Origin of the sequence: Pseudomonas sp. L-22-4S-12 (assembly GCF_009799935.1) — a bacterium.
Taxonomy (GTDB): Bacteria; Pseudomonadota; Gammaproteobacteria; order Pseudomonadales; family Pseudomonadaceae; genus Aquipseudomonas.
Genome location: NZ_WELL01000001.1, coordinates 590066 through 647736, shown reverse-complemented (window position 1 = coordinate 647736; position 57671 = coordinate 590066). Strand labels below are relative to the sequence as shown.

General features: G+C 63.8%; 49 protein-coding genes (1 of these 49 cut by a window edge). 19 read left to right on the top strand and 30 right to left on the bottom strand.

Annotation, left to right across the window (positions count from 1 at the left end):
- From F3I16_RS02930 to F3I16_RS02915, 4 genes are all read right to left on the bottom strand, one after another.
- Positions 1 to 937 carry the 5' portion of a LuxR C-terminal-related transcriptional regulator gene (locus F3I16_RS02930; RefSeq protein WP_160492257.1) on the bottom strand. Its footprint begins 1652 nt before the window's first position, so the window shows 937 of its 2589 coding nt (coding positions 1-937); its start codon is at positions 935 to 937; its stop codon lies beyond the left edge, outside the window.
- Between the two features lie 352 nt (positions 938 to 1289).
- A complete protein-coding gene (locus F3I16_RS02925; protein WP_160492256.1) occupies positions 1290 to 2654 on the bottom strand; it encodes a DUF1329 domain-containing protein in 1365 nt (454 codons plus the stop codon).
- A 17-nt stretch (positions 2655 to 2671) separates the two neighbouring features.
- Entirely contained in the window at positions 2672 to 4459 is a 1788-nt protein-coding gene (locus F3I16_RS02920) for a DUF1302 domain-containing protein (protein WP_160492255.1), read from the bottom strand.
- Between the two features lie 484 nt (positions 4460 to 4943).
- Positions 4944 to 6308, bottom strand: coding sequence for an MFS transporter (locus tag F3I16_RS02915; protein ID WP_160492254.1), 1365 nt, complete (start codon positions 6306 to 6308; stop codon positions 4944 to 4946).
- Between the two features lie 232 nt (positions 6309 to 6540).
- Here F3I16_RS02915 and F3I16_RS02910 point away from each other — a divergent pair, with 232 nt between their 5' ends.
- Positions 6541 to 8076: a FadR/GntR family transcriptional regulator gene (locus F3I16_RS02910; protein WP_160492253.1), complete on the top strand. Its 1536-nt coding sequence runs from the start codon at positions 6541 to 6543 to the stop codon at positions 8074 to 8076.
- 112 nt (positions 8077 to 8188) lie between these two features.
- Here the strand turns inward: F3I16_RS02910 and F3I16_RS02905 are convergent, their stop codons facing one another.
- Both F3I16_RS02905 and csiR read right to left on the bottom strand, forming a co-directional pair.
- On the bottom strand, positions 8189 to 9412 hold the full coding sequence (locus tag F3I16_RS02905) for a CaiB/BaiF CoA-transferase family protein (protein ID WP_160492252.1): 1224 nt from the start codon (positions 9410 to 9412) through the stop codon (positions 8189 to 8191).
- Between the two features lie 203 nt (positions 9413 to 9615).
- A complete protein-coding gene (gene csiR / locus F3I16_RS02900; RefSeq protein WP_160492251.1) occupies positions 9616 to 10311 on the bottom strand; it encodes a DNA-binding transcriptional regulator CsiR in 696 nt (231 codons plus the stop codon).
- 178 nt (positions 10312 to 10489) lie between these two features.
- Between csiR and glaH the strand changes: the two genes are divergently transcribed.
- The 3 genes from glaH to F3I16_RS02885 all read left to right on the top strand — a co-directional run bounded on the left by glaH (position 10490) and on the right by F3I16_RS02885 (position 14160).
- The gene (gene glaH, locus F3I16_RS02895) at positions 10490 to 11467 is read left to right on the top strand and encodes a glutarate dioxygenase GlaH (RefSeq protein ID WP_160492250.1); all 978 of its coding nucleotides are present in this window, start codon (positions 10490 to 10492) and stop codon (positions 11465 to 11467) included.
- A 76-nt stretch (positions 11468 to 11543) separates the two neighbouring features.
- A complete protein-coding gene (gene lhgO, locus F3I16_RS02890; protein ID WP_160492249.1) occupies positions 11544 to 12785 on the top strand; it encodes an L-2-hydroxyglutarate oxidase in 1242 nt (413 codons plus the stop codon).
- A gap of 7 nt (positions 12786 to 12792) precedes the next feature.
- Entirely contained in the window at positions 12793 to 14160 is a 1368-nt protein-coding gene (locus F3I16_RS02885; protein ID WP_160492248.1) for an aspartate aminotransferase family protein, read from the top strand.
- A gap of 355 nt (positions 14161 to 14515) precedes the next feature.
- Here F3I16_RS02885 and F3I16_RS02880 read toward each other — a convergent pair whose 3' ends face one another.
- From F3I16_RS02880 to F3I16_RS02860, 5 genes are all read right to left on the bottom strand, one after another.
- Entirely contained in the window at positions 14516 to 15247 is a 732-nt protein-coding gene (locus F3I16_RS02880) for an amidotransferase (RefSeq protein WP_160492247.1), read from the bottom strand.
- 181 nt (positions 15248 to 15428) lie between these two features.
- Entirely contained in the window at positions 15429 to 16793 is a 1365-nt protein-coding gene (locus tag F3I16_RS02875) for an aspartate aminotransferase family protein (protein ID WP_160492246.1), read from the bottom strand.
- Between the two features lie 50 nt (positions 16794 to 16843).
- Positions 16844 to 18235, bottom strand: coding sequence for a glutamine synthetase family protein (locus F3I16_RS02870; protein ID WP_160492245.1), 1392 nt, complete (start codon positions 18233 to 18235; stop codon positions 16844 to 16846).
- Between the two features lie 68 nt (positions 18236 to 18303).
- Positions 18304 to 18633 (bottom strand): CoA transferase, encoded by a 330-nt coding sequence (locus F3I16_RS02865; RefSeq protein ID WP_160492244.1) that lies wholly within the window; start codon positions 18631 to 18633, stop codon positions 18304 to 18306.
- Positions 18634 to 18741: 108 nt separating this feature from the next.
- Positions 18742 to 19923 carry an acyl-CoA dehydrogenase gene (locus tag F3I16_RS02860; protein WP_160492243.1) on the bottom strand — a complete coding sequence of 394 codons (1182 nt, stop codon included), beginning with the start codon at positions 19921 to 19923 and terminating at the stop codon, positions 18742 to 18744.
- Positions 19924 to 20103: 180 nt separating this feature from the next.
- Between F3I16_RS02860 and F3I16_RS02855 the strand changes: the two genes are divergently transcribed.
- The 5 genes from F3I16_RS02855 (at position 20104) to F3I16_RS02835 (ending at position 24770) form a co-directional block, all read left to right on the top strand.
- Positions 20104 to 21021, top strand: coding sequence for a LysR family transcriptional regulator (locus F3I16_RS02855; protein WP_160492242.1), 918 nt, complete (start codon positions 20104 to 20106; stop codon positions 21019 to 21021).
- Positions 21022 to 21447: 426 nt separating this feature from the next.
- Entirely contained in the window at positions 21448 to 22569 is a 1122-nt protein-coding gene (locus F3I16_RS02850; RefSeq protein ID WP_160492241.1) for a Re/Si-specific NAD(P)(+) transhydrogenase subunit alpha, read from the top strand.
- 11 nt (positions 22570 to 22580) lie between these two features.
- Positions 22581 to 22895, top strand: coding sequence for an NAD(P) transhydrogenase subunit alpha (locus F3I16_RS02845; RefSeq protein ID WP_160077203.1), 315 nt, complete (start codon positions 22581 to 22583; stop codon positions 22893 to 22895).
- Positions 22895 to 24343 (top strand): NAD(P)(+) transhydrogenase (Re/Si-specific) subunit beta, encoded by a 1449-nt coding sequence (locus F3I16_RS02840; protein WP_160492240.1) that lies wholly within the window; start codon positions 22895 to 22897, stop codon positions 24341 to 24343. Before F3I16_RS02845 ends, F3I16_RS02840 begins: the two co-directional genes overlap by 1 nt.
- A 211-nt stretch (positions 24344 to 24554) precedes the next feature.
- Entirely contained in the window at positions 24555 to 24770 is a 216-nt protein-coding gene (locus F3I16_RS02835; RefSeq protein ID WP_160492239.1) for a DUF1127 domain-containing protein, read from the top strand.
- A 134-nt stretch (positions 24771 to 24904) separates the two neighbouring features.
- On the opposite strand, the gene F3I16_RS02830 is transcribed toward F3I16_RS02835, so the two are convergent.
- From F3I16_RS02830 to F3I16_RS02785, 10 genes are read right to left on the bottom strand one after another with little or no spacing between them, the layout of a single operon-like run.
- Entirely contained in the window at positions 24905 to 26017 is a 1113-nt protein-coding gene (locus F3I16_RS02830; protein ID WP_160492238.1) for a glycosyltransferase family 4 protein, read from the bottom strand.
- The gene (locus F3I16_RS02825) at positions 26017 to 27147 is read right to left on the bottom strand and encodes a glycosyltransferase family 1 protein (protein ID WP_160492901.1); all 1131 of its coding nucleotides are present in this window, start codon (positions 27145 to 27147) and stop codon (positions 26017 to 26019) included. Before F3I16_RS02825 ends, F3I16_RS02830 begins: the two co-directional genes overlap by 1 nt.
- A complete protein-coding gene (locus F3I16_RS02820; protein WP_160492237.1) occupies positions 27131 to 28528 on the bottom strand; it encodes a glycosyltransferase family 1 protein in 1398 nt (465 codons plus the stop codon). The genes F3I16_RS02825 and F3I16_RS02820 overlap by 17 nt, the downstream gene beginning before the upstream one ends.
- 23 nt (positions 28529 to 28551) lie before the next feature.
- The gene (locus F3I16_RS02815; RefSeq protein WP_160492236.1) at positions 28552 to 29787 is read right to left on the bottom strand and encodes an ABC transporter ATP-binding protein; all 1236 of its coding nucleotides are present in this window, start codon (positions 29785 to 29787) and stop codon (positions 28552 to 28554) included.
- A complete protein-coding gene (locus F3I16_RS02810; protein WP_160492235.1) occupies positions 29787 to 30584 on the bottom strand; it encodes an ABC transporter permease in 798 nt (265 codons plus the stop codon). Before F3I16_RS02810 ends, F3I16_RS02815 begins: the two co-directional genes overlap by 1 nt.
- A complete protein-coding gene (locus F3I16_RS02805; protein WP_160492234.1) occupies positions 30584 to 32023 on the bottom strand; it encodes a mannose-1-phosphate guanylyltransferase/mannose-6-phosphate isomerase in 1440 nt (479 codons plus the stop codon). Before F3I16_RS02805 ends, F3I16_RS02810 begins: the two co-directional genes overlap by 1 nt.
- A gap of 5 nt (positions 32024 to 32028) precedes the next feature.
- A complete protein-coding gene (gene gmd / locus F3I16_RS02800) occupies positions 32029 to 33000 on the bottom strand; it encodes a GDP-mannose 4,6-dehydratase (protein WP_160492233.1) in 972 nt (323 codons plus the stop codon).
- 2 nt (positions 33001 to 33002) lie between these two features.
- Positions 33003 to 33905 carry a GDP-mannose 4,6-dehydratase gene (locus F3I16_RS02795; protein ID WP_160492232.1) on the bottom strand — a complete coding sequence of 301 codons (903 nt, stop codon included), beginning with the start codon at positions 33903 to 33905 and terminating at the stop codon, positions 33003 to 33005.
- On the bottom strand, positions 33902 to 34345 hold the full coding sequence (locus F3I16_RS02790; RefSeq protein ID WP_218573093.1) for a divergent PAP2 family protein: 444 nt from the start codon (positions 34343 to 34345) through the stop codon (positions 33902 to 33904). The genes F3I16_RS02795 and F3I16_RS02790 overlap by 4 nt, the downstream gene beginning before the upstream one ends.
- Complete coding sequence (locus tag F3I16_RS02785) at positions 34342 to 35229, bottom strand: decaprenyl-phosphate phosphoribosyltransferase (protein ID WP_160492231.1); 888 nt, start codon at positions 35227 to 35229, stop codon at positions 34342 to 34344. The genes F3I16_RS02790 and F3I16_RS02785 overlap by 4 nt, the downstream gene beginning before the upstream one ends.
- 33 nt (positions 35230 to 35262) lie before the next feature.
- On the opposite strand from F3I16_RS02785, the gene F3I16_RS02780 reads away from it, so the two are divergent.
- From F3I16_RS02780 to F3I16_RS02765, 4 genes are read left to right on the top strand one after another with little or no spacing between them, the layout of a single operon-like run.
- Complete coding sequence (locus F3I16_RS02780) at positions 35263 to 35667, top strand: GtrA family protein (RefSeq protein WP_160492230.1); 405 nt, start codon at positions 35263 to 35265, stop codon at positions 35665 to 35667.
- Entirely contained in the window at positions 35667 to 36968 is a 1302-nt protein-coding gene (locus F3I16_RS02775; protein ID WP_160492229.1) for an FAD-binding oxidoreductase, read from the top strand. Before F3I16_RS02780 ends, F3I16_RS02775 begins: the two co-directional genes overlap by 1 nt.
- 4 nt (positions 36969 to 36972) lie before the next feature.
- Complete coding sequence (locus F3I16_RS02770) at positions 36973 to 37710, top strand: SDR family oxidoreductase (protein WP_160492228.1); 738 nt, start codon at positions 36973 to 36975, stop codon at positions 37708 to 37710.
- Positions 37711 to 37745: 35 nt separating this feature from the next.
- A complete protein-coding gene (locus F3I16_RS02765) occupies positions 37746 to 39959 on the top strand; it encodes a glycosyltransferase family 39 protein (RefSeq protein ID WP_160492227.1) in 2214 nt (737 codons plus the stop codon).
- Positions 39960 to 39997: 38 nt separating this feature from the next.
- Here the strand turns inward: F3I16_RS02765 and F3I16_RS02760 are convergent, their stop codons facing one another.
- From F3I16_RS02760 to F3I16_RS02730, 7 genes are all read right to left on the bottom strand, one after another.
- Positions 39998 to 41086 (bottom strand): acyltransferase, encoded by a 1089-nt coding sequence (locus tag F3I16_RS02760; RefSeq protein WP_160492226.1) that lies wholly within the window; start codon positions 41084 to 41086, stop codon positions 39998 to 40000.
- A 45-nt stretch (positions 41087 to 41131) separates the two neighbouring features.
- Complete coding sequence (locus F3I16_RS02755; protein ID WP_178116637.1) at positions 41132 to 42574, bottom strand: glycosyltransferase family 39 protein; 1443 nt, start codon at positions 42572 to 42574, stop codon at positions 41132 to 41134.
- Complete coding sequence (locus tag F3I16_RS02750; protein WP_160492225.1) at positions 42567 to 43412, bottom strand: bifunctional 2-polyprenyl-6-hydroxyphenol methylase/3-demethylubiquinol 3-O-methyltransferase UbiG; 846 nt, start codon at positions 43410 to 43412, stop codon at positions 42567 to 42569. The genes F3I16_RS02755 and F3I16_RS02750 overlap by 8 nt, the downstream gene beginning before the upstream one ends.
- A gap of 64 nt (positions 43413 to 43476) precedes the next feature.
- Entirely contained in the window at positions 43477 to 44613 is a 1137-nt protein-coding gene (locus tag F3I16_RS02745) for an acyltransferase (RefSeq protein ID WP_256670095.1), read from the bottom strand.
- 5 nt (positions 44614 to 44618) lie between these two features.
- Positions 44619 to 45470 (bottom strand): methyltransferase domain-containing protein, encoded by an 852-nt coding sequence (locus tag F3I16_RS02740; protein ID WP_178116636.1) that lies wholly within the window; start codon positions 45468 to 45470, stop codon positions 44619 to 44621.
- Positions 45470 to 47017, bottom strand: coding sequence for a glycosyltransferase (locus F3I16_RS02735; RefSeq protein WP_160492223.1), 1548 nt, complete (start codon positions 47015 to 47017; stop codon positions 45470 to 45472). Before F3I16_RS02735 ends, F3I16_RS02740 begins: the two co-directional genes overlap by 1 nt.
- Positions 47014 to 48495, bottom strand: coding sequence for a glycosyltransferase (locus F3I16_RS02730; RefSeq protein ID WP_160492222.1), 1482 nt, complete (start codon positions 48493 to 48495; stop codon positions 47014 to 47016). Before F3I16_RS02730 ends, F3I16_RS02735 begins: the two co-directional genes overlap by 4 nt.
- A 297-nt stretch (positions 48496 to 48792) precedes the next feature.
- Here F3I16_RS02730 and F3I16_RS02725 point away from each other — a divergent pair, with 297 nt between their 5' ends.
- Both F3I16_RS02725 and F3I16_RS02720 read left to right on the top strand, forming a co-directional pair.
- Positions 48793 to 49116 carry a DUF2388 domain-containing protein gene (locus F3I16_RS02725; protein ID WP_160492221.1) on the top strand — a complete coding sequence of 108 codons (324 nt, stop codon included), beginning with the start codon at positions 48793 to 48795 and terminating at the stop codon, positions 49114 to 49116.
- The gene (locus tag F3I16_RS02720) at positions 49113 to 51071 is read left to right on the top strand and encodes a DUF4105 domain-containing protein (protein ID WP_372239593.1); all 1959 of its coding nucleotides are present in this window, start codon (positions 49113 to 49115) and stop codon (positions 51069 to 51071) included. The genes F3I16_RS02725 and F3I16_RS02720 overlap by 4 nt, the downstream gene beginning before the upstream one ends.
- Positions 51072 to 51074: 3 nt before the next feature.
- On the opposite strand, the gene F3I16_RS02715 is transcribed toward F3I16_RS02720, so the two are convergent.
- Positions 51075 to 51479, bottom strand: a complete 405-nt coding sequence (locus F3I16_RS02715) for a GFA family protein (RefSeq protein WP_160492220.1) — start codon at positions 51477 to 51479, stop codon at positions 51075 to 51077.
- A gap of 86 nt (positions 51480 to 51565) precedes the next feature.
- Here F3I16_RS02715 and F3I16_RS02710 point away from each other — a divergent pair, with 86 nt between their 5' ends.
- From F3I16_RS02710 to F3I16_RS02695, 4 genes are all read left to right on the top strand, one after another.
- Entirely contained in the window at positions 51566 to 52474 is a 909-nt protein-coding gene (locus F3I16_RS02710; protein WP_160492219.1) for an AEC family transporter, read from the top strand.
- 237 nt (positions 52475 to 52711) lie between these two features.
- Entirely contained in the window at positions 52712 to 54016 is a 1305-nt protein-coding gene (locus F3I16_RS02705) for a CitMHS family transporter (protein ID WP_160492218.1), read from the top strand.
- Positions 54017 to 54115: 99 nt separating this feature from the next.
- Positions 54116 to 54874, top strand: coding sequence for a TerC family protein (locus F3I16_RS02700; protein WP_160492217.1), 759 nt, complete (start codon positions 54116 to 54118; stop codon positions 54872 to 54874).
- Positions 54875 to 55438: 564 nt separating this feature from the next.
- The gene (locus F3I16_RS02695) at positions 55439 to 55879 is read left to right on the top strand and encodes a TM2 domain-containing protein (RefSeq protein WP_160492216.1); all 441 of its coding nucleotides are present in this window, start codon (positions 55439 to 55441) and stop codon (positions 55877 to 55879) included.
- A 95-nt stretch (positions 55880 to 55974) separates the two neighbouring features.
- On the opposite strand, the gene F3I16_RS02690 is transcribed toward F3I16_RS02695, so the two are convergent.
- The gene (locus F3I16_RS02690; protein ID WP_160492215.1) at positions 55975 to 57660 is read right to left on the bottom strand and encodes a phosphate ABC transporter substrate-binding/OmpA family protein; all 1686 of its coding nucleotides are present in this window, start codon (positions 57658 to 57660) and stop codon (positions 55975 to 55977) included.
- Positions 57661 to 57671: the final 11 nt, after the last annotated feature.

Here is a 57671-nt window from a genome sequence, read left to right as displayed (position 1 = left end):
GGAGCATGGCCGCCAGCGGGCGCCACAGGCGGAACCATTCGCCGCAGCTGTCCAGGCCATGCAGGAACAGCTGGCGGCGGCGCAGCTCGGCGAGCAGGCCGGGCGCGTCCTCGCCCTCCAGCAGGTGCGCGCACAGCTCGGCGGAAAACCGCGGGACATGCGCCAGCACCAGCAGCGCGCGCTCGAGCGCCGCGGGCAGGCCGTTGAGCACCTCGCGCTCGATGTATTCCTGCAGCAGCGCGGTGCCGGCGGCCAGGCGCTCCGGCAGGTTCTGCGCGGTGCCCTGGATCAGCAGCAGGCAGACCCCGGCCAGCCAGCCCTCGCTGCTGTGCAGCAGTTGCTGGCTGAGCTCGGCCGGCAGGCTCAGCTCACGTTGCTGCAGCAAGCCGTGCAGCTCCTCCTCGCGCAGCGCCAGGGCATGCCCGTCGAGTTCCAGCAGGTCGCCCTGCAGCAGCAGGCGCGGCAGGTTCCAGGCCGGCCGGCGGCGGCCGTTGATCCACCAGCGCAGGGTGTGCGGGGCGCGTTCCAGCAGGCGGTCGAGGCAGGCATCCAGCTCGGCGCAGGGCTGCCGCGGGTAGTCGTCGAGGACGATCCACAGCGGCTGCTCGACGCGGCCGAGCAGATGCCCCAGCTCCGCGCCCGGCTCGCCGGCGGCGGGCGTCAGCTGCAGGGCCGCGGCCAGGCGCGCGAGCAGCTCGGCGGGGCTCAGCGCATGGCCGAGCAGGTCGAGCCAGACCAGGCGCGTGCCGGGCGGCAGCTGGCGCACGCATTCGTTGAACAGCACGCTCTTGCCGAAACCGGCCGGGGCGCACAGCAGGGTCAGCCGGCAATCGCTGGCGAGCAGCGCCTGGGCCAGGCGCGGGCGCGCCACATGGGCGGCCGGCAGGCGCGGCAATGCCGCCTCGGGCAACAGGCTGCGCGGCGCGGGATGGAGCATACGAACCTTGTTCGGCATGGCGGCCTCGGCTCTTCTTGTTGTTGTCGGTCGGGCACTGGACGCTCGATCTTAACCAAGATCGGCGGCGCGCCGGCGCCCGGCGATAAAAAAGGCTATGTAGCAGTTCCGTGTTGCACAGGCCATCGAGCTTGAGTGGGAGCGGATTTATCCGCGATAAACCGGCAGCTCGGCGTAGGCCCTGATCGCGAATGAATTCGCTCCCACGAACAGCCAGAGCAGCCACCGCGAGCGCTTGAGCCAAACAACAGCGCGGCGTGGCAACGCGTAACAGCTACCTAGTTATAAAAAAGGCGACCACCGGGGTCGCCTCAAGGGAGCAACCAGCGCGGCCTCAGCGCACGCCGGCGTTGCGCAGGGCGGCCGGGGTGAAGTCGATGGCGGAGGCCGCGGTGCCGTACTCGACGGCGCGCTTCTCCTCGTTGCTCATGCCGATGGCCAGGTAGCGCCCGACTATCACGTCATACAGAGCCTCGAAGGCATACACCGGGGCCTGCACCTCGTAGTGCTGCATGAGCATGGCCTGGCCCACGCGCCACAGCTGGCCACGGCCGTCGTAGTGCTCGGACACGGCGATCTGCCAGGTGTCCTCGTCGATGAAGAAGCGGCGCTTGCCGTAGATGTTGCGCTCGCCGGCCTTCAGCGTGGCTTCCACCTCCCACACCCGGTGCAGCTCGTAGCGCGCCAGATCCTGGTTGGTATGCCCGGCCTGGAGGATGTCGGCGTACTTCACCGCGGGCGTGGCGATCCGGAAGTTGTTGTAGGGGATGTACAGCTCGCGCTTGCCGACCAGCTTCCAGTCGTAGCGGTTGGGGGCGCCGTTGTACATGTCGAAGTTGTCCGAGGTGCGCAGGCCGTCGGCGGCGGTACCCGGGCCGTCGTAGGCCACCTGCGGGGCGCGGCGCACGCGGCGCTGGCCGGCGTTGTAGACCCAGGCCATGCGCGGTTCCTTGATCTGGTCCAGCGAGTCGTGCACCAGCAGCACGTTGCCGGCCAGGCGCGACGGCGCGGTGACCCGCTGCTTGAAGAACAGCAGGGCGTTGGCCGCCTTGGCCGGGTCGAGGTCGGGCATGCTGGTGGGCATCGCCACTTCGTCCTCGAAGTGCACCAGGGTGAAGTCGCCGTTGGTCTGCGGGGTGGCCTGGACGATGCTGCGGCGCAGGTTGCCGCCGCGATAGCGGGTGATGTGGTTCCACACCACTTCCAGGCCGTTCTGCGGGATGGGGAAGGCGTAGTAGCGGCTGTCGGCAAAGTTCTTCAGGCCGTTGCCGCCCTCCACCAGCTCGGTGCTCACGGCGCTGCGCTTGGCCGCCTCGTTGATCGCGGCCGGGACCGCGGCCGTGCGGTGGCTGGGGTAGACCGGCATGCTGTAGCCCGGGTAGCGCTGGAACATCGCCAGCTGGCCTTCGCTGAGCTTGGCCCGGTATTGCTCCAGGTTCTGCGCGGTGATGGTGAACAGCGGCTGTTCGCCGGCGAAGGGGTCGGCGAGGAAGCCGCGCGCGTCGACCGCCGCCGCGCCCTTGGCCAGGCCGCCGGTCCACTCCGGGATGCTGCCGTCGGCGTTGCCGGCGCGTTCGCCGCCCAGCGGGGTGAGGCTGCTGCCGAGCTGGGCCGCTTCCTGCGGCGACACGGCGGCCAGCACGCTGCCGGCGAGCAGGGACAGGGCCAGGGAGGAGATCAGGTGCATTGTTGTTTTCATGGTGTGCGGATCCCGTCTTAGAAGTTCACGCCGAAGCTGAGGGCGAGGAAGTCGCGGTCGCTGGCGACGTTGTAGTCGCCGCCGAAGAAGTCGGTGTACGACAGGCTGGCGCTGTAGGTGTTGCGGTACTCGGCATCGAGGCCGACGCTGACCGCCTTGGAGCCTTCGTTGAACACCGGGCCGTAGCCGTCGACGTCATGCGCCCAGGACAGGTTGGGCTTGAGGTTGATGCCGGCGAACACGTTGCTGTAGTCCCAGATCGCCCGGGCGCGGTAGCCCCAGGAGGTGCGGGTGTAGTAGCCGTGGGTGTCGCCGTCGAAGCCGTACACGCCGTACAGCGAGTCGCGGCCGAAGTGCAGGCCGTCGGCTTCCAGGCTGGGCAGCCCGCCGATATGGGTCATCCCTGCCTCGCCCACCAGGGTCAGGCGGTCGGCGCCCATCACCTGGTCGAAGAAGTGGGTGAAGCTGGTCTGCGCCTGGCTCACTTCCTTGCGCAGGTAGCCCGTATTCTCCGCCCCCGGTGCGCTGGCGATCGGCGAGGCGCTGCCGCCGGCGATGGGGTTGAGCAGGGCGCGGGTCAGGTCGGTGGTGTTGAGCTGCAGCGGCATGTTCGGCCGGTAGCTCAGCTCGCCGGACCAGGCGGTGCCGTTGCTCAGGGTGGTGGAGAAGCTCAGGCCGTACAGGCGGATGTCTTCCGGGTACTCGAGGAAGTAGTTGCCGTTGCCGAGCATGACGCTCTGCGCCAGGCCGGAGCGGTAAGCCGCCGGGGTCGCGGCGAGAATGCCCGGCAGGGCGGCCAGGGTGTCCAGGCCGGCGGTCTGGGTGCCGACCAGCGGCGAGCGGCTGTGGTAGTTCATGAAGTAGGCGCCGTACTCGGTCTCGTCGCCCAGCCAGCGCAGGGCCATGCCCCACTGCCCGCCGTCGCGCGCATCGCGGTCGCCGGAACGCGGCAGCAGCACGCCTTCCGGATCGACCGCGAAGCCCTGGCCGAAGGCCGCGGCAATCGGCTCAAGCGGCGCGATGGCGGCGCTGCCGACGTGGTAGCCGCTGTCGCAGCCATCGGCCGCCACATCGGCGCTGGCGAAGAAGGTGCCGCAGTTGTCGGCCACCGTCTGGTCCCATTCCAGCTGGTAGAAACCCTCGACGCTGAGCTGGTCGGTGAGGCTCTGCGACAGGTAGAACATGTTCACCGGGATCAGCCCTTCCTTGATCTCCGCGCCGGGGCGGCGGAAGGCGGCGGCGTCGATCGGGTTGATCGAGTTGATGCTGTTGCCGATGAAGGTGCTCTCGCCCCAGCTGACCACCTGCTTGCCCAGGCGGAAGGTGCCGGGCAGCTCGGCCACGCTGTAGTTGTGATAGAAGAACGCATCGAGCAGCTGCGCCCCGGACGACTGCGCGCCCTCCTTGCGGTTGTGGTCGTCGATGTCCTTGAACAGGCGCTGCTCGTCCTTCAGCTCGAAGTCGTACCAGTACTTGCCGCGCACGAACACGCCGCTGTCGCCGTACTTCAGTTCGAGGTCGTGGATGCCCTTGAAGATCTTCGAGAAGGTCTCGCCCTTCTTGAAGTTCAGGCGGCCATCGTCGCCGGTCTGCGACTGGCCCTGGCCACCGTTGTTCGGCCCGATCAGGTCCGGGTCGGCTCCGCGCATCGACCAGCTGGCGCCGACCGACAGGGCCGAGTCGAGCTGGCCCTCGATCTCGCCGATAGTGAAGGTGACGGCATGCGCCGGGGCAGCGAGGCCCAGGGCGATGGCGACGGCCAGAGTGCGTGGCTGGAAGATTCCGGGCCTTTTTGTTGTTGTCATGCGGCTCTCCGTTGTGGGTTGCAACTGCCTGCACGCTACTGACGGGATGACAGCCGGATAAGCGCTCCAAGGTGCGATTCGCGCTGTCGCCCGAAAGGATGAATGGCCCCGGCTGGCGGGCCCGCCGGGGATCAACACGCGGCTGAATAGGCCACCATCAGGCAAGGGCGGGGCGGGTATGAACGCCGCCCTCCCGGCTTCGCGGCAGCGCCGCGGGCTGGCCCGCCCGGCAAGCAAAAGGCTATGTCCCACTTATGTGTTGTACGGGGTGGCGAGTGTGGCTTGCCCTGTATTTCGCGGCGTGCATGGGTAGGTTGGCGTTGAGCGCAGCGAAGCCCAACAACCGGGGGCAGGATCGTTGGGCTTCGTCGCGCAGCTCCTCAACCCAACCTACGACTCATCGCCTTTGCAACAGGCTATTGGGACATGCCAAGCAAAAGCCCCGCACGGGGCGGGGCTTCGACAGCGGACAAGGTGCCGGAGATCAGGCGGTCTTCAGCTGCGCCCGGGCGCTCTCGGGCAGCGCCGTCGGCGCCCACTGCTGCAGGCGCAGCAGGCTGTCGCGATAGGGCCTGAGGCTCATCCCCAGCAGCACGACCGAGCTGAGCACCGCCAGGCTGCTGACCAGCAGCAGCGAATAGCGCAGCGCCTGGTCGTCGGCGAAGACGTAGTCGGTGACCAGCGCCACCGCCGTCGGCCCCACGCCCAGGCCGATCAGGGTGATGACGAACAGGTAGATGGCCGAGGCCTGGCCGCGCATCGAGTTGGGCATGATTTCCTGGATCGCCGCCGGCGCCACGCCGAACGGCATGCTCAGGCAGAACACCGTCGGCACCAGCAGAATCGACGCCCACAGGGCATTGCCCATCAGCGGGAACAGCGCCACCAGCGGCAGCGCGCCCAGCGCGGCAATCAGGCCGACGCGCATATTGGCGTCGCCATGCCCGCGCCTGGCCAGCCAGTCGGCCAGGCGCCCGCCGAGGACGATGCCCAGGCAGCCGCACACGGCGACGATGCTGCCGTAGACCACGCCCACCTGGCCGGCGTCCCAGCCGTAGGTGCGGATGTAGAAGGTCGGGATCCACGCCGCGCTGCCGTAGCCGGCGAAGGCCAGGCCGGCGAAGCCGAAGTTGTGGCACAGCACGGTGCGCCGGTTGCTGCGGATATAGCGGCCGACCTCGGCCAGCGGCACCGCCACCCCGGCGCCGACGCCGCGCCGCGCCGGCTCGCGCACGGCGAGCATGAGCAGGGTGAACAGCAGGCCGGCGACGCCGAGCAGGAGGAAGATCAGCTGCCAGGGGCGCACCTCGCCCAGCACCGGCAGCAGCACGTTGCCCTGGGCCGAGGCGAACTGGATCACCAGGCCGCCGAGCAGGAAGGCGATCCCCGAACCGAGGTAGACGCCCATCGAATACACGCTGATGGCAGTGGCGCGGCGCTCCGGCGGGAAGCTGTCGGCGATCAGCGAATAGGCCGCCGGCGACAGCGCCGCCTCGCCGACGCCGACGCCGACCCGGCAGACGAGGAACTGCCAGTACAGCTTGGCCATGCCGCAGGCGGCGGTGGCCGCGCTCCAGAACAGCACGCCGAGGGCGATCAGGCCGCGGCGGTTGCGGGTATCGGCCAGGCGCCCGAGGGGGATGCCGCACACCGTGTAGAACAGGGCGAAGGACAGGCCCATCAGCAGGCTCATCTGCGTGTCGCTGATCACCAGATCGCGGCGGATCGGCTCGACCAGCAGGTTGAGGATCTGCCGGTCGATGAACGACAGCACGTAGGCCACCATCAGGATGATCACGGTGGTCCAGGCGGACAGGCTGGAGGGGTAGCCATTATTGTTGTTGGGCATTGGCAGCTTCCTCGACACCGCAGGCACGGCGCACGACGGGTTGGGGGGAAGGCCAGAGTAGGTCGGCGGCGGTGCCGCTGAATATCGCCCCAAGGTGTTATCAGCGGACTGAATTGGCGTGATGGCCTTGCGCGAATGGCCCCGCCCAGACGCTGGCGGGTACGCCAGGCGCCTTACAAATTCCTTGAAAAAGCTCTACTGTGTCGCCTTCCTGAAGGACCAGGTGCACACCATGTCGAGCTTATCCTCTGTGCTCGCGCCCCGGACGGGCGCCCCCGTAGATACCCACCGCGAGGCCCGCGGCGGTGGGCGCCAGGCCAAGCTGGCCGAGCGGGTGGCCGCCGCCATGCAGCAGGACATCGCCAGCCAGGGCTGGCCGGTCGGCCTGGTGCTGGGCTCCGAGGCGCAGCTGATGGAGCGCTACCGGATCAGCCGCGCCACCCTGCGCGAGGCGATCCGCCAACTCGAACGCCACGGCGTGGCCAGCATGCGCCGCGGCGCCGGCGGCGGCCTGGTGGTGCGCCAGCCGGCCAACGACTCGGCGGCCCTGGCCCTGGCCACCTACCTGGAACTGACCGATGTCAGCTTTGCCGAGCTGTTCGAGGCGCGCGAGCTGGTCGAATGCCAGATCGTCAGCGATGCGGCCGCACGGCTCGCCGCCCAGGATCTGCCTCGCGCCCTTGAGCTGATCGAGCTACTGCGGCACACCCCGCCCGGCTCGTTCAACGAGGAGCTGCAGCTGCATGGCCAGGTGCGCGAATTCATCTGCGCCGTGCTCGGCAACCCGGCCATCAACCTGATCTACGTGGCCCTGTGCTACGTCACCATCCATGGCCACACGCCGCGCAAGCCGGCGTCACGGGCGCGCCTGGAACAGGTTTTCCGCAACGGCCGCGAACTCAAGCGGCAGGCGCTGGAAGCCATAGTCGCCGGTGATGCACAGACCGCCCAGGCGCCGGTGCACGAATCGCTGCGGCAGATCCGCCAGCTGATCATCGACCTGCGCGGCAACCTGCAGCAGGGGCCGACGTCCGGCATGAGCAGCCTGCAGTCGGTGCCGGACTTCGCCATCCGCCAGGTCTACGAGAAAACCGCGCACCGCCTGGCCGTGGTCATCGCCCGCGCCATCGCCAACTCCGGCCTGCATGCCGGCGCCCACCTGGGCGCCGAGCCGGAGCTGCAGGCCATCCACGGGGTCAGCCGCGCCGTGCTGCGCGAGGCGCTGCGCACCCTGGAGCTGCACGCCATCCTGCGCAGCCGCCGCGGCCAGGGCGGCGGCCTGATCGTCGAGACGCCGGACCCGAGCTACACCATCGGGCTGGCGATCGACTACCTGCGCCACAGCCAGCTGCCGCGGCATTACTTCCATGGGTTGTGGCAGACCTTGCAACTGGCGGCGGCCAGCCTGGCCGCGCAGCGCCTCGACGCAGCCGGGCGCGAACGCCTGCTGCTGGCCCTGCAACAGCTGCAGCACGGCGCCGCCAGCGACTGCATCGGAGCCATCCAGCGCCTCGAACTGTGCATTGCCGAGCTGAGCGGCAACCGCGCCTTGGCACTGTTCTGCCACATGCTCGGGGCCATGGCCGCCAGCTACCCGGGCGACGCCCCACCCAACATGCTGCTGGCACAACTGCTCGGCAGCCAGCAGGAACTGGTCAACGCCATCCTCGCTCGGGACCCGGCGCAGGCGCGGCGCTGCATGCTCGACTACTTCCAGCTGATCGAGCCCTGGCTCGGCGAAACGCCGCAGGATGGCTGGCTGGGCTGAGTGAACGCGCTGCCCCGCAGTGGCGCCGGGCTTTCCGTAGGAGCGGCTTTAGCCGCGATGCCTGTTGCCTGGAGGCATCGCGGCTAGAGCCGCGCCCGCACAATGCGGGTACTCAGACCACGCCGGCCGCGCGCAACTCGGCGACCTGCGCGGCGTCCAGCCCCAGCAGGCGCTGCAGGATGGCCTCGCTGTGCTCACCCAGCAGCGGCGGCGCCAGGCGGTAGTCCACCGGGGTCTGCGACAGGCGCAGTGGGCTGGCCACCTGCGGGGTGACGCTGCCCAGGCTGTTGGGCAACTCCACACGCAGGCCGCGGGCCTGCACCTGGGGGTCGGCGAACACCTGGGCCAGGTCGTTGATCGGCCCGCAGGGCACGCCGGCCGCTTCCAGCAGCGCCACCCACTCGGCGGTGCTCTTGAACACCGTGGCCTGGCGCAGCAGGGGGATCAGCTCGGCGCGGTTGGCGACCCGCGCCTTGTTGGTGGAAAAGCGAGAGTCGCCGGCCAAAGCCGGAAGGCCGGCGACCTCGCAAAACTTGCGGAACTGCCCGTCGTTGCCCACGGCGAGGATGAAATCGCCGTCGGCGGTGGGGAAGTCCTGGTAGGGCACGATGTTCGGGTGGGCGTTGCCCAGGCGCTTGGGCGACTGGCCGGTGGCCAGGTAGTTCATCGCCTGGTTGGCCAGGCAGGCCACCTGCACGTCCAGCAGAGCCACGTCGATGTACTGGCCCAGGCCGGTCTGCTCGCGGGCGTTCAGCGCGGCCAGCACGCCGACAGTGGCGTACAGCCCGGTGAGGATGTCGGTGAGGGCCACGCCGACCTTCATCGGCCCGGCACCGTCCTCGCCATCGGGCTTGCCGGTCAGGCTCATCAGCCCGCCGAGGCCCTGGATCATGAAGTCGTAACCGGCGCGCTTGGCGTAGGGCCCGTCCTGGCCGAAACCGGTGATGGAGCAGTAGATCAGCCGCGGGTTGACCGCTTTCAGCGATTCGTAGTCGAGGCCGTAGGCCGCCAGGCCGCCGACCTTGAAGTTCTCCAGGACCACGTCGCACTGCGCCGCCAGCTCGCGCACCAGGCGCTGGCCTTCGGGCTGGGTGAAGTCGAGGGTCAACGACTGCTTGTTGCGGTTGGCGCACTGGAAGTAGGCCGCCTCGCGGCTGTCGTTGCCGTCGGCGTCCTTGATGTAGGGCGGGCCCCAGTGGCGGGTGTCGTCGCCGGTGCCCGGGCGCTCGACCTTGATCACTTCGGCGCCGAGGTCGGCCAGCGTCTGCCCGGCCCAGGGGCCGGCGAGCACGCGGGAGAGGTCGAGTACACGGATATGCGAAAGGGCGCCGGACATGTCATCTGCTCCAAGGAAGGCCAGGGCTTGCAGACGGGCTGCAGCACCTGGTTGCGCGCAGGAACACGCGTGGGTTCATCCTAGGAGGGAGAGGGCGGGGCGGCAAACGAGGATTTTGCACGCAATTGTGCAAAATCCTCACTCCACAACGAGCCGAATAGCCGCAGTACCGGCCATATGCTGCCTAGCTGTGCACAACAGGCCTATTCAGTGGACGCCTGACGGGCCTGCAGCAGCTCGCCGATGATGCTCACCGGCCCCAGCAGATGCTCGCGGATCAGCGTGCAGGCACGCTCGCTATCGCGCTGCAGGATCGCCTCGACCAGCGCCGCATGCTCCTCGCGCTTGGCCTGCAGGGCGGCGGCGGAAAATACCGTCTGCTGCAGCCACAGGTGGCGGTAGCGCTCGGCCTGGTCGAACAGGGCGGCGCGCACCTGCAGCAGATGCAGCGAGCCACAGCCGGCGGCAATCGCGGCGTGGAACGCCTGGTGGCGGGCGTCCCAGAGGCTGAGCATCTCCTCGCCGTCCTTGACCGCCACCACCTTGGCCAGGCTGTGGGCCTGGGCGAGGATCTGCGCCTCCCAGGCATCGTCGCCGCGGGCAATCGCCAGGCCGACGATCAGCCCCTCCAGATGGGCGCGGGCATCGTAGATATCCGCCAGCTCGGCCAGCGACATCGACGCCACGCGAAAACCGCGCTGACTGATGGCCACCACCAGGCGCTCCGCCACCAGTTGCGACAAGGCCTCGCGCAAGGGGCCGACCCCCAGCTGGTAACGCGCCTTCAGCGCACTCATCAGCAGCTTTTCGCCGGGCGCGAAGACACCGCGAATGATGTCGCGCTTGAGCAGTTCGTAACCGCGAATCGCCAGATTCTCTCGGGAGCCGGGGGCTTGCATCACACCATCCTTGCACGGGTTGGCGCCCATCATACCGAATCGCCGGGGTGGATTTGCCTGGGCAAAAGCTTGCACAGGTCGTGGTTTATTTTTGACACACTGCAAAAATGTCGATATTTTCAATTTACGTCGACACAAGCACAGCCATTACCCCACTTGCCCGCCCCGGAGTATCGCCATGAGTACCGTCGTTGCCCTGAAGAGCCTGGTCGTTCCCGCCCCGCAGAAAATCAGCGGTTTCACCCTGCAACCCAGCGCGCAATCGCCGCGCCTGCTGCAGCTGGAGTTCAGCCAGGAAACCGTGCAGGCCTTCCTCGCCGCCGTCGCCGAATGGCCGGTGCAGGCCCTGGAATACAAGTCGTTCCTGCGCTTTCGCCTGGCCAAGATCCTCGACGAGCTGTGCGCCGGCAGCCTGCAACCGCTGCTGATCAATACCCTGATGGATCGCGCCAGCGGCGGCCTGCTGATCAGCGCCGCCGGCCTGGAGCGGGTCGAGCAGGCCGAGGACATGGTCAAGCTGGCCACCGCCGTGGCGCACCTGTTCGGCCGTTCCAACTTCGACGCCATGAGCGGCCAGTACTACGCCCGCTTCGTGGTGCAGAACGTCGACGCCTCCGACAGCTACCTGCGCCAGCCGCACCGGGTGCTGGAGCTGCACACCGATGGCACCTTCGTCGAGCAGGACACCGACTACGTGCTGATGATGAAAATCGACGAGCAGAACATGGAGGGCGGCAACTCACTGCTGCTGCACCTGGACGACTGGGAAGAGCTGAACCGCTTCAACCACCACCCGCTGGCTCGCCGCGTGCTGCGCTGGACCGCGCCGCCGAGCAAGCGGGTGGACAAGGACGTGTTCCATGCGGTGTTCGACAACGACGCCGCAGGCCGGCCGATCATCAGCTACATCGACCAGTTCGTGCAGCCGAAGAACTTCGAGGAAGGCAACTGGCTGACCGACCTCAGCCAGTCGCTGGAAGGCAGCACGCACAAGCTGTCGATCCCGGTGCCGGTGGGCAGCTTCCTGCTGATCAACAACCACTTCTGGCTGCACGGCCGCGACCGCTTCACCGCCCACCCGGGCCTGCGCCGCGAACTGATGCGCCAGCGCGGCTACTTCACCCATGCCAAGGTGCTGCGCGAGCCGCGCCAGTGAAGCCCGTGGCGACCACCTTGCGCCGCCACCCAAGCCTCCTCAAGCCCACGACTCGCAGACACCGCAGGTGCTCCTGATGCACGACTTCATCATTATCGGCGGCGGCATCCTCGGCATGTCCACCGCCATGCAGCTACAGCGCACCTACCCGGGCAGCCGCATGCTGCTGCTGGAAAAGGAATCCGCGCCGGCCCGCCACCAGACCGGACACAACAGCGGGGTGATCCACGCCGGCGTGTACTACACCCCCGGCAGCCTCAAGGCCAGGTTCTGCCTGGCCGGCAACCAGGCGACCAAGGCCTTCTGCGACGAGCAGGGGATTGCCTACGAAGTCCCCGGCAAGCTGCTGGTGGCCACCAACGAACTGGAAATGCAGCGCATGCAGGCGCTGTGGGAACGCACGGCGGCCAACGGCATCCAGCGCGAATGGCTGAATGCCGGCCAGCTGCGCGAGCGCGAACCGAACATCCAGGGGCTCGGCGGCATCTTTGTGCCCTCCAGCGGCATCGTCAATTACGCCGAAGTCACCGCGGCGATGGCCCGTGAATTCGTCAAGGCGGGCGGCGAGATCCGCTACGGCGCCAGCGTCACTGGGCTGAACGAGCTCCTGCAGGAAGTGCGGGTGCAGACCAGCGCCGGCGATTTCGCCTGCCGTTTCCTGATCACCTGCGCCGGCCTGCACGCCGACCGCGTGGTGCGCATGCTGGGCATCGAACCGGGGTTCAGCATCTGCCCGTTCCGCGGCGAATACTTCCAGCTGCCGGCCGAGCACAACCGGATCGTCAATCACCTGATCTACCCGATCCCCGACCCGAGCATGCCGTTCCTCGGCGTGCACCTGACGCGGATGATCGACGGCAGCGTCACGGTCGGCCCGAATGCGGTGCTGGCGCTCAAGCGCGAAGGCTATCGCAAGCGCGACATCTCTCTGACCGACAGCTGGCAGATGCTGACCAACCCCGGCCTGCTCAAGGTGCTCAAGGCCAACCTGCGCCCGGGCCTGGGCGAGATGAAGAACTCGCTGTTCAAGCGCGGCTACCTGCAGCAGGTGCGCAAGTACTGCCCGAGCATCCAGCTCGGCGATCTCCAGCCCTACCCGGCCGGGGTGCGCGCCCAGGCCGTAGCGGACGACGGCCGGCTGATCGACGACTTCCTGTTCCGCCACAGCCGCCGCAGCCTGCACGTGTGCAACGCGCCGTCACCGGCCGCCACCTCGGCGCTGCCGATTGGCGCCCATATCGTCGAGCAGGTCGGCACCCAGATGCAGGGCCTGCCGATCTTCACCAAAACCAAAGTCGTCCGCTGTGACGCCGCCTGAGGTGACCATGACCCCTACCCGCACGCTGGCCGACAAAGACCGCCAGTACCACCTGCACCCCTACACCAACGCGCGCCTGCACGAGCAGGTCGGCCCGCTGCTGATCGAGCGCGGGGAAGGCGTGTATGTCTACGACGAACAGGGCAAGCAGTACCTGGAGGCCATGTCCGGCCTGTGGAGCGCCGCGCTGGGCTTCAGCAACCAGCGCCTGATCGCCGCCGCCGAGCAGCAGCTGCGCACCCTGCCCTTCTACCATGTGTTCGGCCACAAGGCGCACCGGCCGAGCATCGAGCTGGCCGAGAAGCTGATCGAGATGGCCCCGGTGCCGATGAGCAAGGTGTTCTTCACCAACTCCGGCTCGGAAGCCAACGACAGCGTGGTCAAGCTGGTCTGGTACTACAACAATGCGCGCGGAAAGCCGCTGAAGAAGAAGTTCATCAGCCGCCACAACGCCTACCACGGCATCACCGTGGCCAGCGCCAGCCTCACCGGCCTGGCGGCCAACCAGCGCGGCTTCGATGTACCGCTGCCGGGCTTCCTCCACGTCGGCTGCCCGCACCACTACCGCCATGCCATGCCCGGGGAAAGCGAAGAGCAGTTCGCCGATCGCCTGGCCGCCGAGCTGGAGCAGCGCATCCTCAGCGAAGGGGCCGAGACCATCGCCGCCTTCATCGGCGAGCCGCTGATGGGTGCCGGCGGCGTGATCGTGCCGCCGCGCACCTACTGGCAGAAGATCCAGGCGGTGTGCCGCCGGCACGACATCCTGGTGATCGCCGACGAAGTGATCTGCGGTTTCGGCCGCACCGGCACTATGTTCGGCAGCCAGACCTTCGCCATCCAGCCGGACGTGATGGTGCTGTCCAAGCAGCTGTCCTCGTCCTACCAGCCGATTGCCGCGATCCTGATCAACGACGCGCTGTACCAGGGCATCGCCGAGCAGAGCAACAGCCTGGGCACCCTCGGCCACGGCTTTACCGGCAGCGCCCATCCGGTGGCCACCGCCGTGGCGCTGGAGAACCTCAAGATCATCGAGGAAGAGCAGCTGGTGCAGCACGCGGCCGCCATGGGCCAGCGCCTGCACGCCGGCCTGCGCGAATTCGCCGATCACCCGCTGGTGGGCGAGGTACGCGGTTGCGGGCTGATCGCCGCGGTGGAGCTGGTGGGCAACCGCCAGACCAAGGCGCCGCATGTCAGCCCCGGCACGCTCGGCCGCTACCTGGCCGGACGCGCCCAGGAGCACGGCATGATCACCCGCGCCATGGGCGACGCCATCGCCTTCTGCCCGCCGCTGATCAGCAGCGAGGCGGAGATCGACCAGCTGATCCAGCGCTTCGCCTACGCCCTCGACGACACCAGCCACTGGCTGCGCAGCTGAGCACCAGCCTTCCGCCGTGCCGGCTCCCGGCGCGGCGTGTTGCCGCCGAGATCAACACCAAAGCCCGCCGAAGCGGGCTTTGGCGTTGGCGATATAGCAATGGCCTGTTGCAAAGGCGATGAGTCGTAGGTTGGGTTGAGGAGCAGCGCGACGAAGCCCAACGACCCTGCCCCGGTTGTTGGGCTTCGCTGCGCTCAACGCCAACCTACCCACGCCTGCGCGCCGCAAAATACAGGGCAAGCCACGCTCGCCAACCCACAGAAGAAGGACATAGCCAAAAGAAAAACGCCGCAGTTCCCGTAGGAAATGCGGCGTTTTTCATAGGAACGGCATTACGCCAGCGAGGCCCCGTGCGTCACGCCTGAGCGGCCTGCGCCTGCCCCTGCGCCACGAAGCGCATCATCCACTCGGCCACGATCGCCCCCTGGTGCGCCTGTTCCAGGCTGTCGAGGGCCTGCCGGTAGACCTGTTCGCCCCAGTGCTCACGGCGGATTTCGAGGATCGAGCGGGAATAGTCCGCCACCAGCTCCGGATGCCCCTGCCAGCACAGCACCTGGTCGCCGATGCGGTAGGCGGCGATCGGACAGAAGCCGTTGCTGGCCAGGATGGTGGCGTTGGCCGGGGCCTGGGTGACCTGGTCCTGGTGGATGATCAGCATCGACAGCTGCTCGGTGCGCGGCTGCATCCAGGGCTCCTGCGCGTGCACCGCATAGTGCTGCACGCCGACACCCCAGCCCTGGCTCGCCCGCTCGGTCTTGCCACCGAGCAGCAAGGCCAGCAGCTGATGACCGAAGCAGATGCCGAGCAGCTTGTCGCCGGCGGCATAGCGCGCCAGCACATACTCGCGCAGGGTCTGGATCCACGGCTCGCTGCCGAAGGAGTCGTACTTGCTGCCGGTGATCAGGTAGGCGTCGTAGCGCTGCGTGTCATCCGGGTACTGCCCCTGGATCACATTGAACACCTCGAACTCGGCGGCAACCGGCTGCTGCGCGAACAGCTGCTTAAACATGCGGCCATAGCCGTGGTACTGCTCGACCAGCTCGGGACGAATGTGGTCGGTTTCGAGGATGCAGATGCGCAATGCCATCGAGGGACTCCTGACTCGGGGGTAAAACAACGGAAAAGTATGCGCATGATCGCCCGTAGGGTGCGCCATGCGCACCAGCAACCACGTACGGGTCCCTGGTGCGCACGGCGCACCCTACGCAAGAGCCGCCCAACGAGATGCAGTGCATGCCTCGTTGGCGGCTGGAAAGCTCACGACGTGGTTATTGGCCCTGCAGATCCCGCAGGGTCAGGTCCAGGCACAGACGCGCCTTTTCCACCAGCTCGTCGATCTCGGCCTTGCTGATCACCAGCGGCGGCGAAATGATCATGGTGTCGCCCACGGCGCGCATGATCAGGCCGTTGTTGAAGCAGTGGCCGCGGCAGATCATGCCCACGCCCTTGCCTTCGTAACGGGTGCGGCTGGCCTTGTCCTTGACCAGTTCGATGGCGCCGAGCATGCCGACGCCACGCACCTCGCCGGCCAACGGGTGGTCGAGCAGCTCGCGCAGGCGCTTCTGCAGGTACGGCGCGGTTTCTTCGCGCACGGTCTCGAGGATCTTCTCGTCGCGCAGGATGCGGATGTTTTCCAGGGCCACGGCGGCGGCCACCGGGTGCCCGGAGTAGGTGAAGCCGTGGTTGAAGTCACCGGCCTGCTTGATCACGTCGAACACCTTGTCGCTGACGATCAGGCCACCCATGGGGATGTAGCCGCTGGTCAGGCCCTTGGCGATGGTCATCAGATCCGGTTTGTTGCCGTAGTAGTCGCTGCCGAACCATTCGCCGGTACGGCCGAAGCCGCAGATCACTTCGTCGGCGACGAACAGAATGTCGTACTTGGCGAGGATCTCGCGGATCTTCGGCCAGTAGGTCTCCGGCGGCACGATCACCCCACCGGCGCCCTGGATCGGCTCGGCGATAAAGGCGGCGACATTCTCCTCGCCGACTTCGAGGATCTTCTTCTCCAGCTGCTCGGCGGCCCAGATGCCGAACTCGTCCGGGCTCATGTCGCCGCCCTCGCCGAACCAGTACGGCTGCGGGATGTGCACGATGCCCGGGATGGTGCCGCCCTGGGCATGCATGCCGGCCATGCCACCCAGCGCGGCGCCGGCCACGGTGGAGCCGTGGTAGCCGTTGATGCGGCCGATGATCACTTTCTTGTCCGGCTGGCCCTTGCACGCCCAGTAGTGGCGCACCATGCGCAGCATGGTGTCGTTGCCTTCCGAGCCGGAGCCGGTGAAGAACACATGGTTCATGCCTTCCGGGGCGATCTCGGCGATCACCTTGGCCAGCTCCAGCACCGGCGGGTGGGCAGTCATGAAGAAGGTGTTGTAGAACGGCAGCTCCTTCATCTGCGCCGCGGCGGCATCGGCCAGCTCATGGCGGCCGTAGCCGACCGCGGCGCACCACAGGCCGGCCATGCCGTCGAGGATCTTGTTGCCTTCGCTGTCCCACACGTACACGCCTTCACCCTTGGTGATGATGCGCGGGCCGACGTCGATCAGCTGCTGATAGTCGCTGAACGGGGCCAGGTGATGGTCACGGCTCATGGCCTGCCATTTCAGGGTTTGCGGGTTCTTGGTACTCATGGCGCCTCCAATGAATGGCAGGGCAGCGCCCGCGGGGCGCTGCCTGAGGGTTAGCTTCTGGCCAGCAGGTGTTTGATGGCGAAGTCCGCGTCGGCGGCCTGCTCGTTCAATTCATGCTGTTTGATCATGCTGTACAGCTCGATAAAGGGCGCCCCGAACACCTCGCCCATGATCGGGCAGCGCTGCAGCTCCAGCAGCGCCTCGCTGAGGTCCGCCGGCAACGCGCCGCGCTCGGACACGGCCGGGCGGTCGCTGACTTCCGGGCCGGGCTCGATCTGCTGCTGCATCCCGGCCAGGCCGGCACCGAGCATCAGCGCCAGGCTCAGGTAGGGGTTGGCATCGCCACCCGGCAGGCGGTGTTCGACGCGGCGGTTGGCCGGGTCGGAATGCGGCACGCGGAAGGCCGCCGTGCGGTTGTCATAACCCCACTCGACGCTGGCCGGCGAGGCATCCGGGCGGTGCAGGCGCACATAGGAATGGGCGTAGGGCGCGAGAATCGCCATCGAGGCGCGCGCCGAGGCCTGCCAGCCACCGATGAAGTGCTTGAGGCGCGGATGCGGCGAGCTGTCGGCTGCGGTAAAGGGGTTGTTGCCCTGCGCGTCGGCCAGGCTGATGTGCCAGTGCAGGCCGGTGCCCGGTTCGGTCAGGTAGGGCTTGGCCATGAAGGTCGCCAGGCAGCCGTGACGCCGGGCGATCTCGCGGGCCAGGCGCTTGAAGCGGAACACCGCATCGGCCTGGGCCAGCGGCTCGCCGGGGGCGAAGTTGACTTCGTACTGGCCCAGCGCCGACTCGTGGCCGTAGCCGGTGATCGGGATGTTCTGGGCCTCGCAGGCCGCCCACAGCTCATCGAAGAAAGGCGCGAAGGTGCCGGCGGTTTCCGCCGAGGCCAGGTCGTGGGAGCTTTCGATATGCGGCACCTGCGCCGACATGCCGTGGGCCACCTGCAGGCCGCCATCAGCCAGGCGCTGCGGGTGAACCAGGAAGAATTCCAGCTCCGGCGCCACCTTGGCGCGGTAACCGGCGGCCTTGAGGCGGGCCAGGGTGCGTTTGAGCAGCTGGCGCGGCGACAGCTCGGCGACTTCGTACTGGCAATGGCCATCGGCCGCGGTGAAGCTCGCCTCGATATCGCAGATCAGCGTCGCGGTCGGCACGCCGGCCAGCGGGTCACGCACCAGGGTGCGCCAGTCCGGGCGCATGGCCATGTCCGGGAACATCGGCGGGAAGATGCGCTTGAACACTTCCGGCGGCTCGCCACCGGTCACGGTCAGGCCGAGAAACAGCGAAGGCATCTTCGCCCCCAGGGTCTCGGCAAAGCTGGCGCGACTGAGGATCTTGCCGCGCGCCACGCTGGTCAGGTCGGCGAACACCAGTTCGACCCGCTGGATCTCGTTGGCCTCCAGCCAGGCCAGGGCCTCGCCGGCGGTGGAAAACTCTGGATACATGGAAAACCTCGAAATCTGCTCGCAGCGCGGACGCTGCCCTATGGGGTGTTCAGTCGCTCGCCCGGCGCTCAGCCGCAACCATCCGCCTCGCGCGGGGCGAGTGCGACGCAGGGGACGCCGACCCAACTCAGGGCAGCGACCCACTCGTCGGTGCGATGCTCCACCGTGTGGCGGCGCAGCAGGGCGGACAATTCGTCCTTGTGCCGATAACGGGCGCGCTGGCTGGCGAAACGCGGGTCCTGCGTCCACTGCGAGTGACCGGCCAGCGCGCACAACTCGGCAAACTGGTGGTCATTGCTCACCGCGAGAAAGAACGCCCCGTCGGCGCTCGGGAAGATATGGCAGGGCGCCGGCTTGGCCACCCTGCCCATTGCCCCGCGAACGAGTACCTCGGACATCATCCCCCCAATCGAAGTCTGCATGCAGAGTGGCCGGGCAACCCCGGGGGTTGATACGACAGCGGGCGGGTAGCCTGGCCACCCGCCCGCCTGGTTGTTGTGCAGCGATCAGTAGAAGGCTTGCAGGCCGGTCTGCGCGCGGCCGAGGATCAGCGCATGGACGTCGTGGGTACCTTCGTAGGTGTTGACCACTTCCAGGTTGACCAGGTGGCGAGCCACCCCGTACTCGTCGCTGATGCCGTTGCCGCCGAGCATGTCGCGGGCCATGCGGGCGATTTCCAGGGACTTGCCGCAGCTGTTGCGCTTCATGATCGAGGTGATTTCCACCGCGGCGGTGCCTTCGTCCTTCATCCGCCCCAGGCGCAGGCAGCCTTGCAGGGCCAGGGTGATTTCGGTCTGCATGTCGGCCAGCTTCTTCTGGATCAGCTGGGTCTGCGCCAGCGGGCGACCGAACTGCTTGCGATCCAGGGTGTACTGGCGGGCGGTGTGCCAGCAATCCTCGGCGGCGCCCAGGGCACCCCAGCTGATGCCGTAGCGGGCGGAGTTGAGGCAGGTGAACGGACCTTTCAGGCCGCGTACATCGGGGAAGGCGTTCTCTTCCGGGCAGAACACGTTGTCCATGACGATCTCGCCGGTGATCGAGGCGCGCAGGCCGACCTTGCCGTGGATCGCCGGGGCGGACAGGCCTTCCCAGCCTTTTTCCAGGACGAAGCCGCGGATCTCGCCGGCGTCATCCTTGGCCCACACGACGAACACGTCGGCGATCGGGCTGTTGGTGATCCACATCTTGGCACCGGTCAGGCGGTAGCCGCCTTCGACCTTCCTGGCGCGGGTGATCATCGAGCCCGGGTCGGAACCGTGGTCCGGCTCGGTCAGGCCGAAGCAGCCGATGTATTCGCCGCTGGCCAGCTTGGGCAGGTACTTCTGCTTGGTCGCTTCGTTGCCGAACTCGTTGATCGGCACCATCACCAGGGAGGACTGCACGCTCATCATCGAGCGGTAGCCGGAGTCGATGCGCTCCACTTCGCGGGCGATCAGGCCGTAGCACACGTAGTTGAGGCCGCTGCCGCCGTAGATTTCCGGGATGGTGGCGCCGAGCAGGCCGGTCTCGCCCATCTCGCGGAAGATCTTCGGATCGGTCTGTTCGTTGCGGAAGGCCAGTTGCACCCGCGGCTTCAGCTTGTCGGCGGCGAACTGCTGGGCGCTGTCACGCACCATGCGCTCTTCTTCAGTCAGTTGCTGATCGAGCAGCAGCGGGTCGATCCAGTTGAAGGTTGCCTTGCTGGCCATGGGGAAATCCTCGAAACATTGGCTGGAGTGCAACCGGCGCGGGGCCGGGCGATGAAAAGAGACTAGGCCGCCAAATGGCTCTCGGCAACCGAGGATTTTGCACGCTGTTGTGCAATATATTCACTTCGAGATAGGCTCAAAGTGGAACTTCTACCGTTCTATAGTGAGGGTATGACATAAATGCGCCGCAAGATCCCCAGCACCGCCGCCCTGGTGGCCTTCGAGTCGGCCGCCCGCCACCAGAGTTTCACCAAGGCCGCCGACGAGCTGGCGCTGACCCAGGGCGCCGTGTGCCGGCAGATCGCCGGGCTCGAGGAGTTCCTCGGCATCGAGCTGTTCCGCCGCTCGCGCCGCGGCGTGAAGCTGACCGAGGCCGGCCTGGCCTACAGCCGCAAGGTCGCCGCGCAGCTGGATGCGGTGGAGCGCGACACCCTGGCCGTCATGGGCCAGCAGGGCGCCATGAGCATCGAACTGGCGGTGGTGCCGACCTTCGCCACCCAGTGGCTGGTGCCGCGCCTGAAGGACTTCCAGCGCCTGCACCCGGAAGTCACCGTGCACCTGACCAACCGCACCCGGCCGTTCCTGTTCGCCGACACCAGCTTCGACGCCGCCATCTATTTCGGCGACGCCGACTGGTCCGGTACCGAGGCGCACTACCTGATGCCCGAACACCCGCTGCCGGTGTGCAGCGCGGAGCTGCTGGCCGGCCGCGCCCAGTTCAGCGCCGAGGAACTGGCCGGCCTGCCGCTGCTGCAGCAGACCACCCGCCCCTACGCCTGGCGCCAGTGGTTCAACGCCCAGGGCCTGAACGTGCCGCGCGACATGAGCGGGCCGCGCTACGAGCTGTTCTCCATGCTCGCCCAGGCGGCCATGCATGGCATGGGCGTGGCGCTGATCCCGCCGTTCCTGATCCAGCGCGAGCTGGCCGAAGGCCGCCTGCTGCCCGCCCATCCGCAGGCCCTGCACAGCAGCGACCGCGGCTATTACCTGATCATCCCCGAACGCAAGGTGGAATCGGCGGCCCTGCGCGCCTTCAGCGACTGGTTGTTGCAGGCGGCCCGTGACTACCAGCCGGAAAATTCCACGAAAGCCTTGTAGCACTAGGGACACAGCCGTGTAGCAAGACTGTCACGGCACTACAGGTCATATTTGCCGAAAGCGCCGAAAGGCCCGTGGCTGCTGGGCCGAACGGGATTTTGCACAGCCCGTGCAAAACATTTCACGCAACAGCCAAGGCGACGAGCGGTTATTCACGTTTCGAATGCCCGGAATGCCCCACAAGCGCCGCAGGCAGGGGGCCAGGCCAGGAATAGCGCGGCCTGCAGCTGGTATAAAAGTGAACGACACCCCCCATAACTTGTAGTTATAGATTTTTAAAACTCCATAAATTCTTGAAGGCCTCGCCGTTCGCCTGCAAAATGCCGCGCCCCGCCCCATTCGAGCGGGTTTTGTGCTGATCCGCCCTCACCCGCGTGCCATCCGCAGTGCGCCGGTCCATCAAAAAGATCACGCAGGAGAATTGAAGTGCACATCGGTGTTCCTCTCGAGACCCATGCCGGCGAGACGCGGGTAGCCGCTACTCCCGAAACCATCAAGAAGCTGATCGGCCAAGGCCATCAGGTGACTGTACAGAGCGGTGCTGGCGTGAATGCCAGCCTGCCCGACCACGTCTATGAAGTGGTCGGTGCCAATATCGGCGATGCCGCCACCGTGTTCGGTGCCGACCTGATCCTCAAGGTCCTGGCCCCGAGCGATGCCGAGCTGGCGCTGATGAAGTCCGGCGCGGTGCTGGTTGGCATGCTCAACCCGTTCTGCAACGAAACCATCGCGCGCATGGCCGCCCGTGGCATCACCGCCTTCGCCCTGGAGGCCGCCCCGCGTACCTCCCGCGCGCAGAGCCTGGACGTGCTCAGCTCGCAGGCCAACATCGCCGGCTACAAGGCCGTGATGCTGGCGGCCAACCACTATCCGCGCTTCATGCCGATGCTGATGACCGCCGCCGGTACCGTGAAGGCCGCCCGCGTGCTGATCCTCGGCGCCGGTGTTGCCGGCCTGCAAGCCATCGCCACCGCCAAGCGTCTGGGTGCGGTGATCGAGGCCTCGGACGTACGTCCGGCCGTTAAGGAGCAGATCGAGTCGCTCGGCGCCAAGTTCGTCGATGTGCCGTTCGAGACCGACGAAGAGCGCGAATGCGCCCAGGGCGTTGGCGGCTATGCCCGTCCGATGCCGGCGTCGTGGATGCAGCGTCAGGCCGGTGCCGTGCACGAGCGCGCCAAGCAGGCCGATATTGTCATTACGACGGCTCTCATTCCTGGTCGTAAGGCACCGACGCTTCTTCATGCGAGCACAGTTGAAGAGATGAAGCCGGGCTCGGTGGTCATCGACCTGGCCGCTGCCCAGGGTGGCAACTGCCCGCTGACGGTCGCCGACCAGGTGGTGGTCAAGCATGACGTGACCATCGTCGGCTACAGCAACCTGGCGGCCCTGGTGCCGGCGGACGCCTCGGCCCTGTATGCACGCAACCTGCTGGACTTCCTCAAGCTGGTCATCGACGGCGAAGGCAAGTTCCACCTCAACCTGGAAGACGACATCGTTAGCGCGTGCCTGATGTGCCGCGATGGCAACGTCGTTCGCAGCAACGGCTAAGGAGTAGAGACATGGAACTGATTTCCCCAAGCATCTACAACCTGATCATCTTCGTGCTGGCCATCTACGTGGGCTACCACGTGGTGTGGAACGTCACCCCGGCCCTGCACACCCCGCTGATGGCGGTAACCAACGCCATTTCCGCGATCGTCATCGTCGGCGCCATGCTGGCCGCCGCCCTGACCGAAACCGTGCTGGGCAAGTCCATGGGCACCCTGGCCGTGGCCCTGGCCGCGGTCAACGTGTTCGGTGGCTTCCTGGTCACCCGGCGCATGCTGGAAATGTTCAAGAAGAAGGCGCCGAAAGCGCCGGTGGAGAAGCACTGATGAGCATGAACCTGATCACCCTTCTCTACCTGGTCGCCTCGATCTGCTTCATCCAGGCGCTGAAAGGCCTGTCGCACCCGACTTCGTCGCGCCAGGGCAACCTGTTCGGCATGATCGGCATGGCCATCGCCGTGGTCACCACCGTGTTCCTGGTGTTCAAGCTGGGCTCGGAAATGACCGAAGGCGGCGCCGCCAAGGGCTTGGGCTTCGTGCTGGTCGGCCTGCTGGTCGGCGGCACCGCCGGTTCGATCATGGCCAAGCGCGTCGAGATGACCAAGATGCCGGAACTGGTCGCCTTCATGCACAGCATGATCGGTCTGGCCGCCGTGTTCATCGCCATCGCCGCCGTGGTGGAGCCGCAATCGCTGGGTATCGTCGCGCATCTGGGCGATGCGATTCCGGCCGGTAACCGCCTGGAACTGTTCCTCGGCGCGGCCATCGGTGCCATCACCTTCTCCGGTTCGGTGATCGCCTTCGGCAAGCTGTCGGGCAAGTACAAGTTCCGCCTGTTCCAGGGCGCTCCGGTGCAGTTCAAGGGTCAGCACCTGATCAACCTGGTGATCGGCCTGACCATCCTCGGCCTGGGCCTGGTGTACATGTTCACCGGCAACCTGCAGGCGTTCGCGGTGATGCTGGCCCTGGCCTTCATCATCGGCGTGCTGATCATCATCCCGATCGGCGGTGCCGACATGCCGGTCGTGGTGTCGATGCTCAACAGCTACTCGGGCTGGGCGGCGGCCGGTATCGGTTTCTCGCTGAACAACTCGATGCTGATCGTTGCCGGTTCGCTGGTGGGTTCGTCCGGTGCCATCCTCTCGTACATCATGTGCAAGGCGATGAACCGTTCGTTCTTCAACGTGATCCTCGGTGGTTTTGGTGGCGCAGCTGAAGCTGCCGGTCCGGCCGGTGCCCAGGAAGCCCGCCCGGTGAAGTCGGGTTCCTCCGACGACGCCGCCTTCCTGCTGACCAACGCCGACACCGTGATCATCGTTCCGGGCTACGGCCTGGCGGTAGCCCGTGCCCAGCACGCGCTGATGGAGCTGGCCGAGAAGCTGACCCATCGCGGCGTGACCGTGAAGTACGCGATCCACCCGGTTGCCGGTCGTATGCCTGGCCACATGAACGTCCTGCTGGCCGAGGCCGAAGTGCCTTACGAGCAGGTGTTCGAGATGGAAGACATCAACTCCGAGTTCGGCCAGGCCGACGTGGTGCTGGTGCTGGGCGCCAACGACGTGGTCAACCCGGCCGCTAAGAACGATCCGAAGTCGCCGATCGCCGGCATGCCGATCCTCGAGGCCTACAAAGCCAAGACCGTGATCGTCAACAAGCGCTCGATGGCCAGCGGCTACGCCGGCCTGGACAACGAACTGTTCTACCTGGACAAGACCATGATGGTCTTCGGCGACGCCAAGAAGGTCATCGAAGACATGGTCAAGGCCGTCGACTAAGACGCCTTGTTCCAGCAACGAAAAACCCGGCCTCGAGCCGGGTTTTTTGTTTCCCCCGCCAGCACAGCCGGCGCCTGGCGCGAGCGGTACAGTTGTGCTAGAACTCGAACTGCTGCAGCACAATTCCATCCGGCTGTGACTACAACGGCCACGCGCCAACCCCCACCATGGACTGCCATAACCCCCACACCCGTGGGAAGGACGCATCGCCATGGAACGCTCACTGCCCCGTACCCAGCCCGCCGAACTTACCAACCGGCCCACGCCGGCCGCCTGGCCGCTGCGCCTGCTCGCCGCCCTGCTGCTCTGGCAACAGCGAGCCCACACCCGCCGCCAGCTGGCACAGCTGGATGAACGCCTGCTGGCCGACGCCGGCATCTCCGCGGCCGAGCGCCACGCCGAGCTGGGCAAGCCGTTCTGGCGCTGAACGCGCCCGCAAGCTGTCCGGCAGGCAGCTGCGGGCCGATGAGCCGCCACTGGCCCCGGTCATTCTCGTCCGCCGATAAAAACGGCCAGCCACGGCTTCATGCGCTGGGCTCAAACAGCCTCAGCCAGCATGGCTCAATGCGCGAGCAGCTGGCGATAGACGCCGGTCATCTGCGCGCCCATGCGCTCGGCGGTGAATAGCTGCCAATAGCGCTGCTCGGCTCGCCGCCCCATCTCGGCGGCCTGCTGCGGGTTGTCCCACAGCATATCCAGCGCCGCGCGCAATGCCGGCGCATCGGCCGGGGGCACGGTCCAGCCGGTCTCGCCGGACTGGTTGATGAACGAGGTGCCGGTGCCGATCTCGCAGGAAACCATCGGCTTGCCGAACATGGCCGCCTCCAGCAGGGAGATGCCGAAGGCTTCCGAGCGCAGGTGCGAGGGAAACACGAAGGCCGTGCACAGCTGCAGCAACGCCGCTTTGTCATCCTCATCGACACGCCCGACAAAGTGCAGGTGGTTCAGCCCGAGCACCTTGGCCTGGGCGAGCAGCTCCTGCTCCAGCGGCCCGCAACCGACTATCACGATGGGGTAATTCGCGCCTCGGGCCGCCTCGAGGAGCACATGCAGGCCTTTGTAGTAGCGCATGACCCCGACGAAGAGAAAGAACCGCGGCCCGCAACGCTCGGCCCAATACTGCAGGCGCTGCGCCCCCGGCACGGGGAAAGCCGCCTTGTCCAGGCCATAGGGAATGACCTCGACCTTGTCCCGGTAGTGCTGCAGCACCTCGCTGGTTTCCAGGTAGTTGGGCGAGGCGGCGATGATCCGCCCGGCCTTGTCGAGAAAGCGGCGCATCAACGGGCGATACAGGCGCAACAGCTGCTTCTGGCGGACGATGTCCGAGTGGTAGGACACCACATAGGGCTTGTCGATGCCGGCCGCCAGATGCAGCAGATCCATGAAGGGCCAGGGAAAGTGGTAATGCACGATGTCCGCCTGCGCGGCCAGGGCCTTCAGGCGCCCCAGCGCGCTGTAGGAGAAGCCGGTGGACGCCAGCTGCAGATCGAGCTTGGCCCGGTGCACCCGGTGGTTGCCCACCGTCAGCTGCGCCGGCCGGGGATCGGCACTCAGCGTCAGCACCTCGTTCTCCACGCCATGGGCCCCGGTGCTCTGGCACAGCTGGTAGATGACCTGTTCGATGCCGCCAACGGTCTCCGGCAGGTAGGTCTTGAAGAAATGCAGGACGCGCATCAGGCCTTCACCGCCTCCCGGTATACGCTCGCGGTGATTTGCGCGCAGCGCTGCCAGGAATAGGCCTGCGCCCGCAGCAGCCCGGCCTCGCGCAGTGCCAGCCAGCGGGCCTGATCGTCGATCAGCAGCTGGATGGCCGCAGCGCACGCCACGTCGTCCAGCGGGTCGATGTACAGGCCGGCGTCCCCCGCCACCTCCGGCAGTGCCGAACTCCGGCTGAGGATCACCGGCGTGCCGCTGGCCATGGCCTCCAGCACCGGCAGGCCAAAGCCCTCATACAACGAAGGAAACAGCAACAGACGGGCCCCGGCGAACAGCTCGGCCAGAGCGCTGTCGTCCTGATAACCGAGCAGGCGCACCTGCCCGCCAGCCAGGGCCCGCTGCAAGGGCTCCGCCAGCTGCTCCGCGCGCCAGCCCGGCATCCCCGCCAGGACCAGCGGATAATGCTCGCGCAGTGCAGCCGGCAAGCGCTCATAGGCACGCAGGGCCAGCTGCAGGTTCTTGCGCGGCTCCAGAGTACCGACACACAGCAGGTAGCGATCCGGCTGCAGGCCCAGCGTGGCCAGGCGCGCGGCCAGTTGCTCCGGCGCGCGCGGGTGAAAACGCGCCGCGCAGCCCAGGGGGGCGATGACGACCCGTTCGGCCGGCACGCCGTAATGAGCGCACACCTCGTCGGCAATGAACTGCGAGTCGACCAGGATGCGCTGCGCCCGCTCGACCCCGCCCGCCGCATGCCGCTCGATCGCGGCGAGGCGGTCGGCCGGCTGCGTCTGCGGGTAATGCACATGGGTCAGGTCGTGCAGGGTCATGACCATCGGCCCGTCGAACTCGAACGGCCACAGGCTGGGTTCGTGGTAAAGATCGGCGCACGCCGCCTTGCGACTGAAACGCCGCTGCTCGACCAGCCGGCGCAGGGCATAGGCATTGGGCACGCCGCGCTTCACCAGCGCGCTCAGGCGGGAGTAACCGGGCAACGCTGCGGCCGGCAGCTGCGCCTGCCAGTTCCAGCCGTTGAACAGCTGCGGCTCGAACTCGGGGTCCGTGGCCAGCGCACGCACCAGCTCGACCAGGTACTGGCCGATGCCGGTGCGCGGCGCGCGCAGAATCGAGGCGTTAAAAGCGACCGATATGGACATCGGAACCAGCGGCATGCTCAATGACTTGAGGTGCACCGGTATGCCTACGCACCCGCCCGATCAACTGCGCGGCCGAATCCTTCCAGGACAACCAGGACCACTGGCTCAGACAGGTCGGCGCAGGAAATTTCCCGCTCTCTTCGAAACGCCGCACCAGGCGACACAGCGATTCGGGCTCGGACAGGCCGAAATAGGCCATGGAGTCGCCACCAATCTCGCGGAACACCGGGATATCGCTGGCCATGGCCGGCAGGCCACGCTGCATGGCCTCGACCAGCGGCAGACCGAAGCCTTCGACATAGGACGGGAAGACCAGGGCGCGCGAGTGGCTGTAGCAGTGTTCGAGCTCGCGATCGCTGAGGTCGTTGAACATGAACAGGCGTTTATTCAGCTGGGGATGCTGCCTGATCCGCTCGATCAGCTTTTCAGTCTTCCAGCCGATCTTGCCGACAAAGCACAGCGCCACGTCACTGCCCTCGTCCCACAGCCGCTCGAAAGCGTTGAGCAGATAGACATGGTTCTTGCGCGGCTCGATGGTACTGACCATCAGGTACACCGAATGCGCCCTGCACATCCGCCGCACCTCCTGGCGTACCACCGCCCCCGGATGGGCCCGATCCAGTTCGCTGCCCAGGTGGAAATGATCGAACCAGCGTTGCTCGGCCATGTCGCGCCCCAGACGCCATTGCACCTCGCTGCGCACCTGGTCGCTGATGGTCTGCGAGATGGCGATGAAGCCATCGGCCGTGCGGGCGATCCAGTCGAACCACTGCTCGAAGACGCGAACCAGGCCTTCATCGCAGAACTGCGGGTGGGTCAGCGGAATCAGATCGTAGATCACCGAAACGATACCCACGCCCTCCCGCTGCAGGCGCTCGGCCACCGGAAAGAAGTCGGCGTGCCAGGAGGAATCCAGCAGCACCAGCACATCGCCGGGCTGGCAGGCCATTTCTACCGCGCGGGCCTTGTCCACATAATTCAAGGACACCTGTGCCAGCACTTTCTGCGGCACCGCCAGGCAGAAGCTGAGGGCCTTGCAGGGCAGGCGTAAAAGGAAGCGCAGCACGGGTGAATGGTGCAACGGCCATTTGCGCTCGCGCTGCCCATAAGCCAGCCAGATCCGCTGGCGCAGCCGCCCCAGGCGATCATGGGTCAATGACAGCCAGGCCTGGCAGCGACTCAACCAGCGGCCACCACGGGCCGGGCTGAGCTGCGTCACGCCGTAGACCTTGTCGTTCTTCAGGATGACCGGCACACACTGTGTATCGTCATCCAGCGCGCCCAGGTTATTGACGATGTTGCGCACTACCCGCTGGATACCCGAGTTGTCCTGGGGATGCTCGTAAACGTAGGTGCACTCAATGAGAAAACGCATGGGGTTCTCGCAAAAAAGGGGACTCAGGCCGGCTGTGGCAGGCGCTGGATGCTGATATCGGCATCCAGCGAGGCGCAACCGACGAAATCGGGCTTGTTGATGTTGATCACGTGGAACACCAGGGCGAAATCGCGCCACTCGTAGTTGGTGTCCAGGTGCGAGTCGAAGCGCGACAAGGACAAGGCAATCGAATAATTGCCCTTGCCCAGATTCGCCGGAAAGGCGAAGCGATAGACGATGTGCTCGCCCGCCGAAAGGTTCTCCAGCTCGCGGTGCAGGCGGTGGGTGTTGATGCCATAGATCGCCTGGCCCATGCGATCCTTGATCATGAAGCCGAGCACCAGACGAGTGATTGGCGCACGCACCTCGACCGTTACCTCCAGCGTGGCGCGACTGCCGACCTCCAGCACTTCGACGCGCTGCCCCTGGGCATTGAGCAAGGCAATGTCGCTGAAGCCCGCTTCACCAGTGCCGGAAATGGTGCGGACCTTGCCGTTGTCCAGACGCTCCTGACGAACCGTCTGCTGCTCCTTCTCCGCAATCATCGCGCTGTAGAAGTCCATCACCTCTTCCGGGGCACCTTCCAGCGCCAGGCGGCCATGGGCCAGCAGGATCGCGCGGTCGCACAGGTTCTGGATGGCCTGGCGGTCATGCGACACGATCAGCAGCGTGGTGCCGGCCTTACGGAATTCGCGGATGCGATCAAAGCTCTTGTGCTGGAAATAGGCGTCACCCACCGACAGCGCTTCATCGACGATCAACACATCCGGACGCCGCGCGGTGGCCACGCTGAACGCCAGGCGCATCTGCATGCCGCTGGAATAGGTGCGAACCGGCTGATCCATGTACGGGCCGATCTCGGCGAAGGCCTCGATCTCGGGCATCAGCCCCTGCAGCTCCTCCATGCTCAGCCCCAGCAGCTGGCCGGCCATGAACACGTTCTGCCGACCGCTGAAGTCCGGATGGAAGCCCATGCCCAGCTCGAGCAGTGCCGCCACTCGCCCCTGCATATGGATCTGCCCGCTACTCGGCTGGGTCGTGCCGGTAATCATCTTCAGCAGGGTGCTCTTGCCCGCGCCGTTGATCCCGATGATGCCCAGCGCTTCACCGGGATTGACGCTGAACGAGACATCCTGCAGTACCCACTTCAGTTGGTGGCGCGGCCTGGAGAAGGGGATCAGCCATTCGGCCAGGCGCGCCCAGCGGCTGGGGTATTGCTTGTAGGCCTTGCCCAGTTGAGCAACTTGAATGCTACCCATCAGAGTTCATCCACCATTTCACCGGAACGCTTGCGGAACAGGCGCATGGCCAACAGACAGAGCACGCCAGCCAGCAGCGCGGACGGCCAGAGTGTCGACCACAGCGGCCACTGGCCATAGACGAAGATGCCCTGGTAGGCAGAAATCAGCGGCCCCATGGGGTTGGCTTCGATCAGCGGGCGGATACCCTCGGGCAGGATCGACGCCGGATAGACGATCGGCGTGAGCCAGAACCAGAACTGCAGGAAGATGCCGACAAACTGCCCGACATCGCGGAAGAACACATTGAGCACCCCGAGAAGGATCCCCAGGCCGATGGAAAAGGCGATCTGGATCAATAGCACCGGAACCACCCCCAGCACCGCCCAGCCCGGAAAGTTCTGCGTCACCAGCAAGAAGCCGAGAAACAGCGCAAAGATGATGGCGAAGTTCAGGCTCGCGTTCAGCACCACGATCAAAGGCAGGCAGATACGCGGGAAGCTGAGCTTCTTGATCAGATTGGCGTGTTCCAGAAACACCGACTGGCTGCGCCCGATGACCTCGGCGAAGAACCCCCAGGCCAGGATCCCGGCGCACAGGTAGATGCCGTAGGCCAAACCATTGTCCACGCCGGGCAGGCGGGCCTGCATCAGCTGGGAGAAAATCACCGTGTAGACGATGATCATCGACAGCGGATTGAGGATCGTCCATGCCGCGCCGAACAAGGAGTTGCGGTAGCGCGTCTGAAACTCACGCTGGACGCTGCCCAGCACGAAACCGCGGTAACTCCATACCGCGCGAGCCATACCCAGCGCCATCAGTGCACCCTGCCGTACTGGTCTTCGAAACGAACGATGTCATCCTCGCCCAGGTACTCGCCGCTCTGCACCTCGATCATCACCAGATCGATCACCCCGGGGTTTTCCAGGCGATGCTTGTGCCCTGCGGGGATAAAGGTCGACTCGTTGCTGTTGATCAGGCGCGGTTCGCCACCGTTGACCACCTTGGCCATGCCCTGCACCACGATCCAGTGCTCGCTGCGATGATGGTGCATCTGCAGCGACAGCGCCGCGCCAGGCTTCACCACGATGCGCTTGATCTTGAAGCGACAGCCCTCTTCGAGCACGGTGTAAGTACCCCAGGGACGCGACACCGTGCGGTGCAGGCGATAGGCCTGGTGATTCTCCAGTTTCAGCCGTTTAGCCACCTGGCCTACCTGCTGCGCACGGTCGGCATGCGCGACCAGAATCGCATCGGGCGTCTCGACCACGATCAGGTCGTCGACCCCGACCGTGGCGACCAAGCGGCCCTGGCTCTGCACGTAGGTATTGCGGCTATCGATGAACAGGGCATCGCCTTGCGCGCGGTTGCAGTCGGCATCCGCCGCCACCAGTTCACGCAGGGCCTTCCACGAGCCGATATCGCTCCAGTCGAATTGCGCCGGTACCACCGCCACCCGCGCGGAGCGCTCCATCACCGCATAGTCGATGGAGATGTCCGGCAATGCCGCAAAGCTGGCCCCCTGCAGTTCCTGCATCAGCCCACCGGCATTGGTCTGCAGGGGGCTGTGTTCGATGCACACGCGCGCCTGCTCGAGCAGCTCGGGAGCATGGGCCTGCAACTCGCAGATCAGGCTGCCGGCAGTGAAACAGAACATGCCCGAGTTCCACAGGAAGCGACCGCTGTCGAGGTACTCCTGGGCTGTCACGCTGTCCGGCTTCTCGACAAAGCGCTGCACCTGGCAACCACCCAGCTCATCCAACGCAGCACCGGCCTCGATATAGCCGAAACCGGTCTCCGGAGCAGTCGGGCGCACGCCGTAGGTCACCAGATAGCCCAGCTCGGCCAGCTGCACCGCATGCTCGGTAGCCGCCTTGAAGCCCGCCAGGTCATGAATCAGATGATCCGCGGCCATCACCACCAGCACCGCATCGTCACCATGCTCGGCGGCCAGGGCCAGGGCGGCAACCGCCAGCGCTGGCGCCGTGTTGCGCCCCTGCGGCTCCAGCAGAAAACGCGCCCGGCACCCCGCCAGCTTGGCCTCGGCAAAGTGATCCTTGCTCTCGAAGTAGTGCTCGCGGTTGGTCACCGTGACGATCTCGCCGCCCGTGCCAAGCAGCCCGGCGGCGCGCAGGTAGGTCTTCAGCAGCAGGGACTGGCCATCCGGCAGGCGCATGAAGGGCTTGGGATGATCCTCACGCGATACCGGCCACAGGCGGGTACCGGCACCACCGGAAAGAATGACGGGAACGATCATGCGCCTTACTCCTTGCCGACGCGGCGCAGATCCGCTTCAACCATCATCTCGATCAGGGTGGCGAGGCTGGTTTTCGGCTGCCAGCCCAGTTTGCCCTCGGCCTTGGCCGGGTTGCCCAGCAACACTTCGACCTCGGCCGGGCGGAAGAACTGCGGGTCGATGACCACATGCTCTTCATAGTTCAGCCCCACGTGGGCAAAAGCCAGCCGGCACATGTCCCGCACCGTGGTGGTGACACCGGTGGCCACCACGTAGTCGTCGGCCTGCTCCTGCTGCAGCATCAGCCACATGGCCTCGACATAGTCGCCGGCAAAACCCCAGTCGCGCTTGGCGTCGATGTTGCCCAGGCGCAGCTCGCGCTGCTTGCCGAGCTTGATCCGCGCCACCGCGTCGGTGACCTTGCGGGTGACGAACTCGATGCCGCGCAGCGGCGACTCGTGGTTGAACAAGATGCCGCTGGAGGCATGCAGCCCGAAGCTCTCGCGGTAGTTGACGGTGATCCAATGGCCATACAGCTTGGCCACCCCATAGGGGCTGCGCGGGTAGAAAGGGGTATTCTCGTCCTGCCGTTCGGCCTGGATCAGGCCGAACATCTCGCTGGTCGAGGCCTGGTAGAAGCGGGTTTCCGGGCTGAACTGGCGAATGGCCTCCAGCAGATGGGTCACGCCCAGACCATCGACGATGCCGGTGGTGACCGGCTGATCCCAAGAACTGCCGACAAAACTCTGCGCGCCGAGGTTGTAGACTTCCTGCGGCTTGGCCTTGATCACCGCGCGCTGGATGGAGCAGGCATCGGCCAGATCGCCTTCGATGTAGCGGATCTGGTTCTCGATCCCCAGCTCGCGCAAACGCCAGCGGGTATCCGAGCTGCGCCGCGCCACCAGGCCATGCACCTGGTAATCCTTTTCCAGCAGCAGTTTGGCCAGATAAGCACCATCTTGGCCGGTCAGGCCGGTAATCAAAGCAACTTTGGACATTTTTATAGTTCTCTTGCTTCCCAGTCAGAGAGCACGCTCTGCAGGGTCTCCGTGATTGAAATGCTGGGCTTCCAGCCGGTGTCTTGTTGTAGTTTTTCAGCACTGCCGACGACCCGGCGCTGATCTGCAGGACGCAAGCGTGAGGGGTCTTGAACGAGATCAACGCTCACTCCCGCCAGCCTGGCCATCTGCATGATCAACTCGCGAACCGTGCGTTCCACTCCCGAGCACAGGTTGTAGATTTCACCACTTCGCCCATGTTCCAACAGGGCGAAGTAAGCAGAAATCACATCGCGTACATCAAGAAAATCCCGGGTGACGTCAATATCGCCAACCTCCAGGGTTAATCGTTGCGCCCCCGCGCCGGCACCAACAATCTGCTGCGCCATGCTGGGCACCACGAAACTTGCCGCCTGGCCGGGGCCAATGTGGTTGAACGGGCGGGCAATCAGCATGCGCCAGCCTTCGGCATACCCCCACTGCTGGCACAGCAACTCCGCGGCAACCTTGCTCACCGCGTAAGGGTTGCGCGGCTTCGGTGCCAAAGCCTCGGTGATCGGCAAGTCCGCCTCGGCGACCTGCCCATAAACATCACCGGAGCTGACAAACAGGAAGGTGCCGTTGAACCCGGCACGCTTGAGGGCCAGCAGCAAATTCAGCGTGCCGAGCAGGTTGACCTGCAGCGTATGCGCCGGGTCCTTGAAGGCCGCCGGTACGAAGGTCTGCCCCGCTAGGTGAATTACCGCATCCGGTACACCCGCCTGCAGCCAGGCATCCAGGGAGGCGGGATCAAGCAAGTTGTGCGGTTTCGCCGCCAGCAGCTGCCAGGTTTCGCTGCACGCTATTGCTTGCTGCAAATGCCCGCCGACAAAACCACTGAGTCCGGTAACCAATAGGGTCTTCAAGAGAGCGTACCCATCGAGTCCTTTAGCCACAGCTCCGTCAAATCAACCAGCCAGGCGGTCACAGCCCCCACTGTCAGCCCCGCCAGGATTTCCAGGCGGCTGTGCCCCATGCGCTCGCGCAGTGGCCGGCCGACAGAACGAACTTCATTGATCGCCTGGGCATGCAGCCCGACCTGACGCCGCAAGCTGTTGGCATCGAGCAACACGATAAACGCCAGGGTAATGGCCACACCGAAAGCCGGCTCGGCAATCCCCTCGCGCAGCGCGATCAATGCAACCATGCTGGCCACGATCGCACTGTGGTTGCTGGGCATCCCGCCGTAACCGATCAGATCAAATGCCAGGCGCCTGGCCCGCAGGGTGTTGATGGCAAACTTGATGCACCCCGCACATAGCCAGGCGCAGAAAGGCGTAGCCAGGTAAGCAAATTCCATCTTCATACAGGGCTGCTCGGCCAAATCGCGTAAGCGCTTACGCCACCCCAGACAACCACGGTGAGCAGCAGCTGCCAGTCGCTCAACAGGGCATCGGTAGGCGATTCGCCGGCCTCCTTCGCCTCGACGATGAACCAGTAGCGATACAGGCCATACAGCACCAGCGGAATGGTCATAACCATTTCCGGGCGCGCGGTCATAACAAACAGGCTGTAGAACAACAGCGCGCCGGTGGCCGCCATTTCGGCATACCGGTCGATCAGCTGCGGCGTGTAATGCTGCAGCACTTCGCGGCTTTCCGAACCGTTGCTGGTCAGTTCCTGGCGCCGCTTTACCGCAGCCAGATAGAGCGCCAGGCACAGGGTCGTGACGAACATCCAGGATGATACCGGCACGGCAAGGGCGGTAGCGCCGGCATAGACCCGCAGGACGAAACCCATGGCAATGGTGAAGATATCGATGACCGGCTGGTGCTTGAGCACGAAGGTGTAGGCCAGATTGAGCAACATGTAGCCCAGCACCACGTAGACCACAGCCGGCAGCAGCACCCAGGCGATGCCCAGCAGCCCATAGAACACCAGAAGCAATACCACGGCCGATGACACGCCGACCTGGCCGGATGCCAGAGGACGTTTTTTCGACTTGAGAGGATGGCGTCGATCACGCTCGATATCGTGCAGATCGTTGACGATATAGGTGGCTGAAGAGGCAATACAGAAAATCAGCGTAGCCAGCAGCACCTTCTCAATCGACGCGATATTGAGAAACTCCCCGGCAAAAATCAGGGGGGCGATAACGAATACGTTCTTCACCCACTGGCGAGGACGTATCAAGGTCAACAACCCTCCGGCGAGAACTAGAGGGGAGCGCGGCACTGCGGTAGCATGCATGCCATTGGCCTCGGATGGCTTATTGGAATTGTTATGAAATTTGCGGCTATCTACGCACTATTGGCGGCGATTGCGACAGCAATCAACATTTTTGCACAGGCGTTCTCAATTTGGATCTATTCCGGATTCGCCAGCATCGCCCTGTCCATGGTGATCGGCACCGGAGCCGGACTGATTGTTAAATATGTTCTCGATAAGCGCTACATTTTTCGCTTTAAAGCCGAGAACGTCGCCCATGATGGCCGAATCTTCCTGCTCTACAGCCTCATGGGCGTGTTCACCACGGTGATCTTCTGGAGCACCGAGCTCACCTTCCACTTCATCTTCCAGTCTGCCGAGCTGCGCTACCTCGGCGGCATCATCGGTCTGGCCATTGGCTACCTGACCAAGTACGAGCTGGACAAACGCTTCGTCTTTCGCACACCAGGAGCCGCGTGATGCGCATCAACGGCTGGGGCCGCTACCCGACCATCGAGGCAAATCTGCTGCAACCGGCAACGCTCAGCGCCGCCAGGGACAACCTGACCGGGCTTGCCAGCCTGATTCCCCGTGGCATGGGTCGCAGCTATGGCGACAGCGCCCTGGCCGAACAGATTGTCGGCACTAGACAGCTCCGCCACTTGCGCAGCTTCAACGAAAACAGCGGACAGCTCGATTGTGATGCCGGCATCAGCCTGGGCGAGCTGCTCGACGTGTTCGTTCCGCGCGGCTGGTTTATACCGGTCACTCCGGGAACCAAGCTCGTCAGCATCGGCGGTGCCATTGCCAGCGATGTGCATGGCAAGAACCATCACCTGCACGGCTGCTTCAGCGAATGTGTCGACAGCATCGAGCTGCTGTTGGCCGATGGCTCGCCGATCCGCTGCTCGCGCAGCGAACACCCCGAACTGTTCCATGCCACCTGTGGCGGCATGGGCCTGACCGGGCTGATTGTCGGCGCCCGACTGCGCCTCAGGCGGATTGAAAGCACACATATCGAACAAACCACATACAAGGCCGCCAATCTGGAAGAGGTGGTGGCACTGTTCGACACGCACAGCGCCGCCACCTATTCCGTCGCCTGGATCGACTGCCTGGCCAGCGGCAAGGCACTGGGCCGCTCGCTCCTGATGCTTGGCGAACACGCCCGCGACGGCGAGCTGTCACTCGCCCCCAAGCCAACCCTGAGCATCCCGCTCGACATGCCGTCGATCCTGCTGAACCGTTATTCCGTGCAGGCATTCAACGAGCTCTATTACCAGCGCATTCGCCAGGCCGAGTCGCAGCAACGAGTCGGTTACGAGAGCTTCTTCTATCCCCTGGACGGCATCCAGCAGTGGAATCGCCTCTATGGCAAACGGGGCTTTCTGCAGTATCAGTTCGTCATCCCCAAGACAGTGGGGCTGGAAGGCTTGCGCGCCATCCTGCAGCGCATTGCAGCGTCCCGACGCGGCTCCTTCCTCGCCGTGCTCAAGGCATTCGGTGCCGCCAACAACAACCTGCTGTCGTTCCCTGCCGAAGGCTACACCCTGGCTCTGGACTTCAAATACGAAGCCGGCTTGCTGGAGCTCCTCAGCGAGCTGGATGCCATGGTACTGGCCTATGGCGGGCGCCTCTATCTCAGCAAGGACGCCCGCATGAGCGAAGCCACGTTCAAACACAGCTACCCGAACTGGACACAGTTTCAGGAAACTCGTGCGCGCTATGGTGCGCTGCATAAATTTGCATCCCTGCAATCCCGCAGACTCGGCCTGGACTAACCCCATGCAGAAAATACTCATCATCGGCGCCACTTCGGCGATTGCCGAGGCCGTTGCCCAGCGCTTTGCGGCCCAGGGCCGCACTCTCTATCTGTTGGCCCGCAATCAGGAGCGCCTGCAAATGCTCGCCGCGGACCTGAAGGTACGAGGGGCCAGCGAAGTATTTCAGGGTGAATTCGACGCCAATGACTTCGCCAGCCACGCCGAGCGACTCAAGAAAGTAGTGACTGACATGGGCGGGCTGGACACCGTTCTGATCGCCCACGGCACCCTTGGGGACCAGAAAGCCTGCGAGGCGGACGTCCAGAAGACGCTTGCCGAGCTCAACACCAATGCAATCAGCGCGATCTCCCTGCTCACCCATTTGGCCAATCACTTCGAGCAACAGCGTCATGGCACCATCGCGGTGATCGGCTCGGTGGCCGGCGATCGCGGGCGACAGTCCAACTACGTCTACGGCACGGCCAAGGGTGCGCTGGGGATATTCCTGCAAGGGCTGCGCAATCGCCTACACAAGAGCGGCGTGCAGGTGCTGACCATAAAGCCCGGTTTCGTCGACACCCCCATGACTGCGGCTTTTCCCAAGGGGCCACTCTGGGCCAACCCGGAGAAGATCGCTGGCGATATCGAAAAAGCCATTGAGAAGAGACGCAATGTGCTTTATACGCCAGGATTTTGGTGGCTGATCATGTTCATAATCAAATCCATACCCGAGGCTACTTTCAAGCGTGCCTCGCTCTGACATCCCATAATTCAGAACTATAAAAGGGACAGTACATGGTTTTATCTCAAAGTAACGCGGCCTATCGATTTCTCGTGGCTGCGCTTTTCACACTAGGCACAATCCATACCATTACCTACTGGTTCTACCAACCAGACGACGCATTCATCTATCTGGTCTATGTAAAGAACCTCATCAGCGGTAACGGCCTAACGTTCAACGGCGAGCTGGTCGAGGGCTTCTCCAGTCTGAGCTGGACGCTGCTTAGCGCCTGGCTAGCGTCGGCCGGCCTAGATCCGCTACAGGGAGCCAAAGTCCTAGGCGTCAGTAGTTATCTGGCAACGGCTCTCTTGTTGATCATCATTCAACGGAACGTCATACCATCAACGAAGTACTGGCAACGCCTAGGACTGCTGTTGATGTTCTTTTCCTTCCCACTTCTGGCACTCTGGGCGCCAGCCGCCATGGAAGGAATACTGTATGCATTACTGATCACCGCCAGCTGCTATGCATACTTTCTGGCCAGTGACAGCCATTCGTTAAAACATTATTTTTCCGCTGGACTGCTTTTCGGCCTTCTTGCCGTCACTCGCCCCGAAGGAGCAGCTTTCATTGGGGCGATCTTTGCCTATGAAACCAGCCGCAAAGCTCTGAAAAAGGAACTTTCCTGGATCGGCATACTGCTCACGCTACTTGTTTTTGGCAGCATCCTCGCAGCGTTGTTATTCTGGAGAAATACAACTTTCGGCGAGCTGTTTCCCACTACCGTATCGGCCAAAACCGGCAATCTTCATGAGCAGATCAAGCATGGCGCGGGTTATGTTGCCCGCTTTACGCTCGATTACTTCTATTTAGTCATTCCTTATCTGCTGGCAACTATCCTGCTTCTTGCCCGAGGCGGACGGGAAGGCTGGTGGGCGTGGCTCTCGCTAATTTATATCGGTGGTTACACCTCATTTAATCTGCTGGTGGGTGGCGACTGGATGATCGGCTATCGCTTCATGATGCCAATCACCCCTCTTTTGATTTCCGTACCAGCCTTGGCCATACAGAACGCCCAGCTTGGCTCCAAGCTGGGGCCTATCTGCTTCGCCATATACTCCATCTGGCTGTCAAGTCAGCTTCACGCCGTCGCCGTCGCCGAGCGACTGGCAACAGAAGGCGATATCATTATGGGTAAGCACATTGCCTCAATGAATTTACCTGCTGACAGCAAGATTGCAGTAGTAGACGCCGGAGCCATACCGTACTTTTCTGGACTACCAACCATTGACATGGTAGGACTAAACAACAAGCACATCTCAAAAGTACCTGGAGGTTTCATGGCGAAATGGGACAATGAATATGTCCTATCGCAGAAGCCAAAAGTTATACAACTGCACACCTATACCGACCCGACCAGTAAAGATCTACTGCCTTCCGAAGACTTCCGAGGTGCTCAGCTGCTGTTCTACACTGAGGAGTTTCAACGCTGGTATGAGATTGACCCTACATCAATCATTCCCCACTTGTTTATCCGGCGAGATGAACCACTACAGCCCGACACCGATTTCTATAATTTTCAGGCCAAGGCACACCTTAACAATGAAAAATCCCGCCTGACTTTAAGCCTAAAAAAAACCGGCAATGGTATCTGGCCCATCAACACCACCGGAGAAAGTTCTGTCAGCTGGCAAATAATGATCGGCGACAATGCTGGTAAAAATATAGTTCATGAAATAATCACTCTTCCGAACAGCATGAAAAAAGACGACACCGCCACCGTCACGGTTGACATACCCCAAGCCAGAGAAGGTAATTATCGAATCTTGGCCTGCCCCCTACTACACAAGGCACTAAAATTCCCCCAGTGCAATTCCGGCTTCGCTATCGATCTGCCACTTGAGACCCAGAAGACACCGGTGTTCGGAACCACCTCGTTCAAAGACCCTCGTTTGAGCTTCACGGGCTGGTCGACCCCCGAAGGCACGCATCTATGGAGCCTTGGTACCCGCTCCTCGATACGTTTTACCTTAAAGAACTCCTCTGCACTTAAAGGCCGGCTTTCGCTGCAAGTCGCATCTTTTGGCTTACAGAAAGTAAACATCCACCTGAATCAAGCACAGGTATTCAATGGACAGTTGAACGGGGAGATGCAAATTGAGACATCCCATGCCCCCTATGTCGAAGGTGAGAACTTGCTCGAAATAGACACGCCGGACGCACAGGCGCCTAGTGCCAATGATGCACGCCTGCTCGGGCTCGCACTCCGCAACCTGCAGATCAAGTAAGACAATCTCGGCCTGCCTGCGACGCCCAACTCAAGCATTTACCTTGAAGAGGGCAGCGCCGCATCGCTCTCGATGCGGCGCACACGGGACATTTTCGATAGAAACGGCGCTTCCACAAAAGCGTAGGTAAGGGATGACAACAATAGGGTCAACGGAATGGCGATCAACAGTATGGTTATCTTGGTTGCTTCCGTCTCGACCAATAGCAACCAAATAATTGGCCAATGCCACAAGTACAGACTGTAACAACGCTCGCCAAGAAATACGCACCAACGCGAGCAGAAGAGGCGCTTGAGGAAGCTATCGCGGGGTGATGTCAAAAGCAGAATTACCGCCGCCGAAAGCAACAACGCCAGCGATTGCTGCCAGAAGAAATAGGCAATTTCGCGCGGACGCCCCAACACCACCAAGAGCAAGAGAGCTAGCGCACACAAAGACAGGAAAGCATGCCACTCCCCACGGACTGCACGCTCACGCAGCGCTCCAAAACCTAGCGCCAGAATTCCGCCCACCACAAAAGCATCCATTCGGGTCTCAAGGGCATAATACAAGCGCGACCACGGGACCTCCTGGCTGATCAAGTAGTATCGCCAGAGCATCGCCGCCACTGCAAGTAGAGCAAGCAGCACCAGTATATGAACAGACCGTAGACGCGCCGCCAAAGCCAACGAGAACAGCACCGGCCACAACAGATAGAACTGTTCCTCGACCGAGAGCGACCACGTATGTCCAAACATGCTCGGATATACGTAATCGTATATTTTTGTCCAGTTCGAATAATAAAAGATTGATGCGACTGCATCCTTGGCAACGGGCGTGATGTCATCGACACACCACCACGCAACAAACAAGCTCGACAGCACCACAACTAACAGCGCCGGATACAGGCGCAGTAGGCGCCGCTTCCAAAAGCTCAGCAGAGCCACTGAGCCCGTCTTTTCTATACCTCGCAGCAAAATGGACGTAATCAGAAATCCAGAGATAACAAAAAAGATATCCATCATGATTGGCGCGCCTGGGAACCACGCCAGATTGACATGCGCAACGATCACGCCCATGGCCATTACACCGCGCAAGCCATCCAGAGCCGGAAAATAACTGTCCTGTCTAACTTCACGCTTAACCACATCGACTCCTGCAATATAGAATCTCTTCGATTCGAAACGCTGGTCTCACGGCGCAGCTTTACCACCTTCGCTCAGGCGCGTAATAGTGCAACCGCTATCCTGGCTCTTGCGTGGAAAACCATCCCAGTCGTAGATTGCCAAGTAGGCTGGAAACATTTCACTGTCACATAACACTCGATAATCCACGCTCCTAGCCGGGAAAACCTGGATCACGCTATGTGCCGACCCACTCCAACGAGCACCAACCGCGGCAAAGTCGGCGAAGAAGTAGGATTCAACACCCGAGTAGCCGAACGAAACGCTGGTATTGGCTGGCAGAGTGGCTATGAATGCCCGAACCTTGTCGATTTCGCTAGCCGGCAAGAAGTCGCGCGCCAGCATGCTTCGGTTCGGCTTGAGCGGATCGAACTCGCCCGTGTTGCGATTGACGTAGTGGCTCAACTGCAACAGCAACAACCCGGCGACCAGTAACCCGCCCCACTTGGGCAGTGGTTTCACCATTGCCGCACTACTTGCCAACGCACCTAGCACTAGTAGCCAGAAGCCGAGATTGAAAGCAAAGTAGTACCACATGTTATGGCCATTCAGAGCCATGGCAATAAAGGCCACACCATAGAGTGACAACAGGCACTCGGTGGCGAAACGACGGTGTAGCAGCAGCTGCAGCAAGGGTATGCCCAATAACATCAGCAGCAGCGTCCAGCCAGGACGCCCGCCCATGACGGCCGAACCTAACTTGTAGGCAAACTGGAATTGCATGTCCTGCCAAAAACCATGGATGTGCTTGACCACATACAAACCGTAACCCAGCACACCTAATAGCGCGATAACTAGCGCCAGCAATTCCCAGGAGCCGATCACCAGGCTTTCCCGGCGCAATATCTTCCAGCCCACCAATACCCCGTACGGCAGCAGAAAATACACGGCGTTGAAGTGTACGGTCGCACTGAGTAGCACTAACGCCAAGCCCAAGGCATAACGGCCCTTCAGCGCGGCGAACAAGGAAAACATGAAGAGCAGGCTATACAGCGACTCCATGCGGGCAATATTGGAAATCGCCAGCGAATAGGGCGATAGGAATGCCATCAACATGAGCAGTAGACCAAGATGGCGACGCCACCCCTGCAAGCTATGCCGTAGCACTAGTAGTGCGACCGCTCCTCCACCCAAGTAGAGCAAACAGGAGACCCAGCGCGATATTTCGAAGCTGTAGCCAAACAGCTTGTAGACCGCCGCCAGCAGCAACATGAAGCCCGGCGGCATCCACATTACAACGCGCTCACTGTTCAGCCCGTAAACATAGAAGCTGCCCGTACGGCTGAATTCGAAAGCCTGTGAGATGAAGGCCGTCTCATCATTCCAAGGGATCGGGAACTCCATACCCAGCGCCAGTCGGACAAACAATACGACACCCGCGAACAACAACATGCTAGCAGTCGTAAACAGCGCATCCGGAGACAACAACAGGGCCCGGCGAAGCTCACTCATCAAAAGGTTTCCGCGCAATGATGGCCTGACTCTTGGGCATAGCGTCATCCAGAGCCCGTTTGATGCGCGGGCCATCCGGCGTAGACAACAGCAAATTCCAAGTTTGCGTCCAACTTTGCAGAAGAGGATGCCAAGGGGGGCTTAGATCCTGCTTACAGGCCCAAAAGAAGAACCACCAGAGCGACCAATAGAATCCGTAGCTGGTCCGGCGCTCGATCACCAGTCCAGCTTCCACGACAAGGCGCTCGAAGTCAGTCCGCTCGAACACGCGAATATGATTTGGCGGCTCAAAGTAGCTCGGCGGGGCCAGCGTGCGCTGTACGTTTTCACCGACCGGATCGGGGACCGTCAGCAAGAACAGGCATCCAGGCTTGGCTACACGCACCAACTCGCGCATGAAGTCTCGCGGGTCCTCGACATGCTCAAGCACTTCCATCGCAATGACTTTGCTGACGCGATTATCTGCAAGCGGTATTGGCTTGGCATCGGTGACCAGAGGCAAGATAGCGCGGGCCTTCGAGTGTTTCAGCATCTCGCTGACAGCTGCCACCTTGGTTGCGTCAATATCGGCAAAGATCACTTCTGCGCCACGCTCCGCACAAAAATGAGCAAAGGGGCCATCGCCACAGCCTATGTCGAGAATCGAATCTTCCGGATTGATCATGAACCCTTCGAACAGTTCGCCAGTCTCATGGCGAAACCAACCGCTCAGGTAAGTATCCGTCAACGTCGAGTCCATCTCAGCCTCTGGCACAGAGTTGAGTGCTGCTGGAGCAGATCCGGCACTGTCGTGCGGTACTGCAGTACGAGAAAAAATGTTCTTCAGTTTGCTCAGCATGCAGCACCCAATTTCAACATATCCAAAACACCCACTCCCTATGGCAAGCGACCGCTTGGCTAGCCTAAGCCGCTCGCCCCACTGCGGCCATAATTGACCTGCGGCGCGATATCAAGGCCGTGCCATAACGTAATAATGGTCGCTCAATGATGCGAAAGTTGGCGTCCGCCAGAACCAATACCAGCGGAAGTGCCAACAGCATATAAGCCAGCACCGCCTGAAGAGAAAACGTTTGGAAATACTCCAGGCGGTAGAAAAGTTCTTTTACGAACAGGAAGACTGGGATATGGATGATGTAAATACCATATGAGCGGCTGGCCAACCAGAGTAATGGAGTTTTCAGGGGGCCGCGCACCGTCAGCATGTCCATGTTGTATGAGGCCACTGCAACTAGCAGAGCCGACAACGGTGCAATAAAGCTCATGTGATAGAACGTTGGCTGGCGCAACCCGGAGACTGCCGCCATGATCGCCACGCAAGACAGGCCGAGCAGCATGCCACCGACAGATCCCAAGCGCTGCAGCAACGAGGCCCCACGTTGCCACCAAGCTTTTTCACTGGCAATCGCGATCAGAACACCAAAAGCCAGTGCCTCAGTACGAAAAGCCATGGCTAAGGCGGTCGTTTTCGGCTGAAACATTTGCAATACAATCAGAACAATCAGTAACCATGTCAAATTGCGGCGCAACAGGATAGCCAGTAGCGGGAAGGCAAAATAAAATTGTTCCTCCAGCGAAAGGCTCCAATAAACGAAACTGGCACCAACTTCCCCAACGCCATAGTACTCAGCAAAGCGAAAATTCATGTATTTGAACAAACTTGCGCAGGTCGCCGCTACGTTGGCATCCCAAGAGCCGAAAACACCGCTTTGATTCCAGAACAGAACTGCCAGCAGGATGATCGCCAACCACAACCAAGCAGTTGGCCAAAGCCGCCATATGCGCTTCCACCAGAAGTTCACCAAGATTTTGGAGGTGCTACTCGGACTTTCGGCCGCCCTTAGGCGCGGCAACAAATCACGCGCGATCAAGAAACCGGACAATGCAAAGAACATGTCAACACCGAAGCTTCCGCCCACGTACTGCAGCAAGCCGTTCAGTGCTGGGTAAGGCCAGGGAAAGAGCAGGACCAGATGCTGCAACAGAACGAACAGCAGACCGACCGCACGCATCATTTCAAGATCGGTGATTCTCCCGCGCATGCGGGTCACCCCGGCTTTCGCGCGATAATGATCTGACTCTTGGGCAGTGCCTCATCCAATGCCTTACGCATGGGTGCGGCCTGCGGCAAGCTGATCAGCCGGTACCAGACCGACGCCCAATCATCCAGCAAGGGGAAATAGGGGGGCTGAGCCGCGTCATGCGAGAATTTCTCCGGGCTGTCGGCCACCGCTTCCTTGCATACCCAATACATGCACATCCACAGGGTCCAGAAAAATCCATAGGTCGCCGTATTCACAATCTCCAGGCCTGCGTCCTGTACCAGCTGGGAAAACTCTTCACGCTCGAAGATATGGATGTGATTGGGGCGCAGGTAGTATTCCGGCGGAGCAAATCCCTGTTGCAGGCGCTCCGCCGCTGCATCTGGCACAGACAATAGGTACAAAGCCCCAGGCTGACCAATACGGACCAATTCGCGGAGAACCTCGGCTGGGTCTTCGACATGCTCCAGCATTTCCATGGCCATGACGCGGGTGGCGAAGTTGTTTTCCAGCGGTAACGGACAGCTATCCGAGACTATTCCCTGACAGGCACGAGCAGGAGTGCTTGCGACGCGAGCGACTAGCGCATCAATTTTCTCGGCCATAACATCGGTGAAGACCACATGGGCTCCCCGATTGGCGCAAAACAACGTGGCGCCGCCTCCACCGCAACCGACATCGACGACGATGTCTTGTGCCGAAATAGGAAAATCGACGAACAACTCGTTGCTATCACTCTGATACCAACCACTTTGCACCGCATCGACCAACCCGCAATTACGCGCATCGACAAAGTTCTCGTCCTTGGCCCGCTCCAGCCAGGCCTCCAGCGAGGGCATACGAATCCAGTCCTGCATTAAGCCTTCTCCTTCTTCTGCAGTGAGTCGAACACTGCTTCCAGCCGCTGCCTGGTCACCTCTCGCGAGCAGTGGGCGCGCATTCGCTCGATGGCATTGTCTGACAGACGACGGTATTCACCCGGAGCCTGTCGATAGCAGTTGTAAGCAGCGATATAAGCACCGCGCAAAGAATCCCAATCGATCTGATGGCGCAATGTGCGGTACGCCAAGCGCGGATCATGCGACCAGGCCGTACCGTCTTCCCAGCTCGACACGACGAAGCCGACATCCTCATCCATATAATCGAGCATGGCCGAATGACGCGGCGCCACGGCCGGCTTGCCACACGAGAGGAATTCCATCAGGGGCAGGCATTGCCCTTCACCATGCGAGGCATTAACGGCGAAGGCGCTGGCCTGGATCAGGCTGTCGAACTCCTTGCCTTCCAGGTAGCCCTGGAGCAAGACGACCCGGCATTTGAACTTAGGCATTCGCGCCAGCCAAATCAGCATGTCGTGCATGGCCGACTCGTACTCGCGATGACCCAGCTTGAACACCAAGGTGGCGTCTTCAGTGTCGCGGAACGCCGAGCAGAACGCGGTCAACATGTCCGCCCAGTTCTTGCGGCCATCGTAGGGATTGAACAACGCGGTAAAAACCACGCCTGACAGTTCCAGAACGCATTCCCCTGGGGTCCAGGTCGGCATTTTCGGCACTAAACCTTGGGCTCCAGGATGCGGAGGCTCTACAGGGTTGCCGGGTTCCAGCTTTGCCTTTTCTGAAGCACGCAGCTCCAAGCCCTCGATGGCAACCGAATGGGGGCGGCACAGTGCGCGCCACGAAGCCCGGGATGCCTGTTTCAGCCCCTGACGCAGGTGGCGCCAACTGACCGCCGCCGCCGATTCGGTCCGGTATGCCGGCACTGCAACCTGGGGCGTCTGCTGCCGGCGCATGGCACTCTCATGCTCACGAATGGCCTGCACCACGCAGGCAATCGCCTCCTGCCCCGATATATAGGGGCTGAGTGCCTTGTCGCCGGTATCCGCAATCACCCCTTGCGCAACCTTGATCGCGACCTTCTCGGGGATCTCGCGCCTGTCTCTACGGAATGCCGCAAACTTGTCCCAAACCGGCGAAGGCATGGAAACAATCGGGTAATCCTCACCCAGCTCAGCCCGTACGCAGCGCACGATCAGCTCAGAGTGGGTAATGGCCATCCCTAACCGGGCCAGCATCGCAACCCAGTTCTGCCGCTCATCACCTTGCCAGCTTTCATTGGGGATGCTGTAAAACTCCCAGGCGAATACTGGAATGACCGGGCACGGCAAGTCCGTAGGGGTCTTATGCGGCGGGGTGAACGACAGCAGTACGCACTCGTCGCCGACCGAACTGCAGGCCTCGTACAAGCACGGGACTTCGGCCAGGTCGCGCACCACAACCACTTCGGCCAAGCCTCGCAGCACCGGCAGGAAGTCCCGCAGTACGAAGTAATAGCTGTAGTCCGGCAGGCCGAGGCTGGAGCCAATCGTTTCGGCATTTACCGCCGAGTACACGAGAATTTTCATGCTGTGCCTTGCCGCTCATCCGGAAAACCAGTGGAGTCCAGAGCCTGGATAAAACCGGACAGTTGCCTAGCGACCTGATCCTGCGATGCGAACCCCTGCAACTGCGCATAGGCACTCTTCGACATCGCCCGATAGCGCTCCGGCTCCTCTCGCGCAACCCGAAAGCTCTCCCTGAATGCAGCCACCAGCGAAGCCCAGTTCAGCCGGTGCCGATGCGTCACGTAGATTCCCGAGGGATCGTGCGGCCAGCAGAAAGGCTCCCGTGAGCAGTCGACCGGAAAAGCCAGGGAGTCCTGGATATAGTCGGCCATGGCGGTGTGCGTTGGCGCCAGAGCCGGGCACCCCGCGGAAAGGAATTCCATCAGAGGCAGGCACAGCCCTTCCCCGGAAGAGGCGTTCACGTAGTAGCTGGTAGCTTTGATCAGCTCCTGATACTGCCCCTCCTCCAGAAAACCATGCACAACCAGCACTCGGCATTTGAATGGCGACAGGCGCGACAGCAGGGTGATCAAGACAATCCGGTAATACTCCAGATCGTAATGGGTCATCTTGACCACCAAGGTGGCCTCGGCATCGTCCTTGAAGGCCCAGCAGAAAGCCGCGAGGATTTCTGTCCAGTTCTTGCGGCTATCCGCCGGATTCAACAGCGTGGTGTAGACGACTCCGGTTACCTGCAAATTGAGCGGGGTTTCCGTGAACAGTACGCCTGCCGGTACAACTGGCTGCACGGGAGCGACCACATCCGCATCAGGCTGCGACAGCGGTTCAGTGGAGCCCCGCGGCGCACGTGGTAAGGCCAATTCATTGCGCCAGTCCTGATAGAGCTGCTTGCCCAGTGCCCAGAAATTCGGCGCCCTTCGGGGCGGCTCGCCCCCCTGCGGCGGGTTGTTTTCCGGCGCCAAGTGCTCGGTTTCCGGGACCAGGCCGTCGGCCGAGAGCCCCAGGATGGCACTGTCGATCAAATATCCGGTGAAGGAGAAATAGCGCGCATCGAGCAGCGGTAAATGACCATCGGCTTCAGTCAAATGGGCATAGTGATTCCATACCGGTGCGGGTATTGCGGCAACCGGAAAGCCGGGAGCTGCCTGCCCCACCAACTGCTGCGTCTCTCGGCTGGTGCAAATGGCCCCGGCAATGTGGCGGAAGACATAGCGCCAGTCATTGCGTGGTTCACCGTCCCAGGGCTGGTCGGGTAAAGAGTCGAACTCCCAGGCAAACAGGCAGAGCGTCGGACAGTCCAGGTCGACCGGCGTCTGATGGGGAGGGCTGACACTCAGGAACACCACCACCTCGCCCGCCTCGGTGTACTGGTGGTACAGCCTGTCGACATCCGCCACCGAGTCCAGCACCACGACTTGAGCCACTCGCTCAAGTGCGGGCAAGAATTCCTTCAACAGAAAGTAATAGCTGTACTCCGGCTTGCCCAGGGAAGCTTGGATGCTGGCTTGGCTGATTTTGGAGCAAACGAGAATAATCATTTGTATCGCTTGTTGTTGGCATCGTGTGCCGATATTGCGCTCGGATTATTGTTATTCGACACAATCGTGGCCTTCCGGGCGAAGCCTGCTCGTCGTGTGGTCGTGCATAGCAGCAGTTATCGTCGCGGCTTGCAATAGCAAGCACGTACCGAAAAGCATGACCGACAAGTCGACTTTCGCGACTGTGCACGGCGCTCCATTAATAGCGGCCATATGCCGGCGACTCTCGCGGCAGAGTTGAATTGAATGCGGCTATTCCGGTCCAATATCCCCATCCATTGCCAGCCTGGAACCGCCATGCGCCACCTACTGCCTACCATCCTCGCCACCACCCTCTGCCTGGGCGCCGCCAGCGCTCAAGCCCAGACCCTGGTGGCCACCAGCAACATCGTCATCCGTGCCCTGGAGCGCAGTTTCGACTTCACCTCCGATACCACCACCTCGATCCGCGACATGAAGGTCGTGCGCGCCGCCCGGGACGACGCCGCCAGCTTCGTCGCCAGCGCAGGCGAGATCCGCGGCGTAGAGCTGGAAGCCGCGCTCGTCACCCTGCGTGAACGCCTGCCGGAAGCCCGCGGCGCCTCCGACCAGGAACTCGCCGCAGCCATCCTCGCCCTGTGAGGACAGCCGCCGTGCGCTGGCTGCCGGCCCTGCTGCTGGTAACCGCCACGGCGGCGCAGGCCGAACTGCGCCTGCAGCTGGACACCGACGGGCTCAACCGCGCCGAACGCCAGCTCAGCCAGCAGCTGATCGACGAGGCCTTGAACGCCCTGCCGCCCAGCTTTATCCAGCGTCTTGATCGGCAGGTACGGGTGCGCTGGCAGGACGACCTGCCGGCCAACGCCTACGGGCGCATCACCCGTCTCGATGCCCTGAGCCTCAATGCCAACCTGCTGCCGCGCCTGCTCGACCCGCAGCAGGCTGACGTACCGAGCGGGCGCCCCCACGGCAACCTGCGCCGCGAAGTGCTCGCCACCATCGTCCACGAGCTGACCCACCTGTATGACCGCGCGCGCCTCTGGCCGGCTGCCGAACAGAACCTGCTGCAGCGCTGCCAGGCCCGCGTCGCCAGCAGCGGCGCGGTCGGCCTGGCGGATGAATGCCGCGGCCAGGACGCACGGCGCTTCACCCTCAGCGACGACCCGCGCCTGCTCGACCTGGCCGGCTGGCAGCAGGCGGTCGGCAAGCGCGGCGAGCGCGAGCAGGACAACGGGCAGAACAGCCGCAGCCCCGATCTGTACGAGCTGAGCAATCCGCGCGAGTTCGTCGCGGTGAATCTCGAGTACTTCCTCCTCGACCCGGGCTACGCCTGCCGCCGGCCGGCCTTGCAGCGCTACTTCGCCGCCCATTTCGCCTGGGCGCCGGCCAAGCAGCAGGCCTGCGCCGCCGGCTATGCCTACCTCAACGCCGGCCGCGACTTCGCCCGCCAGCCCCTCGGCCAGCTCGACCCTGCACGGGTCTACCAGGTGGACTACCTGCTCGCCGAGCCCAACCAGCAGTGGGCCAGCCGCTGGGGGCACAGCATGCTGCGCCTGGTGATCTGTGCCCCGGGAAGGCCGCGGGGCCCGGATTGCCGCCTGGACCTGCAGGAACATCTGGTCCTGTCCTACCGCGCCTTCGTCGGCGACGTGCAGCTGTCCAGCTGGGACGGCCTGACCGGCGCCTACCCTTCGCGCCTGTTCGTCCTGCCGCTGGCCCAGGTGATCGAGGAGTACACCAAGGTCGAGCTGCGCGGCCTGGCCTCGGTGCCGCTCAAGCTGCAGCGCAGCGAACTGGAACAACTGGTCGAGCGCGCCGCCGAGCTGCACTGGAGCTACGACGGCGACTACTGGTTCCTGTCCAACAACTGTGCGGTGGAAACCCTCAAGCTGCTGCGCAGCGGCAGCGGCCGCGACGAGCTGCAGGCCCTCGACAGCATCATGCCCAACGGCCTGCTGGACATCCTCGACGGCCGCGGCCTGGCCGACCGCAGCGTGCTGGCCGACCCGCGCGAGGCGCTGCGCCTGGGCTACCGCTTCGACTCCTTCCGTGAGCGCTACCAGGCCATGTTCGCCGTGCTGCGTGCCCAGCTGCCGGTGCCGCAGGAGCAGGTCGAAGACTGGCTGCAGCTGCCGGCCGAGCAGCGCCGCAGCTGGTTCGCCCGCGCCGATCTGCGCACCGGCGCGGCCCTGCTGCTGCTCGAACAGGCCGCCCTGCGCCGCCAGTTGCTGCTGGCTCAGGACGACCTCAAGCAGCGTTACCTGCAGGCCCGCGAGCAGCAACAACCGGGTTTCGGCGAGGCCGACAGCACGCTGCGGCAGATCCTCGCCAACAGCGGCTTTCTCAGCCGCCCGGCGGAACTGCTCGACGCCGGCTACGGCCTGCCGCAACGCAGCGAATGGCAGCGTCTGGAGCAGGAGAGCACGACGCGCCAGCAAACCCTGCGCCAACTCAGCGACGACCTCGACCGTGAAGTGCGGCGTCTGCTCGAACCCCAGCGCCTGGCCGAACTGGAAGCCGGCGAAGCCAACCTCAAGCAGCTCGGCACGCACCTGCGCGACCTGCACAAGGCCAGCGGCGGGCTGCTGTTGCCCTGATCGTCAGGGGATGGCCTCTTCATCCTCCTGCGGCAACTGCGGGTCCAGTTGCAGCCAGGGCAGCCGATTCTTCACCCAGATATGCCGCTCGGCGGGGGCCAGTTCCGGGTGATCCAGGCTGGCTACGGTGATATCCAGGCTGTCCGGGCTGAGCGTGGTGAACAGCGTCAGGTGGCAGCCACAGTGGCCACAGAAATAGCGCGTGCAACTGGGCGAAGAGGCGTAGGCCGCCGGCTCACCGCTGCTCCAGCGAAAGCTTCGCGCCGGCACCGTCAGCCAGGTGGTAACGATGCCGCCACTGGTGCGCCGGCAGATCGAACAGTGACAGTGCGCGATATCCTGCAGTGGCGCCTCGAAGGTGTAGCGCAGGCGGCCGCAATGGCAGCCGCCGCTGTGGGTGTCGGTCATGGATGCTCTCCCGAAGTGTTTCACAGACCCTAGCCTGAGCGTCGGCTTTTGCCCAAGATGACGGCTCGAACGAAGCGGAAGCCGCCGTGACCACTCTCCTTTACAGCCTCTGGCCCCTGTTTGCCCTGATCCTCGGCGGCCTCGCCCTGCGCCGCTGGGACTTCCCCGGCGAGGCTTTCTGGCCGGCCGCCGAACGCCTCAACTACTTCATCCTGTTCCCGGCCCTGCTGTTCAGCAGCCTGGCCACTGCGCCGCTGGACAACCCGGCGCTGCCACGCCTGGCCCTGGCCGTGCTGCTCGCTCTCGGCGGCGCCTGGCTGGCCCTGCTGCTGGTACGCCGCCTGCGCGGCTGGCCGGCGGCACGCTTCGGCGCCTTCAGCCAGGGCATCCTGCGTTTCAATACCTACCTCGGCCTGGCCGTGGTCGGCAGCCTGCACGGCCAGACCGGCCTGGTGCTGGCGGCGCTGCTGCTGGCGCTGATGGTGCCGGCGGTGAACGTGCTGTCGGTCTGGTCGCTCACCGCCGAACGCGGCGTCAGCGTGCGCAGCCTGCTCCTGCCGGTACTGAAGAACCCGCTGATCCTCGCCTGCCTGGCCGGGATACTGGTCAACCTGGCCGGCATCGGCCTGCCCGGCGGTAGCGATCGCCTGCTCGGCCTGCTGGCCGCCGCCAGCCTGCCGCTGGGCTTGCTCTGCGTCGGCGCGGCATTGCGCCCGCAGGAGCTGGCCGGAGAACAGGCCGCCCTGTTCTGCAACTGTGGCCTGCGCCTGCTGGGCATGCCGCTGCTGGCCCTGGCAGTGGCGCGCCTGCTGCAGCTGCCGGCGCTGGAAAGCGCGGTGCTGGTGCTGTTCTTCGCCCTGCCTACGGCGCCCACCGCCTACGTGCTGACCCGCCAGCTGGGCGGCGACGGCCAACTGATGGCGGGCCTGATCACCCTGCAAACCCTGTTGTCCGGCCTCAGCCTGTTCGGCGTGCTGGCCCTGCTGCCGCGCTGAACGGTCGGTCGGCGAAAGCCCGCTGAAAGCTTCGCCCCTTAGCATCGCCCCACTACCGGCACAGACCGGTTCGTCCGGCTGCGCGCAGCCGCCGGCCAACCCCGACAACAACAAGATGGGTGATTGCCATGCCTCGTTCCTGCCGCCACTCCGGCCGCTCCACGCCTGCCCTCCGTTCGCCGCACGCCGCGCGCTGAGCCCAGCTCCCCTCGCCCAGCCCCGACCGGAGATACCGCCATGCTGACTATTCTCGGCTTCGCCATGGTCATGACCTTCATGTACCTGATCATGAGCAAGCGCCTGTCCGCCCTGATCGCCCTGATCATCATCCCCATCGCCTTCGCCCTGCTCGGCGGCTTCGCCAACGGCATCGGGCCGATGATGCTGGAAGGCATCGGCAAGCTCGCCCCGACCGGGGTGATGCTGATGTTCGCCATCCTCTACTTCGCCCTGATGATCGACTCCGGCCTGTTCGACCCGGCCGTGCGCGCCATCCTGCGCCTGGTCAAGGGCGACCCGCTGAAGGTGTCCATGGGCACCGCCGCCCTGGCCCTGATCGTCTCCCTCGACGGCGACGGCGCCACCACCTACATGATCTGCGTGGCGGCCATGCTGCCGCTTTACAGCCGCCTGGGCATGAGCCCGCTGATCATGGCCGGGCTGATCATCCTCGCCGGCGGGATCATGAACATGACCCCCTGGGGCGGGCCCACCGCCCGCGCCGCCAGCGCCCTGCAGGTCGACCCGTCGCACATCTTCGTGCCGATGATTCCGGCCATGCTGGTCGGCTGCCTCGCCCTGTTCGGCGTGGCCTGGCTGTATGGCAAGCGCGAGCGCGCGCGCCTCGGCGTGCTGCACCTGCCGGACGACCAGGAAAAGCACGCCGAAATCAGCGTGTCGCAGTACCCCGAGGCGCGCCGGCCCAAACTGCTGTGGATCAACGGCGCGCTGACTGCGACCCTGATGGCCACCCTGATCGCCGGCCTGCTGCCGCTGCCGGTGCTGTTCATGATCGCCTTCAGCCTGGCCATGATCATCAACTACCCCTGCCTGCAGCAGCAGAAGGAGCGCGTCGCCGCCCACGCCGGCAACGTCCTGGCGGTGGTCGGGCTGATCTTCGCCGCCGGCATCTTCACCGGCATCCTGTCCGGCACCGGCATGGTCGAAGCCATGTCGAAGAGCCTGCTGGACGTCATCCCGCCGTCGATGGGCCCGTACCTGGCGGTGATCACCGCCCTGGTGAGCATGCCGTTCACCTTCTTCATGTCCAACGACGCCTTCTACTACGGCGTGCTGCCGGTGCTGGCCGAGGCCGCCAGCCACTACGGCATCAGTCCGGTGGAAATGGCCCGCGCCTCGATCGTCGGCCAGCCGGTGCACCTGCTCAGCCCGCTGGTGCCGTCCACCTACCTGCTGGTGGGCCTGGCCAAGGTCGAGTTCGGCGACCACCAGCGCTTCACCCTCAAGTGGGCGGTGCTGATCTGCCTGGCCATCCTCCTGGCCGCGCTGCTGCTGGGCGTGTTCCCGCTGTTCGGCGGGTGAAGGCCGCAAGTACCGGAAAATTCCCGCAAAGCCGGCTAGAATCGCCGCGCTTAGCCGGCGCACGGCGCCGCCCGACTCGTTGAATAGCAAGGAATAGATATGGAATGGCTGACCAACCCGGAAATCTGGGTTGCCTTCTTCACCCTGACGGTCCTGGAGATCGTCCTGGGCATCGACAACATCATCATGATCGCCATCCTGGTCGGGCGCATGCCGCCGCACATGCAGGCCAAGACCCGCTTCTTCGGCCTGGCCCTGGCCATGGTCACGCGCATCCTGCTGCTGCTGTCCATCACCTGGGTGATGCGCCTCACCGCCGACCTGTTCAGCGTCATGGGCCAGGGCATTTCCGGGCGTGACCTGATCCTGTTCTTCGGCGGCCTGTTCCTCCTGTGGAAGAGCAGCTCGGAGATCTATCAGGGCCTGGAAGGCGAAGACGAAACCGCCGGCGAGCCGAAGAGCATGATGGGCGGCTTCGTCGGCACCATCATCCAGATCGCCATCATCGACATCGTGTTCAGCCTGGACTCGGTGATCACCGCCGTGGGCATGGTCTCCAACGTGCCGGTGATGGTCGCCGCCATCGTCGTCGCCGTGCTGGTGATGATGGTCGCCGCCGGCACCATCAGCGACTTTATCGACAAGCACCCGTCGCTGAAGATGCTGGCGCTGTCGTTCCTCATCGTGGTCGGCACCGTGCTGATCGCCGAAGCCTTCGAGATCCACGTGCCGAAGGGCTACGTCTACTTCGCCATGGCCTTCTCCCTGGCGGTCGAGGCGATCAACATCCGCATGCGCACCGCCCGCGGACGCAAGGAAGAGCCGGTCAGGCTGCGCAAGGACATTCCGGGCGAGTAAGCCCTCTGCGCACGAACCAAACGGGGCCCGATGGCCCCGTTTTTTTGCCCATGGCCCGGCCAGCTCCGTGCCGCCTTGTCGTAGGAGCGGCTGCGGACCACTGCACACAGCCAAAAGCCCAAGCGCCGGTTTCGCCAGGCGGGCATGGTCTTGCTGGCTGCCCCCGACATGTCCGAACAACCCGACCGCTCGACTGGTTAAGCGGCTGATTTCCCGCAAGTTTGACGTATATTTATTGGCGCCATTGAAGTGCCATTACTGCTGTGATGAAATCGGCCCACCACAGAACAGGCCACGCATGGCTTTGCCAGTTTCAGGGAAGATACTCATCGATACTTCGCTCTTCGCGCCCGTCCTGCGCCCATATCACGCCTTGCCTGCCCTGACCGGCCAGCCACGCAGCCAGACCATGCCAGCGTGCAATACGCCTGTGCGACCCCGAACACGAGCGCCAAACCCATCGGCCACTGCGGCAAGAGTACGCCGCCTTCGGCTCGCTGCGCCCTAGTTCCAACCTGCAATAACCCGCGTCGAAATCCCCACCCCCAGTACAAGGAATGCACCATGAAAGGCAAGATCCTCGACTTCAACAGCGACAGCCGCAGCGGCATCATCAGCGCCGACGACGGCAACCGCTACAACTTCGACGTGGCCCAGTGGAAAGGCTCCGTACTGCCGAAAAGCGGTGCGGCTGTGGATTTCTCGGTGAATAACGGCGTGGCCGAAGCCATCTACCAGGAGCAGGCCGCCGCCGGTTCGTCCAAGAAGATCCCCGCCGCCATCCTCGCCTTCTTCCTCGGCGCCTTCGGCGCGCACAAGTTCTTCCTTGGCTACAACAAGCAAGGCGTGATCATGCTGCTGGTGTTCATCTTCGGCTTCATCCTGCTGGGGATCCCTTCGATGGTGATTGGCGTGATCGCCTTCGTCGAATTCATCATCTACCTGACCAAGTCCGATGAAGAGTTCGAGCAGACCTACGTCAGCGCGGCCAAACCCTGGTTCTAAGACCGGGCACCGTGCACGAGCAATAAAAAACACCGGCCTGACGCCGGTGTTTTTGTTTCAGCCTGCGCCGCGCACAAGCGCGGCAGCGCGGCCGATCACTCCAGGGTGAACCACTGCACCTCGACGCGGCGGTTCTGCTCGCTGTCCTGGCCGATCGGCTCTTCCCAGCCGCGGCCGACCAGTTCGATGCGGTCGTCGGCGATGCCGGGATGGCGGGCCAGCAGGGCCTCCTTGACCGCCAGGGTGCGCTGGCGCGACAGCTCCATGGCCTTCAGCGCCATGCTCTTGACCAGCGCCGGGCCGCCCTGACGCTCGAAGTCGGCGACCATGGCGTTGTCCACGTGGCCGCGCAGCAGGACGATGGAACCGGGGCTGACCTGGAGGAACTTCTTGATGGTGTCCAGGTAGTCCTGGTTGGCCTTGGCCTGCTTGTCCAGCGCGGCCGAGTTGGCCTCGAAGAAGAAGCGGATGTCCTTGCTCAGCAGCGCGTCGCCTTCCAGGGCGACCTTGCCGGTGGTGCGGATCGGCGCGATGGCGATGGCCTGGCCCTTGAACTGGCCGCCGGCGTCCAGCGCCTTGAGGTGCTGCAGGTTGGCGAAACGCGCCGGATCGGCCGGGTTCTTGATCAGCGCGCCGTAGGCCAGCACCGAGGACTGGAAGATGCCCTGGAAGGAGCCGGCCGAGTCGATGCTGCCGTCGAAGAAGGCCAGGTTCTCCGGCAGGTTGCTCAGGTGCACCTTGGCCAGCTCGTCGAGGGTTTCCTGCTGGGTCCAGCCGAATGCCTGGGCGACCACGCCGGCATGGCTCTGCGGATCGTCACGCAGCAGGCGGTTGCCTTCCAGCAGGCCGTGCACCAGACCCTTGACCTTGTCCGGATGGGCGGTGGCGAAGCCCTTGTTGACCACCAGGATGTCGGCCACCACCAGCAGGTTGCGGTTGGACACCAGCATCTTCGCCGCACCAGCAGACTCGGCGACCACCTCGTCGGTACGCGGCGACCAGCCGACGCAGCCGTTCAGGCGGCCAGCGCCATCCAGCTCGGCGGCGTAGGCATCGCAGGCGACGAAGGCATCCTCGTAGAACACCAGGCCCAGCTCACCCGGCGCCGGACGGCTTTCCAGGTCGCGCAGCACCTTGACCGGCACGCCGGCTTCGGAGGCCAGGTAGCGGATGAAGAACTCGCTCTCGTTGAACTGGCTGGCGCCGAGCACCTTGCCCTTGAGCTGGTTGATGCTGGCGATGCCGCTGTCCACCACCACCTGGTCGGCGCCGCGGGAGAAGGCGATCTGCGCCGGCACCGTGACCTCGAACTGGCGACCGAGCACGGCGAGCACGTCGGTGGTGGTCGCCACCGCGGCCAGCTGGCCGTTGTTCAACGCCGACCATTCCTCGCTCTCGCCCTTGTTCAGGCGCACCTGGAAGCCGTACTGCTTGGCGAAGATCGACTCCGGGTTGGGCGCCAGGCCGCCGTTGGCGACGATCAGGCCGCCGTAGCCGGCATACTCGCTGATGTCGATGTCGATGATGTTGTTCTTCATCTCGTAGGGCGCGGCCGACTGCAGCACCGGCGTGCCGCTGACCGGCTCGGCCGGCTCGGGCACCGCCGCGCCGCCACCGAGGCTACTCGGCAGGCTGGCCACCGGGCTGTCGCCGCCCTGCTTGAGCATGTCCTTGCTGACCAGCCAGCCGCCCAGGCCGAGCAGGCCGAGCACCAGCACTATGGTCAGCAGCTTGCCGGCGGCATTGCCGCGTTGGCGCTGCCTGTGTGTGGATAAATACATGACATCTCTCC

What these genes read in the sequence shown, in the direction of transcription:
- F3I16_RS02785 (WP_160492231.1), bottom strand. Translation starts at nt 35,229, where the DNA reads ATGCATGCTACCGCAGTGCCGCGCTCCCCTCTAGTTCTCGCCGGAGGG.
- F3I16_RS02910 (WP_160492253.1), top strand. Translation starts at nt 6,541, where the DNA reads ATGTCGAGCTTATCCTCTGTGCTCGCGCCCCGGACGGGCGCCCCCGTA.
- F3I16_RS02925 (WP_160492256.1), bottom strand. Translation starts at nt 2,654, where the DNA reads ATGAAAACAACAATGCACCTGATCTCCTCCCTGGCCCTGTCCCTGCTC.
- F3I16_RS02870 (WP_160492245.1), bottom strand. Translation starts at nt 18,235, where the DNA reads ATGTATCCAGAGTTTTCCACCGCCGGCGAGGCCCTGGCCTGGCTGGAG.
- F3I16_RS02860 (WP_160492243.1), bottom strand. Translation starts at nt 19,923, where the DNA reads ATGGCCAGCAAGGCAACCTTCAACTGGATCGACCCGCTGCTGCTCGAT.
- F3I16_RS02915 (WP_160492254.1), bottom strand. Translation starts at nt 6,308, where the DNA reads ATGCCCAACAACAATAATGGCTACCCCTCCAGCCTGTCCGCCTGGACC.
- csiR (WP_160492251.1), bottom strand. Translation starts at nt 10,311, where the DNA reads ATGCAAGCCCCCGGCTCCCGAGAGAATCTGGCGATTCGCGGTTACGAA.
- F3I16_RS02805 (WP_160492234.1), bottom strand. Translation starts at nt 32,023, where the DNA reads ATGATCGTTCCCGTCATTCTTTCCGGTGGTGCCGGTACCCGCCTGTGG.
- F3I16_RS02735 (WP_160492223.1), bottom strand. Translation starts at nt 47,017, where the DNA reads ATGAAAATTCTCGTGTACTCGGCGGTAAATGCCGAAACGATTGGCTCC.
- F3I16_RS02780 (WP_160492230.1), top strand. Translation starts at nt 35,263, where the DNA reads ATGAAATTTGCGGCTATCTACGCACTATTGGCGGCGATTGCGACAGCA.
- F3I16_RS02725 (WP_160492221.1), top strand. Translation starts at nt 48,793, where the DNA reads ATGCGCCACCTACTGCCTACCATCCTCGCCACCACCCTCTGCCTGGGC.
- F3I16_RS02810 (WP_160492235.1), bottom strand. Translation starts at nt 30,584, where the DNA reads ATGGCGCTGGGTATGGCTCGCGCGGTATGGAGTTACCGCGGTTTCGTG.
- F3I16_RS02855 (WP_160492242.1), top strand. Translation starts at nt 20,104, where the DNA reads ATGCGCCGCAAGATCCCCAGCACCGCCGCCCTGGTGGCCTTCGAGTCG.
- F3I16_RS02820 (WP_160492237.1), bottom strand. Translation starts at nt 28,528, where the DNA reads ATGCGTTTTCTCATTGAGTGCACCTACGTTTACGAGCATCCCCAGGAC.
- F3I16_RS02845 (WP_160077203.1), top strand. Translation starts at nt 22,581, where the DNA reads ATGGAACTGATTTCCCCAAGCATCTACAACCTGATCATCTTCGTGCTG.
- F3I16_RS02750 (WP_160492225.1), bottom strand. Translation starts at nt 43,412, where the DNA reads ATGCTGAGCAAACTGAAGAACATTTTTTCTCGTACTGCAGTACCGCAC.
- F3I16_RS02690 (WP_160492215.1), bottom strand. Translation starts at nt 57,660, where the DNA reads ATGTATTTATCCACACACAGGCAGCGCCAACGCGGCAATGCCGCCGGC.
- F3I16_RS02755 (WP_178116637.1), bottom strand. Translation starts at nt 42,574, where the DNA reads ATGAGTGAGCTTCGCCGGGCCCTGTTGTTGTCTCCGGATGCGCTGTTT.
- F3I16_RS02835 (WP_160492239.1), top strand. Translation starts at nt 24,555, where the DNA reads ATGGAACGCTCACTGCCCCGTACCCAGCCCGCCGAACTTACCAACCGG.
- F3I16_RS02765 (WP_160492227.1), top strand. Translation starts at nt 37,746, where the DNA reads ATGGTTTTATCTCAAAGTAACGCGGCCTATCGATTTCTCGTGGCTGCG.
- F3I16_RS02865 (WP_160492244.1), bottom strand. Translation starts at nt 18,633, where the DNA reads ATGTCCGAGGTACTCGTTCGCGGGGCAATGGGCAGGGTGGCCAAGCCG.
- F3I16_RS02715 (WP_160492220.1), bottom strand. Translation starts at nt 51,479, where the DNA reads ATGACCGACACCCACAGCGGCGGCTGCCATTGCGGCCGCCTGCGCTAC.
- F3I16_RS02730 (WP_160492222.1), bottom strand. Translation starts at nt 48,495, where the DNA reads ATGATTATTCTCGTTTGCTCCAAAATCAGCCAAGCCAGCATCCAAGCT.
- F3I16_RS02840 (WP_160492240.1), top strand. Translation starts at nt 22,895, where the DNA reads ATGAGCATGAACCTGATCACCCTTCTCTACCTGGTCGCCTCGATCTGC.
- F3I16_RS02700 (WP_160492217.1), top strand. Translation starts at nt 54,116, where the DNA reads ATGGAATGGCTGACCAACCCGGAAATCTGGGTTGCCTTCTTCACCCTG.
- lhgO (WP_160492249.1), top strand. Translation starts at nt 11,544, where the DNA reads ATGCACGACTTCATCATTATCGGCGGCGGCATCCTCGGCATGTCCACC.
- glaH (WP_160492250.1), top strand. Translation starts at nt 10,490, where the DNA reads ATGAGTACCGTCGTTGCCCTGAAGAGCCTGGTCGTTCCCGCCCCGCAG.
- F3I16_RS02905 (WP_160492252.1), bottom strand. Translation starts at nt 9,412, where the DNA reads ATGTCCGGCGCCCTTTCGCATATCCGTGTACTCGACCTCTCCCGCGTG.
- F3I16_RS02875 (WP_160492246.1), bottom strand. Translation starts at nt 16,793, where the DNA reads ATGAGTACCAAGAACCCGCAAACCCTGAAATGGCAGGCCATGAGCCGT.
- F3I16_RS02745 (WP_256670095.1), bottom strand. Translation starts at nt 44,613, where the DNA reads ATGCGCGGGAGAATCACCGATCTTGAAATGATGCGTGCGGTCGGTCTG.
- gmd (WP_160492233.1), bottom strand. Translation starts at nt 33,000, where the DNA reads ATGTCCAAAGTTGCTTTGATTACCGGCCTGACCGGCCAAGATGGTGCT.
- F3I16_RS02770 (WP_160492228.1), top strand. Translation starts at nt 36,973, where the DNA reads ATGCAGAAAATACTCATCATCGGCGCCACTTCGGCGATTGCCGAGGCC.
- F3I16_RS02695 (WP_160492216.1), top strand. Translation starts at nt 55,439, where the DNA reads ATGAAAGGCAAGATCCTCGACTTCAACAGCGACAGCCGCAGCGGCATC.
- F3I16_RS02705 (WP_160492218.1), top strand. Translation starts at nt 52,712, where the DNA reads ATGCTGACTATTCTCGGCTTCGCCATGGTCATGACCTTCATGTACCTG.
- F3I16_RS02740 (WP_178116636.1), bottom strand. Translation starts at nt 45,470, where the DNA reads ATGCAGGACTGGATTCGTATGCCCTCGCTGGAGGCCTGGCTGGAGCGG.
- F3I16_RS02830 (WP_160492238.1), bottom strand. Translation starts at nt 26,017, where the DNA reads ATGCGCGTCCTGCATTTCTTCAAGACCTACCTGCCGGAGACCGTTGGC.
- F3I16_RS02790 (WP_218573093.1), bottom strand. Translation starts at nt 34,345, where the DNA reads ATGAAGATGGAATTTGCTTACCTGGCTACGCCTTTCTGCGCCTGGCTA.
- F3I16_RS02880 (WP_160492247.1), bottom strand. Translation starts at nt 15,247, where the DNA reads ATGGCATTGCGCATCTGCATCCTCGAAACCGACCACATTCGTCCCGAG.
- F3I16_RS02815 (WP_160492236.1), bottom strand. Translation starts at nt 29,787, where the DNA reads ATGGGTAGCATTCAAGTTGCTCAACTGGGCAAGGCCTACAAGCAATAC.
- F3I16_RS02920 (WP_160492255.1), bottom strand. Translation starts at nt 4,459, where the DNA reads ATGACAACAACAAAAAGGCCCGGAATCTTCCAGCCACGCACTCTGGCC.
- F3I16_RS02775 (WP_160492229.1), top strand. Translation starts at nt 35,667, where the DNA reads ATGCGCATCAACGGCTGGGGCCGCTACCCGACCATCGAGGCAAATCTG.
- F3I16_RS02885 (WP_160492248.1), top strand. Translation starts at nt 12,793, where the DNA reads ATGACCCCTACCCGCACGCTGGCCGACAAAGACCGCCAGTACCACCTG.